This is a genomic window from Pseudoalteromonas sp. Angola-30, from assembly GCF_028599215.1.
Taxonomy (GTDB): Bacteria; Pseudomonadota; Gammaproteobacteria; order Enterobacterales; family Alteromonadaceae; genus Pseudoalteromonas; species Pseudoalteromonas atlantica.
Map to the genome: position 1 here is coordinate 287,730 of NZ_JAQREI010000003.1, position 57,671 is coordinate 345,400.

Genomic DNA, 57,671 nt, shown 5'->3' on the forward strand with positions numbered 1-57,671 from the left:
TACTGGCTGTAATTGCTCTGTACGGGCGGTAAAATCGTTACCTGCTTTAAACTTTAAGTCGCCCACCTGCAATTGCATATTTTGATTGGCCGTGACCATTGCCATTTTTACCGGCTGTAAAAACTTGCCATTATACGCCCCAGTTAAACCCATAGCTTCGTATTGCTCGCTCAAGTAACCCACGGTTTTTACTTCACCATGAGTAAGTGGGCCGCGACCTTGAAAGTCATCAGAGGCGAGCGTTTTTATATGCTGTTTAACGTTATTTAGGCTTACGCCGGGCGTATTTTCTAAAGAAGAATGCTCGCTTGCAGGTTCAGAGCAACCAAAGAGAGCGACTAGCAGGCTTAGGCTAGCGCTTTTAAAAAGAGTAGAGGCCATAGTTTTCTGAATAGTTTTAAAAATTGGCTTTTAATATAAAGGAAGCACTGATGTGAGTCGAATATTTATCATCTTGCCAGTTCTATTTTTCAAAAATTGAAAATTGCCGGTGTAGGGTGTATAAATAATCGACAACAATAAATGGAGCACACACAATGAGCCAATCTAAAAAAAGCGGATACCTGTTTATAGGCAGCGGCGTAGCATTTTTTGCAGCAGCTTTGCTCGCACAGCAAGCGATGTTTTTTGCTTTAGCTGCATCTTTTGTAGTGTTAGGAACAATTAGTATAAAAAAAGCGGCTTAATAGCCGCTTATTTAATTAACACCTTGTAATAAATACCTTTAAAACACCTACCAAATTAGTTTTTCCACCATTTATGGGTTATTGCAGCGTCGGTAGGGGTAAATATTTGTCCAAACTCGGGTGTACTCAATGTTACGTTATTTATGTTGCTTGCAGCCGTTACTCGTTCAAATGGGTCAACCCAAGCATGAAACGCCAAGTCAAACGTACCGTTATGAATAGGCACTAAAGTTTTACCTTGTAAATCAATATGAGCTTGAACCGATTGCTCTGGTGTCATGTGTATATCGGCCCAATCTTTGTCGTAGGCGCCTGTCTCAATTAGGGTTAAATCAAAAGGACCGTACTTGTTACCAATTTCTTTAAAGCCTGCGAAATAACCCGAATCACCACTAAAATAAACACTTTGCTGGGAGGTTTTAATAACCCACGAACCCCAAAGTGTGTTGTTTGCATCACTTAATCCACGGCCCGAAAAATGCTGGGTAGGAGTAAAGGCAACTAATGCATGTTCGGTTTGTAACTCCTGCCACCAGTTAAATGTGCTAATTTTGTTTTCATTCACTCCCCACTTAACTAAATCGGTATCTACACCAAGTGGCACATAAAACTGCTTAGTTTTTGCAGACAGCTTTTTAATAGCTGATTTATCAAGGTGATCGTAATGGTTGTGCGAAATAAGCACCTTATCGATAGGTGGCAGTTCGCTAATACTAATAGGTAATTTAGAAAAGCGCTTTGGCCCTACAAAAGAAAAAGGAGATGCGCGCTCACTAAATACCGGATCGAGTAACCAGTATTCGCCATGCACTTTTAAAAGCACGCTAGAGTGGCCAAGTTTAATGACATGCACAGTATTATTTGCAAGGGAGTTAAGCATTTTTGCTGTAACACTTTTAATTGCAATGGGCTTTTTAGGTGTAATGTTGGTACGCTTTTCTGTTATGTAACGCCCTAAAATTCCGAGTGTTTTCTTAAAGCTATTCGGCTCAACCTGTTGATGGTTATGAAATCTACCATTTTCGTAGTTATCTACATTAGGTGCTTCATTAACACCTTGCGCAACTATCTGTTTATTCACGCTACAACCTCCAAAAACAATGATGGCGATGATCACAACTACCCATTTTATAAATGTCATCGTTAAACCTTAAAGTAAACTAATGAGTGTAGTTTTTCATCGTTTTGATGAAAAGTAAACTATGCAGTGCATTTTTTTATTGTTTAGTTAAAATGTAGCTATTAATAATTGCAGAACCCATTATGAAATTATCAGAAAAAAAACGCATAAATATTCTTCAAGCAGCAGAGCATCTGTTTTTTGAAAAAGGTGTAGAGCACACTAGTATGGATCAAGTTGCTGCAAAAGCGGAGGCTTCTAAGCGAACTGTTTATAATCACTTTGCGACAAAAGAAGAGCTATTTCAGGCTATTTTAACGACTATGCTGGCTAAAATTAATCATGGTGATGTTATTTACTTTAATAAAAATCAACCAATTGATTTGCAGCTTACTGCTATTGCCGAGCAAGAAGTGGCTATGCTTACATCGCCTGACTTTTTACGTTTAGCTAAAATTGCCTTTATGCAAATGCTACAAGAGCCACAGCTAGCAAAGTCTTTAAGTAATAATACTATGGGGTGTATGACTTATTTAGAAGATTTTTTAGAGCAAGCTAGAACAGCAGGTGTTTTAAAAGGTGATGAGCTAAATATAGCTGCTAAACAGTTTGTGTATCAATTAAAATCGTTTGTGTTTTATCCGCTACTTTATGGGTTTGAAACAATAACAGAGCAGCAAAATAATAAAGTAATTGAACAAACAGTCAGCTTATTTCTGGCTAAATATAAAGCGTAAACTTAAAAGTAAAAAACCAGCAGATAGCTGGTTTTAATCATATAGCAAGTAACTAATTACTCATCTGCGTATTTTACGCGAATTTTGCTTTTATCAACGCTTAATTGATTAAGTGCTTTAATAGCGCTTCTACTTTCTATGTCGTTTGGCATTTCTACAAAGGCAAAACCTTTTGATAAACCAGTATCTTTATCAAGCACTAAGTTACAGGTAGTTACTTTACCGTGTGCTGCAAACAACGTGCGAAGGTCTTGCTCTGTGGTAGCGCGAGACAAATTACGAACTAATAATTTCATATATAACCTAAATAAGGGGTTCGCTGAGGATTATCTCAAGTAACTTGGTTTTAACCTAATTTTATTTTTACCCTTTTATTTAAAGTTGTTTTTCACAAATAGCTCAGCTAACAATTATAAAACCATACTGGTAATAAAGATCTAGTTATTAAAACAAATAATTGGTAAGTTATATTTTACTTTATTTACTTACCATTAACCTGGGCTGGTTGTTTATGTCAAAGTTTGGCTTGCGTATTTTAACTATTACTTCTGTTTGTTCTTTGGGTATTTTAGCTGTAGGGTGCGGTAGCTCAGGGTCAAATAGTGAGCCTGTAAATGCATCGGTTGTAGCGCAAAGCGCCGCGGTAATTAGCGGTCAAACATTTGTAAGTATTGAAAATACCCGCGATATAGCAATTTCAGGTGAACTGTCTATAACGGATGCACAAGCCAATGAGGCAGTATTTAAAACGCAAAGCAATAACACCACAGCTTATGGTTTATTTAGCTTAACTGAAGATGGTAATTGGTCATATACACTTAATGGCGAGCATGCCACTGTGAGTGCACTAAACGAGGGCGAAACCTTACTTGATGAAATAACCGTCACATCGGCAGATGGCACCGAAGCGACAGTGTCTATAAGCATTATAGGCACTGCACGCTCTGATGATTTTATAGTAACGCAAGAAACAACCCTCAATGCCGATGGCGAAAACACAGGGCTAAGTGCTTATATATTAATAGAAAATGCGTTTAGTGAAGGTGCAATTGAATCGCCTGATATGTATAGCGGGAATCATCAAGATGTTGTGCATATTATTGAAGATACTGACCCAATCGTAGGTAATCACTTTGTGTTTTTAGCACATCGTGATGAAGACCAAGATAAAGATAAGGGCGAAACTGACCGCCAGCGCAACGAAATAAAAGCCTTTGATAAATCGCCCGCCGCAACGCTTGCCTTTAAAGACGAAACCGTACGATACAGTTGGAAGTTTAAAGTCTCTAGCGAGCTTGAGCTAAGTAGTAAATTCAGTCACTTTTTCCAAATAAAAGCCCGTAACGATAGCAACGACAATACCAATGGCAACGATGACCAACCTATTATTACGCTCTCTGGTGCACAAAAAAACAGTACAGGTAATCAGCTGCAAGTACGTTATAGCGCAGGCTTTGATGAAAACGGTAACAGCACAGGGCTTGATAAAAACCTTATCGAAACCGACTGGTCACTCATTACTGATGAATGGGTAGCGGTATTTGTACAAGCCACTTTTAGTGAAGCGGGGCAATTTGAAATGACCCTAACCCGCTTAAGTGACAACACGGAGCTACTTAGCATTAGCGAGCAAAACATAGATATGTGGCGTGGCTTTAGCGATGATGACTTTGCCCGTCCTAAATGGGGGATCTATCGTTCAATAGTCGAAACCGATAGCCTTCGCGCTGAAGAAGAGCAGGTACGATTTGCTGATTTTGTGATTAAAAAAGGCGTTTTAGCGCAGTAAATATTTGCCTAGTTTTTTATCGTGGCTACTTACACGTTGTTGAATAATAGCCACTATGTGACGGCGTATCCACTGCAAACCGGCATCGTTGTCTTGGCGCTTATGCCAAATAACAGAGACAGGCGTTGGTGGCGTATCAATAGGGCTTTTTAAAACCACGAGCTTATTGGTAAATATTTCCTGCTCAAGCGCTATTGATGGGAGGACACAAATAAGATCGGTATTTTTAAGAATGTTAGGTACATTTGCCGCGTTATTTACCGTCATCGCTACTCGGCGTTTTAACCCTAATACTCTTAGTGCTTGATCAGATGGCCCTAAAATATCGCCCGTAATTGATACTAATAAATGATCTGTATTAGCAAAGTCAGTAATACTTAAAGGGGCATTAGCAAGCGGGTGGTCAGGGCGCATAAGTACAACATATTTAGGCTTTAATAAGTGCTCGGCTCTAATAACGTTTTCAGACAGGGTGTAGCGATTAATTGCCAGTTCGGCTTCGGCGTCTTTAAGTACATTGGCAGCCTCTACCGCCCGATTAGGGATTGCATGGATATTAATGCCTGGGGCCTGCTGCTCAATAATTTTACGAAGAGGCCCCCATATCATTTCTACAAATATATCAGCGGCAGAAATACGAAAAGTACGCTGCGCTGTCGCTGGGTTAAATTCACTTTGGTTTATAGCATGCTCTAATGCATTACAAATTTATGACGATGTGCGCGCTAAAATGGCTGAACTATCGGCGCTATTTCCAGAGGGTATGAGCTATGAAATAGTATATGACCCTACCGTATTTGTAAGGGGCTCTATTGAAGCCGTAGTCGATACATTATTTGAAGCGGTTTTATTAGTTGTGTTGGTCATCGTGCTGTTTTTACAAACATGGCGAGCATCTATTATTCCGCTGGTGGCAGTGCCAATTTCATTAGTGGGCACCTTTGCTTTTATGCATTTAATGGGATTTTCACTTAATGCGTTGTCGTTATTTGGCTTGGTGTTAGCAATCGGTATTGTTGTTGATGATGCCATTGTTGTGGTCGAAAACGTTGAAAGAAACATCAGTGAGGGATTAAGCCCCATTGATGCAACCACTCAAGCAATGAAAGAAGTAACAGGGCCTATTATTGCCACTACTTTAGTGCTTGCTGCGGTGTTTATTCCTACTGCGTTTATGAGCGGTTTAACAGGGCAATTTTATCGTCAATTTGCTCTTACAATTACTATTTCAACAGTGCTTTCTGCCATTAACTCGCTTACGCTGAGCCCAGCGCTGGCTGCATTATTACTCAAACTTCATGGGCAAGACAACGATTGGTTAAGTCGTGCCATTAATAAATTATTTGGCCGTTGGTTATTCGCGCCTTTTAACAAAATGTTCGATAAAGCCTCGGGTAAATACACAGGAGCCGTTGGCCGAATAGTGCATAAGGGCGGCATAATTGGTGTGCTATACGTTGGTTTGCTGGCCTTAACGTGGCAGCAGTTTGAAAATACGCCAACAGGATATGTTCCGCCGCAGGATAAAATGTATCTCGTCGCTTTTGCGCAATTACCTAATGCAGCATCGCTAGATCGCTCTGAAGCAGTGGTTCGCCAAATGTCAGAGATAATCAGGGCGCACCCAGGCGTTAGTGACGCCGTCGCCTTTGCAGGTTTAAGCATTAATGGTTTATCTATAAACCCAAGTTCGGGGATGATGTTTACACCGTTAGAGCCGTTTTCAAAGCGGCAGGGCCCGCGCATGTCGGCAGCTGAAATAGCGGAAGATTTAAATAAACAACTTAGTCAAATAAAAGGCGCTAATGTTGCTATATTTCCGCCTCCTCCAGTAAGGGGAATGGGCACCATTGGTGGCTTTAGGCTGCAGCTTGAAGATAGAGGCTCATTAGGGTTTGACACCTTGCAGCAAGTAACAAATGAAGTGATTGCCAAGGCTAAAGCAGATCCCGCTCTTGCTAATGCGTTTACCAGTTTTACAACCGACGTACCACAGCTAGATGTAAAGGTAGACCGTAAAAAGGCACTAAGCTTAGGGCTTGAAATAAACACCCTATTTGAAGCAATGCAAGGCTATTTGGGCACAGTTTATGTGAACGACTTTAATTTATTTGGTCGCACGTATCAGGTAAATGTGCAGGCAGATGCACCCTACAGAGAAGATGTAGAGCAAATTAAGCAATTAAAAGTGCGCAATAAAAATGGCGATATGATCCTTCTTGGCGCAGTGCTTAGTATTGAACATAGTTTAGGGCCAGATAGAGTAATGCATTATAACGGCTATGTTACTGCTGAGGTTAACGGCGTACCCGCACCAGGGTATAGCTCTGACCAAGCTAAAGCCGCAATAGAAAAAATACTCGATGAAACACTGCCAATGGGTATTGCGTATGAGTGGACAGACATAACCTATCAGCAAATTTTAGCGGGCGATACTTCAATGTATGTATTTCCACTTATTGTGTTGCTTGTATTTTTGGTTTTAGCAGCGCAGTACGAAAGCTTACGTTTGCCTGTCGCTATTATTTTAATTGTGCCTATGACATTGCTAAGTGCGCTGATTGGTGTGGCTATTTATGGTGGTGATAATAATATTTTCACCCAAATTGGCCTAATCGTGTTGTTTGGACTTGCCACTAAAAACGCTATTTTAATTGTTGAGTTTGCAAAAGAGCTGCAAGATACCGGTATGGATGCAGTTAATGCCATTAAAGAGGCGAGCCGGTTACGATTACGCCCAATATTAATGACCTCAATAGCATTTATTATGGGGGTTGTACCTATGGTGTTCTCATCGGGAGCAGGCTCTGAAATGCGCCAAGCTATGGGCGTTGCGGTATTTTCTGGCATGATAGGCGTAACGGTATTTGGCTTAATACTTACACCTGTGTTTTATTATATACTTAAACGCAGTGGTAAAAATTAAAGCGACAAAAAAGCCCTTAGCAACTTAATTGCTAAGGGCTTTTTTAATGCGTTTTAAAAAGTAATTATTTTACTTCTTTACCTGCAGCTTGTTGGTCAGCGTGATAGCTTGAACGAACAAATGGGCCAGAGGCAGCATGCGTAAAGCCAATTTCATCAGCGTATTCTTTCAGTGCGTCAAATTCCGCTGGTGGCACGTAACGTTTAACTGGCAAGTGATGCTTAGAAGGCTGTAAGTATTGGCCAACGGTAAGCATGTCAACGTTATGCGCACGTAGGTCACGTAATACTTCTTCTATTTCACTAATTTCTTCACCTAGGCCAACCATTAAGCCAGACTTAGTTTTTACCTCTGGGTGCGCTTCTTTAAAGCGACGAAGTAATTCTAACGACCATTTGTAATCGGCACCCGGGCGCGCAAGCTTGTACAAACGCGGGGCAGTTTCTAGGTTGTGATTAAACACATCAGGTGGCGTTTCAATTAAAATCTCCAGTGCGCGGTCCATACGGCCACGAAAATCTGGCACTAAAATCTCAATAGTAATGGTTGGATTGTGCTTACGGATTTCGCGAATACAATCGGCAAAATGCTGTGCGCCGCCATCACGTAAATCATCACGGTCAACCGAGGTAATAACCACGTAGCTAAGCTTCATGTCTTTAATTGTCAGTGCAAGCTTTTCAGGCTCTGCTGCATCAGGTTTTAATGGGCGACCATGGGCAACATCACAAAATGGGCAACGACGAGTACAAATAGCACCTAAAATCATAAAGGTAGCAGTACCGTGGTTAAAACACTCAGAAAGGTTAGGGCACGAGGCCTCTTCACATACTGAGTGTAAGCCGTGCTTGCGCATAGCTTGTTTTATACCGTCGATACGCTCGGTAGATTTTGGTAAGCGAATTTTAAGCCACTCTGGCTTGCGCAACATTTCAGTTTTTTCTGTAGGTAAAACTTTAACGGGGATCAACGCCATTTTTTCTGCGTCGCGTAGTTTTACACCTGGTTCCATTTTGACTGGTTTATTCATTCGTTTTCAAACCCTTCAGTATGCTTAACCTGTGTTGCATTAAGCTTCTTTATCATGTGTTTTACCAGCCCTTCACCTGCTTGTGCTAAGTTTTGAGGGCCGTTTAATTCTTTCGTTTGCACCATGTTCATGCCGGCATAACCACACGGGTTGATGCGTAAAAACGGGCTTAAGTCCATGTTAACATTTAATGCTAATCCATGAAACGAGCAACCACGACGAACACGTAATCCTAATGATGCAATTTTACTGTCGTTTACGTACACACCGGGTGCATCGGCTTTTGCGTAGGCTTTAATATCATACTCATTAAGGGTATCAATAATGCACTCTTCAAGCCAAGTAACAAGCTCGCGCACACCAATTTTTAGGCGGCGCAAGTTAAATAATACATACATCATTTGTTGGCCGGGGCCATGGTAAGTAACTTGCCCGCCACGGTCTACCTTTATGACTTCTATGTCACCAGGGGCGAGTAAATGCTCATCTTTACCAGCTTGGCCTTGTGTAAATACACTCTCGTGCTCTACAAGCCAAATTTCATCTGGCGAGCTGTCGTCACGGGTGTCGGTATAGGCTTGCATTTTTTGCCAAATTGGCATGTAACGCTGACGGCCTAGTTGGCGTACGATTAAAGTGTTTTCGTTCACAACAAGTCTCAACTATGGCTTAAAGCATATGGCGTACGTCATCAATGTTGCTGATCACGTTGTAAATTTCTTCTATGTGTTTACCGCTTGTCACTGTGGCAACAAACGTTACCGACTCATAATTGCCTTTACTACTTGGCTTTACTTTTGGTGCGTAGTCACCAGGTGCAATAGGTTGTAATTTAGCTAAAATTTGTTCCGTAAGGTTAACGTTTGCTAAACCCATAACTTTAAATGTGAACGGACATGGGTACTCAAGGTACTCATCAAATTTAGTATTTTTAACAGGTTGAACCACGACGGTGACTCCTCAAACAAAAAATGTTGGCTACGTGAGATAATATCAATCCGCAATAAGACTTAATCATTTTGCGGGGCTAAACGTGTTGCTACCTGCGTTAAAAATGCTCATTTAGAACAACTAAATAGCGATTTATTAGCCAAGTTATCAACACGTTTTTCCAGCCTCAAAATAGATTACTTAATTAACCGAATTGGTATAACGCTAAGCGTGACTGGCAGGTTTAGGGTGATCCTGCTTATATGGGGCGCATTCTAGCATTTTTCAAGCAAAAAAAAACGCCTCATAACAGAGGCGCTTCGTTTAACAACCCAACGACTGTCGGGTTATTTTTACGTTTACATAATTTGTAAACGTAAGTAGTCGTAAATTTTGCTAAAGAAGCTGCCTTCTTCCACTTCTTCAAGTGTAACTAGTGGGTATTGTGCAATGTCTTCGCCCTCTAGTTGTAAGAATAACGTACCTACTTTAGTGCCTTTCGCTAATGGTGCTTCAAGCGTGTTGTCTAGCTCAAAGTTCGCTTTAAGGTTTTTATGTTGACCACGTGGAATGGTAATTGGGGTATCTTCTAAAATACCTAACGATACATTTTCTTTATTACCCATCCAAATACGTTGTTCTGCAAAGCTGTCGCCTGCTTTGTAAGGTGTAATTGTTTCAAAAAAGCGAAATCCGTAGTTAAGTAGTTTTTTGCTTTCTACTTTACGTGCGCGCTCGCTTGATGTGCCCATAACAACCGCAATTAAACGCATGTCGTTTTTAGTTGCAGACGTTACTAAACTATAACCTGCCTCTGATGTGTGACCCGTTTTAATACCATCAACATCTAGGCTTTCATCCCATAACAAAGAGTTACGGTTATATTGTTTAATACCGTTGTAAGTAAACGATTTTTGCTTATAAAGTGCGTACTCATCAGGTACATCACGAATAAGTGCAGCACCTAGCGTCGCCATATCACGTGGGGTAGTGTAATGCTCGTCTGTATCTAAACCGTGGCTATTAATAAAATGGCTGTTGCTCATGCCTAATTTAGCGGCATGGGCATTCATTAAATCAGCAAATGCGCTTTCGCTACCTGCAATGTGCTCAGCCATGGCTACACACGCATCATTACCAGATTGAATAATAATACCGTGATTAAGCTCATCAACACTTATTTGCTTGCCTACTTCAATAAACATTTTTGACGATTCAGGGAAGTTTTTAGCCCAGGCTTTTTCGCTCACTGTAACCATATCGGTTGGTGCAATGTTACCGGCGTTTATTTCTGTACCAATTACATAACTGGTCATCATTTTAGTTAAGCTTGCAGGGGCTAGCTTTGTATCAGCTTCACCTTCAGCAATAACTTTACCTGTTGTAAAGTCTACTAAAAAATAACCTTTTGCATTAATTTGAGGTGGAGCCGGAATAATTTGGGCGCTGGCTGAAAATACGGCGGCTGTGCAAACTAAGCCGCATACACCTTTGAGGATTTTATGTTTAATTGATTTCATCATACTCATTAATGGTTAAAGTTAAAAATTCGCGTTAGTCCATCTTATACCCAAACTACCCCGAGATGCGAGCGTCGTTGGAATTAAAAACAACTTAGACAAGGTATTGATTGTCAATAATAGTCACTCTATTGTTCAAATCAATAACGCAGTATAAATCGTTTTTAAACCACGCTTCAGGGCGTTTCACTAAGGCTGATTTTCTGTGTTGTTATTTTTTAAAAGGGATTGCCATTTAAAAAATAACACCTAGATTTTAAGCCCCAATACAACGCTGAATCCTACATTTTGGCGTGGTTTAGGTATTTGTCTTACTGAGTGTAAAGCAAGAACGCGTTTTGAAATTGGTTTTGTTTTAATTTTTTTAATACGTCTTGTGCATGCTGGGCATCTTTAATCGGGCCCAAATGCAAACGATAAATGTTGTCTGCTTTTACTATATTAGTAGGTACTTGATACTGCAGGCGTAATGTAGAAGCTAATGCTTCAATATTGCTAAGCGTACTACCCGCAGCTACCTGTATATATGTTTTACGTGCAGGAATGCTGTCGAGCGTAATCGCCTCTAGCTTAACCTTGGCTGTACCGTGAGTGTAATAGCCTAATTTATAAGCAGCAGCATACGAAAGATCTATTATTCTGTCATCATGAAACGGCCCACGGTCGTTTACACGTACAATTACCGATTTATTGTTGGCAGTATTAGTAACGCGTACAAAGCTTGGCAGGGGTAAGGTTTTATGGGCCGCGCTCATGGCAAACATATCGTAAATTTCACCGTTTGAGGTATGGTAGCCATGAAACTTACGGCCGTACCACGAAGCGATCCCTTCTTCTGTATACCCTTTTTCATCAAGCATTGGCGTATAACGTTTGCCTAATACCTCGTACGGGCGACTTGCACTGGCACTTTTTTTAACATCCACCACAACGGCATCTTGCATTTCAAGTGCGGTTGGCGCGCGTAAAGGTGCGGCATCGTGCTCCATATGATAACGACTATTAGAGCCGCTACTACATGCGCTTAACATAAATATTAAGGCTGAAATAAATAACAGCTGGGTAGGCTTATTCATTATTTTAAAAGCATCCTTTTATCTGTCGCAATTGACATAATAATGCCAAATCCGGCCATTAACGTCACCATAGAGGTGCCGCCATAACTAATAAGGGGTAAAGGTACACCTACAACAGGCAACAAGCCCGATACCATGCCTATATTTACAAAAATATAAACAAAAAAGGTGAGGGTAAGGGCGCCGGCCAATAATTTACCAAACGCATCTTGCGCGTTTACCGCAATGTATAAACCACGGCCGATAATAAATAAGTACAGGCTTAATAAAACACACACACCAAATAAGCCAAACTCTTCACTTAATACCGAAAATATAAAGTCGGTATGGCGCTCTGGTAAAAATTCGAGTTGTGATTGCGTGCCTTGCAACCAGCCTTTACCTTCTATACCACCTGAGCCGATGGCTATTTTGGATTGAATAATATGATACCCCGAGCCAAGCGGATCGCTCTCTGGGTCTAAAAACGTTAATACGCGCTGCTTTTGGTAGTCGTGCATACCGTAGTGCCAAAATGGCCATGCTGCCAGTGCGACAATCGAGCTTAAAAAGCCAATTAAACGCCAGCTTAAACCCGATAAAAACAACACAAATATTCCTGAGCTGGCAATCAAAATTGAGGTGCCTAAGTCGGGCTGTTCTTTAATTAATAAGGTAGGCAGCATCACGATGACAAAGCCAATAATTAGGTGTAATGGACGTGGCGGAAGTTGGTTTCGTCCAATATACCAAGCCACCATCATAGGGACTGCCAGCTTCATAAGTTCTGAGGGCTGAAAGCGAGTAATACCTAAATTTAACCAGCGCTGAGCGCCTTTTGAGCTCACGCCAAAGAGCAATACGCCCACCAACATGAGTAACCCAACACAGTAAAGGGGGATCACTAAGCGTTTAAGAGTCGCGGGGGAGAACTGTGCAAGCACTATCATGCCTATAATAGCGCCGCCCATACGGGTGATATGGCGGATCATCATGGCCGAGTCTTGGCCGCTTGCGCTATATACTATGGTGATACTGCCTGCCATCATAAGTAATAAGGCAATTAGTAACGGTAAGTCTAAATGCATGCGCATCCATATCGAGCGCTGGGTGTTTAATACGGTCATTGCGCTGTATTCCTAGCAACTTCTATTGGGTTTGCTGCAAAATAGTAATCCATTAGCTCACGTGCAATAGGTGCACCCACAGAGCTTCCGCCACCGGTGTTTTCTACCACAATTGAAACCACAATTTTAGGGTCGTCATACGGAGCAAAACCAATATAAATCGCGTTATCGCGTTGGCGCTCCTTTAGTGATTTTGCATCGTAACGCTCACCTTGGGCAATACTCACTACTTGCGCTGTGCCTGTTTTACCCGCAGGATCATAATTAGCGCCTTTAAATGCACGGTGTGCCGTTCCTGTTACTTTTTTTACGGTATTGTGCATGGCATCGAGCGCGATACGCCAGTTATCAGGGTTATTAAGTACCACTGGCGGTTTTTCTTCGTTATTAATTTGCGTCACTTGGTCTTCTTTTTTAGCCACTTGTGCTAAATGCGGCGGGTGGTTTATGCCTTTATTAACCAATATGTTAGTCGCGTTAGCAATTTGAATAGGGGTGGCAGTCCAATACCCTTGGCCAATCCCCACTGAAATAGTATCGCCACGCCACCACGACTCTTTAAAGCGGCCTTCTTTCCACTCTTTTGAGGGCAATATGGCTGTGGTTTCTTCGTGTATGTCTATTCCCGATAAGTCACCAAAGCCAAAGCGCGCCATAAAATTACTAATTTTTGTTATGCCTAAGCGGTATGCCGCATCGTAAAAGTAAGTATCGCACGACTCTTCAATCGCTTTGTAAACATCTACATGGCCGTGGCCCCAACGTTTCCAATCGCGCCATTTATGTTCAACATTCGGTATTTGAAAAAAACCAGGATCCCACACCGAGGTGCTTTCACTGACAATGTTTTCTTCAAGTGCCAGTATAGCCATATGCGGTTTTACTGTGGAAGCTGGCGCATAGCGCCCTTGAGTGGCACGGTTAATTAGAGGGCGGTCGGGGTTTAGCAGTGCTTTATAATCTTTACTGCTAATACCATGGACAAATAAATTAGGGTCGTAACTTGGGTTTGAATAAAGTGCTAATACGCCGCCATCTTTGGCATCCATTACTACAACCGCGCCGCGCATATCTTTAAGCGCATGTTGGGCTATTTGTTGTAAACCTATATCTAAGGTAAGCACTAAATCACTGCCTGGCTGTGGGGGAGTCATACTTAATGTGCGAATAACACGGCCGCGGTTATTCACCTCAACGCGTTGAGATCCGACTTGGCCATGCAAAAGCTGCTCGTAATATTTTTCTATGCCAAGCTTACCAATATCGTGCGTAGCGCGGTAATTGGTGGCTTGGTCTTCTTGTTCTAACTTATTAAGTTCTTTGCGGTTTAGTTTGGCGACGTAGCCTAATGCATGGGTTAGCGTATCGCCATATGGGTAAAAGCGTGCAAGGCGCGCCTCAATGCTAAAGCCCGGAAATTTATGCTGATTAACCGCAAATTGGGCCACTTCGGTTTCATCTAAGCGGGCTTTTAGTACTTGCGACTTAAAACGACGCGTATGCTTTATGTCATCAATAAAGTCTTTTTTTTGCTGCTCGGTAATCGTAATTATTTTGCTAACTTGCTCAAGCGATTTAGCTAAATCGTCGACCTCTTCAGGAATAACCTCGAGGTTATAAACGGGTTTGTTTTCAGCAAGCAGTACACCGTTGCGGTCGTAAATGAGGCCACGGTTTGGCGCAATAGGAATTACTTTAATACGGTTATCGTTAGAGCGGGTTTGATAGTCGGTGTGTTCTTCTACCTGAATGGTATAAAGATTAGAAAGCAAAATTGCTACTAAGCCTAAAACAAAAATAAAACCCACAAATGCGCGCCGTGCAAATAAGTTTGCCTCAGCGGAATGGTCGCGTATTGTGGGTCTTTGCTTAATCATAACAAGGCGTTACTCGCGATGATAAGGATGGTTGTTATTTAAGCTCCAGCCTCGGTATAGGCTTTCGGCAACAATAATACGCACTAAAGGGTGCGGTAACGTTAAGTTAGATAACGACCATTTTTGCTCAGAGGCGGCAATGCACTCAGGGGCTAACCCTTCAGGGCCGCCAATAAGCAAACTAACGTCGCGGCCATCGAGCTGCCACTTTTCCATATTTTTAGCAAGCTGGTGAGTATCAAGTGGTTTACCTGTTACCTCTAGGGTAACAATGCGATTGCCTTTTGGAATAGCGGCTAAGGTTTTTTCACCTTCGGTGTGTAAAATGCGTTTAATATCGGCATTTTTACCGCGTTTACCGGCCGGAATTTCTATTAACTCAAGCGCCATATCTTTAGGAAAACGGCGTTGGTACTCTGCAAATCCGGTTTCTACCCACGCTGGCATTTTTGTGCCAACGGCAATCATTTGTATTTTCACGTATTACTTCCAAGCTCAATTAAAAAATAGTGGCGCTTAGCCCCACAGTTTTTCTAGATCGTAATAGCTACGTGCGTGATCTTGCATCACGTGTACAACTACATCACCTAAATCTACCAGTACCCATTCGCCTTCGTCTTGACCTTCGTAACCTAAAGGTTCTTCGCCAGCGTGGCGAGCTTCTTTTGCTACGTTATCAGCAATTGATTGCACATGACGCTTAGAAGTACCCGAACACACAACCATGTAATCGGTAATGTCTGAGCTGTCACGTACGTCTAGTTGTACCACGTCGCGTGCTTTCATATCGTCAATTTTGTCTAGTGCAAAGGCAAGTAGTTGTTTCGAATCCAAGGTATTGTCTCAATTTTAAATTTAATAGCGTGCATTTTAACATGCTAGGGGGTTTTAATCATCACTTTGATAAAGCTGGTGTTGCTTAATGTAGTGACTGACAGGTTCGGGTAATAGTTCATTATTTTTATTGGTTTTTTTTAATTGCTCTCGAATAGTGCTTGAGGCAGCATCAAGGGTTTCACCAGGTAAAAAATAAAGCTTACCAAAGTTGTGTGTGGCAAGTTGCTGTGGCGCTTCAGTGTGGGCATTACTGATATAGCTTTTAAGCGCCTTATTTGGGTTACATGTTTGCCCCGGGCGATGATAAACCACTATATGGCATAGCTGTGTAATTGCTTGCCATTCATACCATTTGTCGAGGTTATTAAACGAGTCCATGCCCATTAAAAAAAGAATTGGCGTATCTGGGTGCTCAGCTCTTAGCTCTTGTAAACTTAACAATGAGTAAGAAGGCCCAGTACGATTTAGCTCTCTTAAATCAAGTGCAAAATGAGGGTAAGGGGCAATAGCGGCATTGAGCATATTAATACGGTGCGCTGTACTTATACCTGGCGCAGCTTTGTGCGCGGGAAGTGCACAGGGCATAAAGTACAACGTGGATAAGTTAAATGTATTTACACACTGTGAGGCCATATTTAGGTGGCCTAAATGCACGGGGTCGAAGGTGCCGCCAAAAATTGCAATCATGTTAAAAATCTTTAGTTAAGTGCGTGGCAAGGCATTGGAATATCAAGCGGCTGGCAAAACTTAATACAAATATGGGCAAGTGCTTGGTAAGGCGCAATTAAGTTACCTTGTTTGTAGCTTGAATCAAACAGTGCAAGCTCACTGCTTATTTGCTCAAGGGTATTAATATTTAAGCGGTTAATTGCATTTTGCACTGGGCCTTGCTGGTTTTTCCAAATACCATTTTTTTTAAATAACTGTGCGATAGGCTCGCCATTTAAAAGCCCTTGCTGAATAGTGAGCAAACTGGTGAGCTCTTTATTTATAGCCCATAAAATACTCACCACTTCGGTGTTATCGCTGGCCAGTTTATTAAGTACCTTAATTGCTTGCTTGGCGTGGCCATTTAATAGGGCATCACTTAAATCAAAAATATCAAACTTGGCTTGATTTAATAGCCCTTGCATCACAAGTTGCTGGGTTATTAAGGCATTACCATGCAGTAGCGAGAGCTTTTCGAGCTCCTGAAAACACGCTAACAAATTGCCTTCGGTAGCGTTAATTAAGCTCAGTTTTGCTTCGTTTTGCATATTTAGAGAAAGGCGTGCTACTTGTTCATCTAACCAGCGTTTTAAATGATTCCCTGCAAGCGGGTAGCACGGTACAAATACACCGTGTTTATCGAGTGCTTTAAACCAAGCGCCACGTTGTACGTCTTGGCTGGCTTTAGCCCCTTTTACAATTAAAATGGTATCGGGGTTAATTAACTCGACTATTTTTTTAAAGGTATTACTACCTGGGGTGCCAGGTTTTTGTTGGTTTAAATCAAGCTCAATTATAGTGCGCGCACTAAACAAAGACATGCTTTGATATTGAGCTATAATTTCTTGCCAATCAAACCCTTGCATTAGGGTAAATTTAATTACCTCATCAAAGCCTTGGGCTTTTGCCGTGTCGCGTATTTGCTGCACACATTGCGCTTCTTGAAACGGTTCTTCACCAAACACTAAATAAAAGGGTTTTAAACCTTTATTTAATTCACTCGGTAACTGATTAGCATAACAGCGCATTATAGTTGCGACAGCTCTCTAACAATACGACCACTGGCTTGCTTACGAATTTCGCTAATAAGCAGCTCAAGCTCTTTTGCTTTTGCAAGTGCGTGATCGGGGTCGTCTTGGTAGTTACGATAAAGCTCAAAGCGTTTTTCTATGGCTTTTTCGCCTGGGCGTTTAACAACATAGCTTACCCCGTAGGCAAGCTCGTATTCAGCCACCTGACCATTTTGAAACAACGATAAGGTTTGGCGCTCAATGCTTTCTTTGCGTAAGTAAAGCTGGGCAACATTTTTAGCCGAAGGTGTCAGTTCTACGTTACTGGCTTTAAGCTCTTTTTTAAGGTTTAAAAATAACGATGATTTTTCATCATCACCTTTAAGCGTAAGCGTTTTAAGGTTATCGGGCAGGCTAGAGGCTTTCTTTAAATGAAAGCCACAGCTAGATAACACAAAACACATTAGCACTAAGGCTAATGTGTTTTTAAGGGTGTTAAAGCTAACCATTTAGTTAGCTACCACGTTAAGTAGTTTACCCGGTACGTAAATAATTTTACGAATGGTTGCGCCATCAGTAAATTTAGTTACGTTAGACTCAGCAAACGCAAGTGCTTCTACCTGCTCTTGTGTTGCATCGGCCGCTACAGTAAGCTTAGCGCGTAGTTTGCCGTTTACTTGTACGATGATTAATTTTTCATCTTCAACAAGGGCAGACTCGTCAACTTTAGGCCATGCTGCATCTAAAATGTCACCCTCTTTACCAAGCTCTTGCCATAACTGGTGCGATAAATGCGGCGTAATTGGCGCAAGCATAATAAGTAGGGCTTCTAATGCTTCGTTAGCAATAGCAACATCTTGCGTATCGTTTAATGGCGCTTTTAATAACTTATTAGAGAGCTCCATAATGGCAGCAATTGCAGTGTTAAACGTTTGACGACGTTCAATATCATCGCTCACTTTTGCAATGGCTTTGTGTAGCTCACGACGCAGTATTTTTTGTGGGTTACTAAGCGCTGATTTATCAAGTGCTTGGTAGCCAACTGTTTTCACATCTACTGCGTATTTCCAAATACGTTTTAAGAAGCGGTGCGCGCCTTCAACGCCTGAGTCTGACCATTCAAGCGTTTGCTCTGGTGGTGCGGTAAACATCATAAATAAACGCACAGTATCTGCACCGTATTGGGCAATTACTTCTTGTGGGTCTATACCGTTGTTTTTAGACTTAGACATTTTGCTCATGCCCGATGAGAACACAGGTTCACCATCTTCTTTGTGCCATGCTTTAGTTACGCGGCCTTTTTCGTCAGTTTCGGTATTTACATCGCTTGGCGAAATCCATACGTCACCGCCTTTTTCATCTTTACGGTAGAACGTTTCGGCAAGTACCATGCCCTGACAAAGTAAGCGATCGAATGGCTCGTCTGAATTTACTAAACCAAAATCACGTAATAACTTATGGAAAAAACGCGAATACAATAAGTGTAAAATAGCGTGCTCAATACCACCTATGTATTGGTTTACTGGTAACCAATAGTTAGCTGCTGCTGGGTCTAGCATGCCTTCATCGTGACGCGGGCTACAGTAACGTGCGTAGTACCAAGACGACTCCATAAAGGTGTCAAAGGTATCTGTTTCGTGTGTTGCTGGTACGCCATTTACCGTTGCTTTTGCCCATTCTGGGTCTGCTTTGATTGGCGAAGTAACGCCATTCATAACTACATCTTCTGGTAAACGTACTGGCAGCATTTCTTCGGTGGCGGCTAATTCGTTACCGTTTTCGTCGCTCAGCATTGGGATTGGTGAACCCCAGTAACGCTGGCGGCTAACACCCCAATCACGTAAGCGGAAGTTAACTTTACGCTCACCCACACCCAGTGCTTCTAGTTTGTCGGCAATAGCGTTAAATGCGCCTTCAAAATCAAGGCCATCAAATTCGCCAGAATTAACTAACACGCCTTTTTCAGTGAATGCTTCTTCTTTTAGATTTACTTCAAGCTCTGAGCCTTCAACCGGTGCAATTACTTGTTTTATGTCTAGGCCGTATGCTGTGGCAAATTCATAGTCGCGTTGGTCGTGTGCAGGTACTGCCATCACCGCACCTGAGCCGTAATGCATTAATACAAAGTTAGCAACCCAAATTGGAACTTGCTCGCCCGTTAATGGGTGAGTCGCGTAAAAGCCTGTTGCAATGCCTTTTTTCTCCATAGTGGCCATGTCTGCTTCGGCAACTTTGGTGTTTTTGCATTCTTCAACAAACATTGCAATTGCATCGCTGTTTTTAGCGGCTTCTTGCGCAATAGGGTGGCCACCGGCAACGGCTAGGTAAGTTACACCCATAAATGTATCTGGGCGTGTAGTGTATACGCTAAACTTTTCGTTGTTGTCGGTACGCGTAAACTCAATGTCTAACCCTTCAGAGCGACCAATCCAGTTACGCTGCATGGTTTTAACTTGCTCAGGCCAGTCTTCTAACTTGTCTAAGTCATCTAAAAGCTCTTGTGCGTAGTCAGTAATTTTAATAAACCACTGTGGAATTTCTTTTTGCTCAACCACTGCACCAGAGCGCCATCCGCGGCCATCTATAACTTGTTCGTTGGCAAGTACAGTTTGATCAACTGGATCCCAGTTAACCGTTGACATTTTTTTGTACACTAAGCCTTTTTCGTACAGCTTAGTGAAAAACCATTGTTCCCATTTGTAGTATTCTGGGTGACAGGTGGCTATTTCACGATCCCAGTCGTAACCAAAGCCTAATTGCTTAAGTTGGTTACGCATGTAATCAATGTTTTCGTACGTCCACTTAGCTGGCGCTGTTTTGTTTTTGATAGCGGCGTTTTCTGCAGGTAAACCAAACGCATCCCAACCCATTGGTTGCATTACGTTTTTGCCTTGCAGGCGCTGGAAACGAGAAACAACATCACCAATGGTGTAATTACGCACATGACCCATATGCAGTCGGCCACTTGGGTATGGGAACATAGAAAGGCAGTAATACTTTTCTTTGCTCTCATCTTCGGTGACTTTAAATACCTGGTTTTCTTCCCAGTAACTTTGGACTTTTGACTCTATGTCTTGCGGGTTATATTGCTCTTGCATCTATGATTCCAGACTTCTTGCAAACTAATAAAAAATTGCCGATAGGATACCCCAAATAAAAGCCTAATCACAGCGTATAAGCACGGTTTTGTTAAAATCTCACTTTCAGTGCAGGTTAACCTATACTTATCTATGTTAAAGGCCAACACGCCCTTGATTTTGATGGAGTATAAAATGGCAGATTATAAAACATGGCTTAGCGATTTAACTAATTGGCTAAAAGATGTAAAAGATCACGAAGTAAAAGATGCAATGACCCGATTTGTTGAATCTGAGCAAGCACTTAAAGACCTAGGCAAAGAAAAATACGGACTCTATAAAAGTTATTTGCAGCGCGACATAGAACACGTTCAAGAAAACGAATCGCACTATAATTCGCTTGCATGGCAAGAGCTTAAAGAGTCGTTATGGTATGAGCTTTCACACATAGAGGACAAAACCCAGCTTGAATGGCAGTCTCTTAGTCAAGATTTTAAGCACAATGGGATGTATCACGCAGGCGAATGGATAGCCATGGGCACATTAGTATGTAAGAATTGCACCCATAGTTTTGATATTTATCACGCTACACAAATTACACCGTGCATTGAATGTGATGGTATTTATTTTAGCCGTAAGGCATTACAACCCTAAATATATGTATTAAGTGGCTTGTAGGCCACTTAATACGCCCAAAGCCAGCGAGTATGTTGGTACAAAAAGAAGTTAGAATGACGAAAAAACTGCTGCCATTATCTGTTTCAAAGCTCGCACCGAGCATTTCTACTAATCACGTTAGCACGTGTATGAGCAATCCATACCCAGAGCAACTTACCTTTATAGGCCAACAACGTGCCCAAAGTGCTCTCGACTTTTCTCTTGGGATGGAGCTGCCAGGCTACAATGTTTATGTAATGGGTGAGGCCGCGCATGGCCGATTTACACTCGTAAAAGACAAACTTAAACAACACGCAAAAGATCGCCCCACACCTAATGAGTGGTTGTATGTTAATAATTACGACGACCACCGCGAGCCAATTGCGCTATTTATGCAAGCAGGGCAAAGCAAGCAATTAAGTGACGATATAGACTCATTTTTAGATGAAGTACTCGACACCTTTCCGGCAGCTTTTGATAACCCAGCTTATCAACGCAAAAAAAAGTCAATCGAGAGCGAATTTAACGACGCTTACGACAGCGCTATTACCGCAGTAGAAGAAATGGCGCTTGAGCAAAGCGTAGCGCTAATAGAAGAAAAAAACGCCGTAGGTTTTGCGCCTTTAGTTGAAGGCAGGCAGTTAAGCGATAACGAATTTGCCGCCCTAGATGAAGAGCTTCGTGATGAGTTTTTTGAAAAAATAGAAAAACTAGAAGATGCCTTAATTGAAGCGCTGATTGAGCTGCCACGCTGGAAACGCGAATCAAAAGAAAAACAGCGTAATCTAAAAAAGGCCACAGCCGAGCAAGCTACAAAGCCGCTATTAAAAGACTTAGAGCATAAATACGCTGCACATATTGGAGTGCTGCGCTACTTAAAAGACATTCGCGTAGAAATAATCGACGCAGTACTTGAATGGCTAGACGATGAAGATGAAAGCGAAGAAAGCAAAGAAGACTTTGACCGCAAAGGCATGCTTACCGACTTTTTTGCGCCTAATATTTTAGTTGAGTTTAAAGAAGACGATGCCGCACCTGTGGTGTATGAGCCAAACCCAACCTTTGGCAATATATTTGGCAAAATTGAGTATTCAACATCGCAAGGCTCGCTTATAACCAGTTACCGCTCTATACAGCCTGGTGCATTGCACCGTGCAAATGGCGGTTACTTAATTATGGATGCCGAAAAAGTAATGGCCAACCCGCAAGTGTGGGATGGTTTAAAGCTTTCGCTTAAAACGCACCAAATTAAAAACGACCTACCGTATCAAGACAGCTCAGTAGGCAGCAGCTTTACACTGCGTCCGCAATTAATTCCTCTTGATGTAAAAATTATTTTATTAGGCTCGCGCGATTTGTATTACACCATAGGTGAGTACGATGAAGAGTTTGCAGAGCTGTTTAGAGTACTTGCCGACTTTGATTACTATTTACCAAGTAGCGATAAGCTTCAGTACCAATTTATTACTAAAGTGAGTGAGTACTGCCAGCAAACGTTAAAGTGCACAACCACAGAGGCCGCCATGGTGCGGTTACTTAAATTTAGCTACCGCCAAGCAGAGCACCATAATAAATTATCGGCGCGCTTTGCCGATGTGCTTGAGCTGGTGGCTGAGGCTAGCTTTTACGCCAAGCAAGATAAGCAAACACTGATTGATGCGCATCATATTGATGAAGCCATTGAAGGTAAGCAGTACCGCACCGGCCAAATAAGCGAAAACATGTTAAGCGATATTAAAGAAGGCCACACGCTTATTGCCACACAAGGTCAAGCCATTGGTAAAGTAAACGGCTTAACAGTGTTGCACATTGGCGATACGTCGTTTGGTACACCCGCGCGTATTACCGCCACCGTATACGCCGGCGCCGATGGTGTAATAGATGTTGAGCGTGAAGCCGAGCTAGGTAAAGCAATTCACTCAAAAGGTGTAATGCTACTTACCGGTTATTTAGGTAACAAATACGCCCAGCACTTTAGTTTAACGCTAAGTGCTAACATAGCTATAGAGCAAAGCTACGGTTATATAGATGGCGATAGCGCCTCACTTGCTGAGTTATGTGCGCTTATATCAGCTATTACCAGTTTGCCTATTAGCCAGTCTATTGCCCTTACAGGCTCTATTAACCAACACGGTGATGTGCAAGCCATTGGCGGCGTAAACGAAAAAATAGAAGGCTTTTTTAAGCTGTGTAAAATGCGCGGCTTAACAGGCGAGCAGGGCGTTATTATTCCAAAATCTAACCAAGTTAACTTAGTACTTGATGATGAAATACTTGAAGCGGTTGAGCGCGGTAAATTTAATATTTACGCAGTAGAAACTGTAGACCAAGCACTTAACTTATTAATGGATATTGATGCAGGCGATATTATTGACGGCGAATACCCAGAGGATTCTGTTAACGGTATTGCTTTAGCACGCTTAAAAGATATAGCCGACATAGTTAATGGCGATAGCGAAGAAGATAAAGAAGCCGATGAAGATGAGGAAAAACACTAAATGATCAATATAATTTTAGCGGTGATCATCGCTATATTTTGTTTTTTAATTTTTCAAAATAGTAAAAAAGCAAAGCAACAAGCTGGCATTAACGCGCAAATTGAAGCCGACTACCTTGTCGCTAACGCAAAAGTTGAGGGCGTAATAGAAACCGCCTCAGGCTTACAGTACAAAGTGCTGCACAAAGGTGAAAGCGAAAATACACCTAACCCTACTAGTAAAGTAAACGTGCATTACCACGGCACGTTAATAGATGGCACCGTATTTGACAGCTCAGTAGAGCGTAAAACGCCAATAAGCTTTGGTTTAAATCAAGTTATTAAAGGCTGGACCGAAGGCTTACAACTTATGAGCCCAGGCGATAAATACATATTTTATGTACCGCACCAATTAGCCTATGGCGAAAAGCGAGTGGGCAGTATTCCACCTGCATCACTGCTTATTTTTGAAGTAGAGCTTTTGGCTATTGAGTCTTAATACACGCGTAAAAAAGTGTTATTAACTTTATAAAAAACCCGTTAGCTAACGGGTTTTTTATTGCGTGTTATTTAAGCTATTTAAGCTATTTAATATTAAAACCAATTCGCTTAATTAAGTATTATTGCGGTTTGGTATAACTTTAATTATTTGGCCACTGTTGCCATAGAAAGCTTATTAAGCACCACAGCTATTTTATTAAGTACTTCTTCGCAGCCTTTTATATTGTGGCGTTCTTGCAAATAAGTGGGGCTGTTGTAAGTAAGCCAAACTTGGCCATTGTTGTCTTGAGATATATGTACTTTTTGCGGTAAGTCTATCGCCACACTTTGCTGACACTGCATTAACGGTGTGCCTACCTTTGGATTACCAAAAATAATCACTTCACTAGGGGCCAATTCCATATCAACATTTTGAGCGTTTTTTTGATGATCTACCCGCGCAAAAATGGTTATCCCTTTGTTACTGGCTATTTTTTCAAAACGGTTAGCTGTTTCTTGAACAGAATAATTACTTTGAAAACGTACTAAGCTGTCGTTCGCACTCGCCACGGCCGTGGCCGAGAGTAAAATAACCCCTAAAAATAGTCGGTTTAACATGGTTTGCTCCTCATAAAAAAGCTGATACCAATTCGCTTAATTAAGTGGTTTATTTTGATGCTGGAAAAACGTGTTGATAGCTAGGCAAAAAATTCGCTATTTAGTCGTTCTCGGCAATTGCTCCTGTATTGCGCTACCTTCTGCATCCATGCAGTCGTAAATGAGCATTTTTTAACACAAGTAGCGACACGTTTAGCCCCACAAAATGATTAAGTATTAATGCGAATTGCTATTATAAAGCGTATGAAAAATACACACTATCTGAGTTCCTTATTTGGTTCAACACTGCGCAAAGCGAATAAGTATAAAACGTGAGCATAAAAGTCTTTAAGTACCTATTTTAGTTGCGATTAATTCGAAAAATAAGGATGAATATGAAATTATTTGCATTGCATATAGTAATGATAGTCGTTATCATTCGCGGCGTTTTATACACCTCTTTTCAGGATCAACATGTTTAACCAAAAATACTTGGCGCTTAGTATTGCTGCGTCTTTTTCTGCTTTTTCTAATGTGGCATTTGCCGAGCAAAATAAAGAAATTGAAACAATAGAAGTAACAGGTCGCGCTCAGCAGTTTTACCTAGAAACCGAAAGTAAAATTGGGACTAAAACGGATTTAGATCTTATTAAATTACCGCAATCTGCGCAGGTATTAACCGAGCAGCTTATTCTTGACCAAGCCGCGCGCGATATTACCGATTTATACCGCTCAATAGCCGGAGTAAGTGAGTACAGTTATTCAGGCGTTACTTTTCGTGGATTTAGAGACGATGCCAATGTATTTTACGATGGCGTACGTGGCGACACGTACTCGGGCTTTGGTGTGCCCCAATTATTTAATGTAGCGCGTGTAGAAGTATTAAAAGGCCCAGCCTCTGCGTTATATGGTGGTGGTGAGCCAGGCGGTATGATCAACTATGTGACTAAAAAGCCAAGTTATACGCAAAGTAAAGAGCTAAAACTAACGCTTGGTAATTACAACACACATGGTGCCTCACTTGATATGACCGGCGGTTTAACCGACACCATGGCATACAGAGTAGGTGGTTATTACGAAGAGCAAGACAGCTTTCGTAATAACGCAGATTCAAAAAACAGTGAGTTTACCGCAGGTTTATTATTTGATTTAACCGATTCAACCACACTAACCACCACAGTTGATTACATCAAGCAAGACTTAGGCGGTAACCGTTTACGTGGTGTACCGGTAGATGACAATGGCAACTTTTTAGTTGACCCTAGTTACAACGCAAATGAAGCTTTTGACTACCAAGACATGGAAGCGTTAGTGCTGCAAGCCAAGCTCAAGCATTACTTTAATGATGATTTTTCTGTAAGTAGCACACTGCGTTACATGGATAACGAACGCGACCAAGCCTACCATGAGTCGCAAAGCTGGGTAGATGTAAACGGCGATGGTGAAGCAAACATTGATGACGAAACCATTAAACGCGAATACCGAAAGCAATACCGCGCCAACGAAGAAACAAGCTTAACCACCGACTTTGTTTATAGCTTTGAGCAAGGCCAATTAGCACACCAAGTATTATTTGGTGGCGACTACCACATAGTTGATACCGAGTACGATTACTTACGCGCCCGTTATGAAGCGGATGGCGTGGCTAACTTAAACATATTTGACTTAAATTACGGCGAAACCGACCCAAGTACTTATAACCTTACCGACATGAACCGCGATGGTGTTGAAACCGACCGTTTTGGACTATACGTACAAGATGTTGTAAGCATTAACGAGCAATGGACCGTGATTGCCGGCCTGCGTTACGACTATTTTAAAGAGCTAAATAAAGAAACCGGTTACAGTTACTCAGATAACGATGTAACACCGCGCGTGGCCGTTACATACCAACCTGTTGAAAATACCTCGTTATACATAAATTACTCAGAAAGCTTTAATCCAGCATCATCGGGTGACCAAGAAGATGTAGAAGGCGAGGGCAACTTAACCCCAGAAACCGGTAAACAAACCGAAATTGGTATGAAAAACCAATGGCTAGATGGCAAAATTATGAGCACCTTTGCTATTTACCAAATTAATAAAGAAAACGTAGTAATGAGTAACCCAGACGACACGGGCGCGGGTGACGGCATTGCAGCACTTTTAAATATTGGTGAGGTAGAAAGCCGCGGATTTGAAACAACGCTGGTGGGCGATTTAACCGAGCACTGGACGCTAACCGCTAACTACGCCTACAACGATACACTAGTTATTGAAGGTGTGACCGGTGATACTATTTCAAGCACCTACGGTGATGGCTCTCGCTTTGCTAATGCGCCGCGCCACCAAGCTGGTTTATGGTCGCGTTTTGCGCTTGATAGCATCGACTCGTCTATAGCATTTGGCGCAAATTACGTAAACGAGCAAATAAGCCAAGATGGCCAAAAAGTTAAACCCTTTACTGTATTTGATATGAGCTGGACTACGCGCTTTGACGATGTGTTATTAAGCGTAAATATTAATAATATATTTGATAAAGAATACGCAGTAAGTGGCTTTAGTGAGCGTAACGGTCACTTCCCAGGCAGCCCACGAGAAATAGTAGGCCAAGTAACCTATAAATTTTAAAGCAATTTAAGCGCGAGCTTATCTCGCGCTTATTTTTTATCGCTATTAAAATTAGCGGCTTCTTGCGCTGTGTTAATAGCTGTAATAGGGAAGGGGATCACAATACCTTCTTGGTTATAGCGTTTATGTAGCGCTTTAATAAAAGCAGATTTAACCCAAAACCGATTAAAGTACTCTTTTGCGCGCAGCATTACGGTAAAATTAATGCTTGAGTTATCAAAGGTGTGATACACCACAAAGGTATTGTAATCATCAACCCCCCATTCATGGTCAATTAGTACTTGGCGCGCAACTTCAAGCGTTACTTGCTCTACAAATTCTAGGTCTGAGCTGTAGTGAACGCTTACATCAACAGGTACACTCAGTTCTTTTTCGGGGTAAAAGTAATTAATAATACGCGATTTAGAAAGCTGACTATTAGGGATAATAATCATATTATTTGGCAGCATTTTAACCCACGTAGAGCGCCAACCAATTTTCTCTACAAAGCCTTGCTCCTTTGACTCAAGCTCAATAAAATCCCCCACTCGTATGGGTTTATCTATAACAAGTTGTACGCCCGAAAAAAAGTTTTCAAGGGTGGGTTGCAGAGCAAGCGCCACCGCTAATGATGTAATACCTAACGAGGCAATTATAGGCGTAATAGAAATCCCCAAGGTGCCTAACAGCACTAAAGCCCCGACCGATAAAACGCTTACCCTAATAATGCCTTTAATAATACTTTGCGAATTAAAAATTACCGCCGACTCTTTGCTGTAGTAATTAATGGTGCCCACAAAAAAGCGGTCAAAAAATAAAATAATAGCCACTAAGCCCAAAATAATATTAATGGTCGAAAACGAAATATAGCTCGCAACCGGCTCGCCTTGTATTAACAACCCTTGCTCTATAATGGTGAGTAGCACAATAATTGTGCAAAGGGTGAGCGGTTTAGAGATAGAGGCGATAAGTAAGCTATCGAATATAAATTTAGTGTGAGAGGTCCACTTTTTAAGCCAGTACATTATAAAAAAGCGGATACAAAACAAAGCTATAGTTATAGAAACTAAACAAATAGCAATAACAACCCAAGGTTGCTCTGTTAGGTTGTAAAAAGTAGTAGCAGACATTACTTACCTCTCTTTTATAAACTTAAAAGAGTAAGCAGCAAGTTATGTACCTATATGAGTAGAGGGGCTGTATTTATAAAGTAACTCAGGTTATTAAAAGGTTATATAACTGGCAGCCAGAGCATGCCAGTTATATTTTTAGTATGGCTTAATTTAGCTTTAGGTTACATAGACTCAAGTGTTTTACCACGGGTTTCTGTAATGTATTTGGCCACAAAAAATATGCTAATAAGTGCAGATAAAGCATAAAAGCCGTACGCACCTGCAAGGCCAATATTAGCCAGCATAATAGGGAAGGTCATGGTAATGGCAAAGTTAGCAATCCACTGCGCGCTTGCAGCAACAGCAAGCGCTGCACCGCGAATACGGTTATTAAACATTTCGCCTAATAATACCCATACAATGGGGCCCCAACTTAAGCCAAAAAATACCACAAATAAGTTAGCCATTATAAGCGCAAACGTACCCATGTTATCGCTAAGGGCAAGTTTGCCTGCTTCATCAAGGCCTGCGCTACCAAATATATAAGTAAGCGCGCTTAAGCTGATAAACATACCAATACTGCCTATAAGCAACAGTGGTTTACGGCCAATTTTGTCAACAAGGGCAATAGCAATAAAGGTCGATACAATATTAGTCGTACCCGCTAATACATTTATAAATAACGATTGCGACTCGTCAAACCCAGCGGCTTGCCACAGCTCAGAGCCGTAATAAAACACCACGTTTATACCTACAAATTGCTGAAACACACTCAGCGCAACACCCGCCCATACAATCGGGTGTACTTTTTTACTGCCATCAATAAATAAGTCGCGAATACTTGGCTTTTTATCGCTACGTAAGGAGCTTTTAACATCGCTTATTTGCGCAGCAACGTTATCGTTCGAAATTTTACTAAATACTGTTTTTGCATCGTCTAATTTACCTTGCGCCACTAAATAACGAGGCGACTCAGGAATAAACAACACCCCCACTAAAAACAGTATTGCAGGCACAAGCTCAGCCCAAAACATCCAGCGCCAAGCGGCTATATCAAGCATTAAAATATTTTGCGCGCTGCCTGCTGCATCAGCAATTAAATAGTTACTTAAAAACGCAGCAAATAAACCCAATACAATAGCGAGTTGCTGTAATGTAGCTAAACGACCACGAAGGGCAGGTGGTGCAACCTCTGCAATATAAGCCGGCGCCAATACCGATGCAGCACCAATACCTAAGCCACCAAATAAACGGTAAAAAATAAACTCGGCCGAGCTTTCGCTAATGCCTGAGCCAAACGCACTAATGGCAAAAATAATCGCGGTGATGATCATAATTGCACGCCGGCCAAACTTATCAGCCAGCGGCCCCGCAGCAAGTGCACCTAAGGCACAGCCAAGTAATACAGACGCTACGTTAAAGCCCGTAGCTACACTGCTTGAATTAAACGCATTACCCAGTGCCGACACCGTGCCGTTAATAACACCCGAGTCAAAACCAAATAAAAAGCCACCAATAGCAGCCACGGCAGAGATAAAAATTACGTAAAAAAGAGAGCATGTGCCCAATGTGTGCGCCGAGCTATTACTGCTCGGCGAGAGAGGTGATGTCATAATTGTGTGTCCTGGTTTTTATTATTGTGTACTTTACTATATTGAGACGTGTGGTGCTGCGTATTTTAAACGAATTTTATCTGGGCTAACTCTTTCATAATCAATATTAAAATTATTGTTTAATACTTCTAGCAGTCCTTTAATATCGCCCGTTTTGAACATGCCAGCTACTTGTACTTTTTTGAGACGGTCATCCTCTGAAAGCTCGAAATCTATATTGGTATAGCGGCTGATTTCAGCCATGGCTTCAGCAAGTGATTCACCTCTAAATATTAAGCTACCTTTACGCCACGATAATCTAGCGGCTACATCCATAGGATCAACTTTTTCGGCCGCTTTAGCAATTTTGCCTTTGAAGCTTAAATCAAGTTTTTCTCCCTTTGACACCGAAGTTGAACTATTTGATAAATACTGACCTTGTTTATTAGTCCCTTGGGAAAGATTTGGTAACGGTTTGGTACTTTGCTCTGCAACAAGGACTTTGCCATCTGTCACAATCAGTTCTATTTGCTTTTGACCTACTTCTACATTAAATGCAGTACCAACAGCCTGAATAACTTTATCACCAGCGATAACACTTAAAGGGCGCATTTTATCGTGAGCTACGTCTATATGAATTTCGCCACGCAGTAAATTTATTACGCGAGTGTGTTGGGTATACCTCACTTGAACAAAGCTATTTGTGTTTAAGGTGATTTTACTTTTATCAGAAAGCAGTATGTCCTTACTTTCACCTACGTCGGTTTGAAAATTAAGCTGTTTAGCAACCACAGCTGATTGATTAACCGGGTAAAAAAATGAAAAGTTAAACGCTTCTTGAAAAAAGCTAAGTGCAACAGCTAATAAAATAGATGCAGCTGTTGCACCTAACCACACAGGGAGGCGTTTTTGTTTTACTGGTGTTTGTGGAAACAGATCTGACAAGCGGCTGAGGTCGTCCATTTTGTCCCACAGCTGTGCTACTTCAAGTAACACCTCTACATTTTTATAAGATTGTGACAACCATTGCTTTAACGCTTGTTCTTCGAGCTTAGACAGTCCACGATCAAGTTTAGCCAGCCACTCACTTGCTTTATCAAGGCGCGCATCGTCGCTAGTGTTTCGTTCGTTTATATGATGAACATTACTCATTCCTCCCTCCTGCATTTAGCTGCGAAGAAGTATTTGGTTGCCCATAAACACTTTTTGTAGATTGACGCATAAATTGCGTACAACGTTTCATGCCTGTTGCTATATGTTTTTCCACGGTACTTTCACTAAGGTTTAATTGAGCAGCAATTTCTCGCTGCGAATAACCATACACTTTTTTTAATACAAACACTTTACGGCACTGCACGGGTAAAAGCCGTATGGCTTCACAAAAATTAGAAAATTCACTATCGGTGAGTGCTTTTTCGTACATTTCGTCTTGCTGGTGTTCCGCTAAGAGTTGCTCTAACGCTTCCATGTTGTCGATCCCATCGACTAGGCGTATATTGGCTTGCTTTTGGTAATCGAGCGCTAAATTTCGCGCCGTTTTATAAATAAAAGATTTTGGTGAGCTTATGTTTTCAGTGTTTTTAATCTGACAAATTCGCACATAAGTTTCTTGCACTATATCTTCAATTTCATGTGGCGGCACTATACGTGCAACTACATTTGAGAGACTTTTGCGCGAGGCCAAATAGACCTTATAAAAAAGTGTGTCTTTCGTCATTTAGTGTGTGTCTCGTGTGTGTGTTTACGGCAATTATTGTTATTGTTTTGCCAATACAAACTAAGACGAATGGTAAGAAAAAATCCGCCATTAAATTTAAAAAATAAATAAGTTTTTTTATTTTTAAATTTAATGTTCACTAACCGCAAAGGGCATAAAGCTTGTAATGTAAAGGCGAAGTGTACTACAGTTTTTGCCATTATAAATACCTTACTCAGTACTGGCTCTGTACTTTAGAAACTTTAACTTTTTAATTAATAAGTAAAAAATTGCAATGTGGACTGTATTTTTAATTGTTTAAAAATACAGTTAAAAGCGCAAACAATAAAAATAATAAAGGCATAAAAAAAATTAGCATGGCTAGTCAAAAAAATAATTTATTAAAAAAAAATAAAAAAAATTTATGGAGGAAAATAAAAAGTCACTCGTCTTTGTTCTGTGTGTGGCCAAAAACTATACACAAGGAATATTTACATTTGCCGCTTTGTTTACCGCTTTGTTTACCGCTTTATGCGCTGGTTTTTAGCTTACTCACCACCGAGGTAAAAGCGAGCGCTGTAAACGATAAAGCTGTGTTTAATATTCCAAGACAAAGGGCCGATTTATCGCTAATAAATTTTGCCGAGCAAGCCGATATTACTTTGCTTTTTCCGCTGGATAAAATTCAGCAGTTACAAACAAATACTATTGCTGGCGAGTATTCAATAATAAACGCATTACAGATTTTACTCGATGGCACAGGGTTGCAACCGCATGTTAGCGAAGATGGGCAAATATCTATTTTAATAGACCCAAGTTTCGAGAGAACTGACAACATGGCTAACTATAAAAAAAATGGCGTGTCCAGTGCTGTACTAGCTGTACTAAGCACAATGGCAACGCTCCCTGCAGTGGCAGAGACAGCAGCACAAGAACCAGAAATAATTGAAGTACGCGGGATCAGAGGCTCGCTTGGCCGAGCTATGGATGCCAAAAGAGAAGCGGGCGGCGTGGTCGACTCCATTTCAGCAGAAGATATTGGTAAATTTCCTGACACAAATTTAGCTGAGTCTTTACAGCGAATTACGGGGGTTTCAATAGACCGTTCAGGCGGTGAAGGGCAGCTTATTACGGTGCGTGGTTTTGGCCCGCAGTTTAATACTGTGCTTGTAAATGGTCGCCAAATGGCCTCTGAAAATCAAAGCCGTGCGTTTAGCTTTGATACTATTGCATCAGAGCTAGTTAAAAGCTTAGATGTATTTAAAACCTCAACAGCCACTATGCAATCTGGTGGTATTGGCTCAACAGTAAATGTAAATACTGCGCGACCATTTGCGATTAGCGGTTTTAAAGTGGCAGGTAGCGTTAAGGGTATTTACGATGAAAATAGCGAAGAAACTACACCTGAAATTTCTGGATTAATTAGTAATACATTTAATGATGACACATTGGGTGTTTTGTTCGCTGTTTCTCGCCAAGAGCGCGAAACACGCTTAAACCAGGCGCAGGTAGACGGCTGGTTAGAAAACGTGGGCGTCCCAAACCCGCAAACTCAAAGCGGGCAAGCATACACCGGTAATATTTTTTCGCCGCGTAATTACGATCATAAAGTAACAACAGAAACACGTACACGTACCAATGCAAACTTAGTAATACAGTACGCACCTTCAGGTGATTTAGTTATCACTGCTGATGCGCTCTATTCTGATTTTGATGTAGAAGCAGACACAACGTCTTATGGGCATTGGTTTACAGCGCCAAACTTAGAAGGCTTTGGCGGCGCTGCAGGGCCAACTGTTGATGAAAATGGCACTGTGGTTGATTTATATCAAGAGGTAGGCCTTGCCACCGATATGCACGCTAAAAAGTTTGATCGTTTAACCAACTCTAGCGCATTAGGTTTAAACTTTGATTGGCATGTAAACGATAACTTAAATATGAAGTTTGATTTAAGCCACTCAAAAGCTGAGCGTGAGGCTAATAATGGTGGCGGGGATCAGTTATCGTTGATTGGCTATGCTAACCGAGTTCGATTTGAAGTGGATGGCGGTATTTTACCTTATGCGAGTGAGTTTGCCTCTGCTAACCCTAACATTTATAGCGGCCAGCAAGAGCTGGATGGTGTTGCTTATAACCCTGCAGTTACACCTGATGGCGTATCAAACCATTTAGATACAGCCAATAGCCGAGCACATGTAATGCTACGCCGTGGTTGGGCTGTAGAAGATACCGTGGATCAGTTTCGTTGGGATAGCATTTGGCATAACGATGGTACTTCAGGCCTAGTTTCGGTCAAATTTGGTGCTATGTATTCAACTGAAACTAAAAACCTTGATCGTTGGGATAACGAAGGTGTTGGTATTCACTGTACTTTTTGTGGTTACCCAGATGACCCAAGTATGGATGGCTTAGCGCAATTTGTATTTGACGCAGGAGATGACTTTTTATCTGATGTGAGCGGCAGCGGTCGTATGCCAACGTCATGGCTTGCACATGATGGTGAGGCAAACTTTGCGTACCTTGAGCAAATAGCTGCAGCGAATGGTCAGCCTATTAGTTTTGATGCAGTTAAGCGTAATAAGTCGTTTGAGATAACTGAAGATACTTTCTCGTTTTATACAGAATTTGATTTTGAAGCTGAACTTGCAGGCATGCCTTTATACGCAACAGCCGGCTTTAGATACGAAAGCACCGATGTAGAAGTAAAAGGCACAGACGAGCCAGTTAGTGCATTAACGATTTTAGATAAAACGGAAATGCTTGCTAACTTTGGCGCCGTAGAAAATATTTCAGCAAGTTCAGACTACGAAGCAATTTTACCTAACTTTAGTGTAAAGCTTGAAATAAGTGATGAGCTAATAGCACGTGCTGCTGTATCACAAACAATTACACGACCAACACTCGATAGTATGTCGCCTGTAACTGTAATCGAAACAACTCGGCAGGGGGGCAATTTGACATCAAGCTCTGGTAACCCTGAACTTGAACCGTTTACCTCTGATAACTTAGATTTATCATTAGAGTGGTATTACGCTGATGCCAGTTATTTATCCGCTGGTTACTTTAGAAAGAATGTTGCTAACTTCATTATCAATACCACTGAAGATTTAACCTTTGAATTGTCTGGTGGCGGATTGTTGACTGACCCTTCAACAGGTAACGATGTAGATAGCCCTGATGCAGCCGACTCAACGGCTGTATTTACAAACACCTTACCAAATAATAGCGAATCGGCGATTGTTGATGGCTGGGAAATAGCCTTACAGCATAGTTTTGACAGTGGCTTTGGCTTTATGGTTAATGCAACATTTGTAGACAGTGATGCAGAGCTAGACCCTGCAGATATAACTCAAGTATTTGCATTAACAGGCTTAAGCGACTCTTATAATGTGGTTGGCTTTTATGAGAATGGACCATTTCAAGCGCGTTTAGCCTATAACTGGCGCGATAGCTTCGTACAGTCACTTACACAGCTAAATGGTGATGGTGTGACAATTGTGGAAGATTACGCACAACTTGATGCTAGCGGCAGCTATGACATTACCGAAAATGTATCGGTATTTTTTGAAGGTATTAACTTAACCGAAGAATATGTGCACAAACGTGGTCGTTTTTCTAATCAATTATTATTGGTTGAAGATAGCGGACGACGTTTTGCGTTAGGTATTCGCGGTAGTTTTTAACTTTAATTAATAAAGTGGCTTTTACATTTAGTAATAGCCACTTTTTAAATATGCCTTTATAGGTAACAAGTATGAACCAGCAAAATAAAAAAATAAAAACAGTGGTTGTCGTTGGTGGTGGTATAGCGGGCTGGCTAACCGCCGGACGATTAGCGGCGCACCATAAAAGTAATACCCCCGATGGCCTTAATGTTGTGCTAGTTGAATCTCCAAATGTACCAATTATAGGTGTTGGTGAAGGCACTTGGCCTACCATGCGTAGTACATTAATAGCACTTGGTATTAGCGAAACCGACTTTATACGTGAGTGCGAAGCAAGCTTTAAACAAGGTGCAAAATTTGCCAAATGGGTGGATGGCAGCAATGATGATTTTTATTATCACCCATTAGTTTTGCCACAGGGCTTTTCAAAAACAGATATGGCAGGGCATTGGTTAAATAATACCGCTGAGTCAACGTCTTTTTCTAATGCAGTGTGTTACCAAGAAGCTATTTGTGAGCAAGGGCTTGCTCCTAAAACAATTCGCACCCCAGAATATGCTGCCTTAGCAAATTATGCCTACCACTTAGACTCGGCAAAATTTGCCGTTTTTTTACAAAAACATTGTACGCAGGAGCTTGGCGTTAAACATTTTTTAGCTGATGTAACACAGGTCAATAGTGCTAAAAATGGCGATATTGCAAGTGTTACCACAAAGCAACAAGGTGAAATTAGCGGTGATTTATTTGTCGATTGTACCGGTTTTTCATCATTGTTATTAGGCGAGCATTATAAGGTTCCTTTTATGCCTTGCGATGATGTGCTGTTTATCGATACCGCCTTAGCAGTGCAAGTCCCCTATGAGAATGAAGATGAGAGCATTGCGTCTCACACAATTTCAACAGCGCAAGAAGCAGGCTGGATATGGGATATAGGGTTACAACACCGCCGTGGGGTAGGTTATGTGTATTCGAGTAAATACAGTAGCGAAGCACAAGCACGAGAAAAGCTTAAAGAGTATGTTGGCGATAAAATAGAGTCGTTAACAATTAGAAAAATCCCTATTAAAAGTGGCCATCGCTCACACTTTTGGCAGAACAACTGTGTTGCGGTAGGGCTTTCGGCTGGCTTTTTGGAACCGCTTGAAGCTTCTGCATTGGTATTAGTAGAAATGTCAGCGCAAATGATAAGCGAACAACTCCCCCACACCCGCGATATTATGGATATTACCGCCAAGCGCTTTAATGAGACGTTTGGCTACAGGTGGGAAAAAATAATCGACTTTTTAAAGTTACACTATATTTTATCAACCCGTGACGATAACGCATTTTGGCGTGATAACAGAGACCCAAAAACGATTCCTCAAAGCCTACAAGATCTAATGAAATTATGGCAATACCGCGCCCCTGCTGACCACGACTTTACAAGTAACAATGAGGTGTTTCCAGCGGCGAGTTATCAATATGTTTTATATGGTATGGGCTTTAAAAGTGACTACAGCACAACTTCCTATATGCTTAAAGACACTGATTTTGCTAAAAGTCAGTTTGATAAAAATAAAAGCATGATAAACCAAGCAGTCACTAACTTACCTAGTAACCGAGAATTGTTAAATAAAATTAAGAGTCATGGCTTTAGCACTATTTAGCTTAAAAATTTACACATAAAAACAATAAAGAGACACGCATGGAAAATTTAGTCGCATTAGAGCAAAGTGCTCATCAGCATATAAAAATAGACACACAAAAAGCACAATCACACGCTGAAAACATTAATATGATCCCTGTTGTTATGGCAGAACTTAATCAAATTGCCGTTCAGCAGCCTATAGTTTTTGCAAAAAACTCAGAAACAGGGGAGTTTACACTCAATGCTTTATTAGGCTTTGAGCAACATGAGAACTTGTTTTATCAGCACTCGCAGTGGCAGGGAGTATATTTACCGCTTCAGTTACAGCGTCAGCCATTTTTTGTTGGTGATACTCATGCAAAGCAAACTCAATACCCTGTGTGTATTAATTTAAATAGCCCAGCAGTCATTAATAACCAAGCGCAAAGCCAGAATGATTTAGAACCAATTTATACCCAAAACGCAGAAGAAAGTGGTTATTTTAAAAAAATAAAGCAGTGTTTAGGGCATTTACTACAAGGCGAAATAGACAATAAAAAGTTAATAGATACCTTGTTACAGCATGAGCTACTGCAGCCATTATCGCTTGAGGTAACGTTTCAGAACAGTCAAAAAACAAAGTTAAACGGCTTATACACTATTAATCAAGAAAGACTCGCACAACTTGATAGTGATAAAATTACGCTTTTACATCAACGCGCTTTATTACCCGCTATTTATACTGTTATAACCTCGCTTGGCCAAATATACCCATTGATTGAGCGTAAAAATGCGGTGCTTAATTTAGCCGATGATTGATTTTACACTTAACAAAAATATGGTGTTACAGATACACACTGTTGGGGAAGAGCAAACCCCAATTATTGTTATTAATGATTTTGTAAATAATGTAGATGCACTTATAAATTTTGCTGTGTTTTCTCAAAACGCCAGAGAAACATTTTGCGCACAAGAAAGTGATTTTTATCCAGGAGTAAGAAAAGCTGCACCGCTTAGTTATATCGAGCGGTTAAAAGACCTTGCGCCAATTATTAATTCACACTTTGATATGACAGATAAAAGCGAGTTTGATGTAATACTTTCTGCTTTTTCAATTGCATGCACTGAACCTGATGAGCTAAGGCCAATACAAATGCTCCCTCATTTTGATACACCTAATATGAATCAACTTGCTATGGTGCACTTTTTATGTGATGAAACGCATGGTGGCACTTCGTTTTATAAGCATAGAGCCCTAGGGTATGAACGCATAACAAAAGAGCGACTTATGCCATATAGGCAAACTATTAAGCAGCAAGCCATGGCGCAAAAGCTTCACAAAAACCCACATTATATAAATGGCAGTACAGCTTTGTTTGAGCAAGTTTACAGTGTAGAGGCAAAGTTAAATCGGGTTGTTATATACCCAAGCAACTTATTGCATTCTGGTAATATAAATGCGGCTAACGAATATGCACGCGATCCAATTAATGGGCGTTTAACTATTAGTAGCTTTGCTGTTTTACGTTAGCTTTTTATTAACTGCTAAAACTTTCAAAGTATTCTTTTAAGTTAAAAGTTGAATATGTCCCCTGAAAGCTGGTTAAAACTAATTAACCAATTAGCACGCGTAATTTATAGCGCAGTTTAGCTTATTCAATTAAAGTGGCTAATTAGTTTATTGAGTATTAATTCTTTTTTGAGGCTAGATGTATGCTAGAGATTGTTGCTACTGAAGACCTAAAGACTGCCGCACAGTTTACGTTTAACAATATGAAACCCTATTACGAAATGTATGCGGTAGATTGGGATGTAGAAGACGTTTATCAAGCTACCAAAAACCTTAAAAATTTTGATATTATGTGTAAGGGTCAACTCATAGGTGTCGTGCGCTTATCGTTTGATGAAGGGCGTTGCCAACTTCGCGATATTCAGATTGCAGCTACTTATCAAAACAAAGGTTTTGGTGCTCACGTTATTGCTAAAGTAGTTGATATGGCTCGTCAACAAGGTGTCAAATTCATAGATCTCAAAGTATTTCAGCTAAGCCCTGCATTTAAGTTATATAGCCGCATCGGATTTGCTGTCGATAGAGAAGACGATCGTTTTTACTACATGAGCTTGCAAGCCTAATAGCAACAGTATTAAGAGGCGCAAAGCACTTAGCTTACGCGATTCTTTAGCTAACTTTAGTCAAGTGCGACTGTATTACCCTATGCGGCCCATTAGTTTTTAGGAGAGCGAGGTGTACTTAATTGCTGTGTGGTCTGCTCAAAAATTTAAAAGTACATTTAGGCCTGCAGGTATTGGCTCAATCCTATTTGGTGTTTTTTTGGTTTACATAATTACGATTAGTTACCGTTAATAAGTGGCTAAGCTTGCCAAGGGTAACTAAGAATGAGCGTTAACATATTACCCAGTTTTCCCCTCACACCTCAAAGTTATTAAAGTATTCTTTTTGCAATTCTATAGTGAGTGCTTTAGGGCGAATACCTTGTACTAAGCTATATACCTCTTCTTTTGTGTAACCTGCCGAATTTAAAATAAGCGCAGCAACCAACCCTGTGCGGCCAGTGCCGCCTTTGCAATGAATGGCAATGGTTTGTTTTTGCTGTATGGCTTGTAGTATGTCTGTTTTGTGGGTATTCCAGCTTGATGTAAAAGGTTGTTTTGGGGCTTCGTCGTCATTTATTGGTAAATGAAACCAGGTTATATCGTGCTTATTGCACTCACTATTAATTGTTTGTACGTTGTTTTTTTCAAGCTCCTTTTGTGGCATAAGCGATAGTAGCATGTGAGTGCCAGCGGCTTTTAATGTAGCGATTGAATCCGCTAGGTTTTGCGTTTTTGTACCAGGGCAAGGCGTAAAAATAATATTTGCGCCGTTATTGAGTGATAAAACATCGTATGGGTGCGCGCTCATGGTAAGTCCTTTATTTTTAATAAATTTACTTTTATACGCTCACTATAGCGTGTTTTAGTTACAAGTTTAAGATTGAATAATAAGCACAAATGCTAGATACTGTTTTTATATACAGTTGTGGCGATGTTATGAAAAAAGAATTACCAGCAAAATACTATTTAGCGCATTTTAGAGAGCTTATTGAGTTTGTAACAAGTAAATGTATGCATTTACTTGAGCCTAAACATAGTGAATTTATTAGTAAAATTAACCAACTAGATGAGCAAAGCCAATGCATGTTGGCGCGTGTGTATTCGCGCAAACCTTATTTAGTGCAGGCGCAATCGCTTAATTATGAAGAAATAACTTCGCCGCATCAGGCTATTTATACGCTAAAAAAAGCGGGTATTTTATATGAGCCAAACGCACAGCATTACAAGCAGCTTATTGCGCATTTAACCAAGCCCATGTTGGTGGAGTTACTCAGTAATTACAGTGAGCAAGTAAGCTTTAAGAAAAGCGCAGCTAAAGGGGAGTTGGTCACTATTGCGTGCCAATTTTTTAGTGAGCGCGCAGATGATTTAGCCCCTTTATATAGCCAGTATGTGATAAATAACCGTGAAGATTATTACGAGTATTTTGAGTTTTTATTTGCAGGGCGCTTAAGTAGTGGCGATGTAAACCATCAAAACCGCTTTGTTATGCGCGATTTAGGGTTAACCGCTACCCGCGAAGGACACAGCGAGAGCTTGTCGCGCTTTAATACACTCGCTGAGGCGCAATCTAATTACGTTTTAAATCGTTACCGTTTAGCGTTTAAAAACATCGGCAATACAAAAGATGAAACCTTGGATGACAAAACACCTTACACCGAGCTTGCGCATTTAGTATTGGCGCAACCGGCGCATGGCGCACAAGCGCACGACATTAAAAACAAACTGCTGGTTAGGCTGTATAAACAACTTAAAAATACCGATAGCGAACTTGCCTTTAGCTTACTTGAAGGCTGCACCGATTACGCCGAAGCACAAGAAATTCAAATAAGAGAGCAATACCGCCTAGGTAATAAAGCGTGGGTTAAAGCGCAGCTAGAGCAAATTATAGAAAACCCGCTCACCGACGATTTACTGTACTTTGCTGATGACTTTTTAATGCGTAAGTTTAATAAACAAACGCGTTCGCGCTTAAGCACTATGCTGGCCGACACCCAATGTGTGCTTGAAATTGACGAAATTTACCGAGGCGATGTAGAGCAAGGCGTAAATGAGCATTACAGTGCAAAAGGGTTAACGGTTTTTAATACCGAAAATACCTTATGGCAAAGCTTGTTTGGCTTGGTATTTTGGCACGAGTTATTTATTGAATCGCCATACACGCCGTGTAATGAATTTGATATTTACCCGCAAGTTTTACAGCTTGGTAATTTTTATGAAGCGCAAAGCACGCAAATTGACGCACGTTTAAAAAGCTGTAGCACTAATCAGGCGCTGCTTAATTTGGTATGTAAACATGCCGCGCAGTATTTTGAGCAGCCCAATGGTTTATTTAGATGGCGCAGCAATTTATTAGAGCCACTAGAGGCACTTATTTTAAACAGCCCGCTTGAAGCGTTAATTGCGCACTTAACGGCTATGAGCAAACACTATTTACAGCTAAAAGACGGCTACCCCGACTTAATGGTTATTAATAATGGTCAAGTACATTTTGAAGAGGTAAAAGCCCCAGGCGATAAGCTTAGGCGCAACCAATTAACCACCATTGATAATTTAAAAAATGTAGGCTTTACAGTACATATTGCTGCAGTTAGGTGGTTTGTAGACCCTAACCGTATTTACAGCGTGGTTGATATAGAAACCACGGGAGGCTTAAAAGGCGGTAACCGCATTACCGAAATTGGCATTGTTAAAGTACAGCACGGTAAAGTAATTGATACCTGGACGACACTTATTAATCCGCAGCGCCATATCCCAAGCTTTATTACTAAATTGACCGGCATAAGCGATGGCATGGTTTACAACGCGCCTGTATTTGCCGATATAGCACAGCCACTACTAGATAAACTTGCAGGCAGTATTTTTGTAGCCCATAACGTAAACTTTGATTACGGTTTTATTAAAAAGGAATGCGAGGTTGCAGGGCATTTTTTTAAAATGCCAAAAATGTGCACCGTGGTTGAATCGCGCAGAGCGTTTAAAGGCTTAAAGTCGTATTCGCTTGGTAACCTTAGCGCGCATTTTAATTTAAATTTAACCAGCCATCACCGCGCATTGGCCGATGCTACCGCCACTGCCGAGCTGTTACTGCTGATCCAAAACGGCGAAATGCTTACGCAGTAAACGAGTAATTTATATTTAAGAGTATGAAACTTAAATAATTAAGTAACGTTATTATAATTTTTAATTATTTTTGGAATAAAGTGTTTTTGTAAATCGTCTTCTTTATGTCAATCCGACAAACTAGAGGACAAAACAATGACTAAATTAAATAAAATTGTAAGCGTAATGATGTTAAGCGGTGTGTGTACTTTTACAGGTGCAGTGCATGCCGCTGATATTGAACTATCTCAGTCAACGTCGGCGCAGCAACAAACATCTACATCTATTGCGCTTTCACAAAATGGTTTAACAGCCAGTGGTAGCAACGAGTCAAACGTATCTAACGATACACAAGTAACGGCTGATGATTCGCAAAACACAGATTCAACGGCGAATAATACGCAAACTCCAGCGCAAGAAAGCAGTGAGGCCGCAGAGCCTGCAAATACATTAGTTGCATCTGCAAGCGGATCTTTAAATAATGCATTAAATGCATCGGCCTCGTCTTTAAATGCCACAGGCATTACCACAGCCAATACAGCGCTCGATGCAACAACACAGTTAACTTCATCGGCGGGTAATTTAACAACCGCTGTGAGCCAGTCATCATTACTTTTTGTTACCTCTGAGCAAGGCGCTCAGCCAGATACTACCGATACACCAGCCGATGCCTCTTTACTTTCAAATGTAAGTAGCGCTACCGATTCAGTTACACAAGCTGATGCAACTAATGCGCTTAATGCGGGTGAGCTTACAAACCAATTAGCAATTACTAATACGGCTGCAAACTCAGTAAGCTCTGCACTGCAAATGGGTGATGCAATTAACACCAGTAATGAAGTAGTAAGCAGTGTTCAGCAATCTTTAATTGCCAGTGTGCAAAACAGTACGGTTAGTAGTTTACAAAGCACAGTACAACAAAGTGTTAGCGGGCAGGTGAGTGCAGCGGTTACTGATCAAATTAGTAACGATGTAGCACTTAGCACCGCAAGTGAAGTAGTAACCAACATTACTAACGATTTAGACCTAGGCCTTTAATACGCCAAGTGCTTGCACAAATGCCGAATGGGGAAACCTATTCGGCCTGTTGGAGAATAAATATGAAAGCAGTTATAACCGCCACATTGTGTGTTTTTAGTGCTCAAGCGGTGCTTGCACAAACTAACCACATTAAAACAGCTGAGCAAAATAAGCCCTTTAAAAGTAGCTTTGAGCTAAATGCAGATGCTGAAGTTGGGGTATTAAGTAACTCGGCGCTCTCTGTTCAAGAGCTCGACGATATTTCGTCGCAAAGCGACAGCGGCATAAAAACCGCAGCCGGTGTTAATGCAAAATGGCAAGTAACCAAAAGCGCTAAATTAACCTCAAGCTATAAGTTTGAACAACAAGACTACGATGAATTTGATCAATACGATTTAGACCTGCATCAATACGGTTTAGATGGCAGCTACAGCTTTAATAGCCATGAGGTAGGGGTTCGTTACGATGGTGCAAAAGCAAATGTAGATGGCGAAACATTTTTACATTTTAATCAAGCCAGTGCTTACTATGGCCATTTTTTAAACCCGCATACGTACTTGCGTATGAGTGTAAAAACCAAAGCTAAACGTTTTGCTACTGCAAAAGCACGTAATGCCGACGGCGTAGGCGGCGATGTAGCGCTTTATCATTTTATAAATAATGGCCAAACCATGCTAATGGCATCGCTAAGTGCCGATAAAGAAAACGCCGACGACAACCAATACGACTTTAACGGCTACGGTTTTACTACTAAAGTTACGCACAAATTTACGGCCTTTAATGTGGCTAACAAAGTGGGGGCTGGCTGGCGTTATCAAAATAAAGATTACGATGAGCAAACAACGGATGATTTTTTTGAGCAAATACCGTCGCGAGATGAGCACAGAAATGTAGTTAATGCGTTTTATAACCTAGCTTTATTTGAGCACGTAACACTCATAGCCGAGGCTGAATATGGCGATTATCAATCAAATCTTAGTAGCAATACCTATACGCAATCGGTTTTATCGGCGTCAGTTAAAGTGCACTTTTAGGTGGGTAAATGGCACCATAACCAAAGGTGGTGTCTTTGCCTTGCTCGCCTAAGTCGATGGCAAGCGATGTAAGCTCGTTAAGTGCTTTGGTTTTATTATTACCATGTTTTAACAATAAACAACTTAATGCCGCGCTTACATGCGGCGCCGCCATTGACGTACCCGACTCCCTTCCAAATTTTCCATTGCCTTGGCTTGTAACAACATTTACACCAAGTGCTGCAAAGTCTATGTAATCGCCTTTATTTGACCATCTATAAATTTGGTTATTTGCATCAATAGCACTTACCGCTATCACGCTTTTATACGCACCTGGGTATAACGGCTGCGACGCCGGCCCTTGGTTACCTGCAGCAGCTACAATTAACACGTTTTGTTTTATTGCTGCAGTAATACTTGCTTCTAAAACTGCGTTATTTGGCCCCGTTAGGCTCATATTTATTACGGGTATTTTATTACTGACTAGCCAGTTAAGTGCTTCTACTATGGCAAATAATGTAGCCCCTTGAGCATATTCAGATTGCCTATAAAACACCTCGGCACTGTAAAGCATGGCACTGCCTAAAAGCGGGTTAAGTTTTGCGCCTTTACCTGTAATTAGCCCTGCAATGGCGGTGCCGTGTAAATTTGGCGAGCTTAACCCTTGTGGCAAAAAGCTTTGCGTAGTGATATTTGCACCTTCAAAAGCACTGTGTTTGGTATTAATGGCGCTGTCGATCATGCCAATTTTTACGCTTTGTGTGCAGTAGGGGGCAATAGAGTTATTTGGTGTTACTTTTTCGGTAGGCTCGCCAATTTGCGCCTGGTATATGTGGTTTCGGTCAAGTATTGCAGACTCATCTATGTTAAGCGCTTTTAATAACTCACTTTTAGAATTAACACCTTGGGGGGCGTTAAAGCGTACTAAGCTCATGTTAAGTGCGTTGTAATTTTTTACCGATACAATGGTTACATTTTGCTGCTTTAGGGTATTAAGTTGTTGGCTATTTGCCATTAATAACCATTGGCGCTCTATTGCTCTAAAGCCGTTTTCTAGCTCTACTTCAACAAATGCGGTGTTTTGACTATTTATATTAATGTTAAGCACATTGGGTAAGCTGCTAATTGGCTCACTAATTTGCGCTTTTAGTTCATCAATCGAAACTTGTGGTACAGGCACCGGAAGCGGCAGGCGTTGTGCGCGCTCTATAGTTTGCTCAATACGCTGCTCTATTGGGTTTAGCTGCCCAAGCACTTGATCGACTCTCACTATATTGGCTGAGCTCGTTGCGCTAAATATGCAAAGCGAAGTGGCTATTATGTGTTTAACGCGTGTGTTTTTAATATTCATAGTGGGTTACTTCTATTAAATTTATCATGCTTGTAGTTAACGTTTAACACATAGAAATATTTCATTATTCAAATTATTTTGATTATTTGGGAATAAATGTTTTTTTGAATCGTCTTCTTTATAAAAGGGGTAAAAATCAATGAACGAAACATTAAAAACCTTATTGCCCATGCTTAGGCGTTTTGCCTATTCGCTAACGGGTAGTAAAGCAGATGCAGACGATGTAGTGCAAATAACAATTGAAAAACTATTAGTAAAAGGCATTCCGGATGACGTTGAGCCTGCTAAATGGGCGTTTAAAATTTGCCGCAATGTGTGGATAGACGAATACCGCTCACGCAAGGTAAGGCAAAATACGGCCCAGGCCGATGTTTTACCAGAGCCAATTACAAGTAATGAGCACCAAACACTCGAAAACAAACAAATGCTTAAAAATGTAAATACCGCACTTGGGCAATTACCCGAAGAGCAACGCGCCATTGTATCGCTGGTGGCAGTGCAGGGCATGGCCTATAAAGAAGTAGCACATACACTCGATATACCTATAGGCAGTGTAATGAGTAAATTATCGCGAGCACGCAGTACACTTTATAATTTAATAAAACCCGACTTTAAAAAGGAGCAAGTATGAACATTAACGACGAAACACTTAGCGCCTTTTTAGACTCAGAGCTAAGCGAGCACGAAATGGAGCAAGTGCGCAAAGCCCTTGAAACCGATGATGAACTAGTAATGCGACTTGCAGAGCTAAGCGAAGTAGACATGCGAGTAAAAGAGCACGCAACAAGTATTGATGACGCACCCCTTAGTGACTCATTAGCTAAAACGGTTGCAAAGCTTGATACAGCAACGACAAAAAACACTTTAAATAGCAATGTAGTAACGTTAACGCCTTGGCAAAGGGTTAAGCAGTCGGCTAATAAAAGCTTAGCAATCGCTGCAAGCGTTGCCATGGTATTTGGTATTGCAATGACTAGTTATTTACAACCCAATGAGTCGCAAAATTTAGTAGCCAGTAACATAGCATCAGCACTTAATACACAGCTAAGTAGTGGTGAGTATAAGCAAAGTGATGGCTCAGTATTTAGGGCGCAGCTTAGTTTTAAAAATCAGCAAGGTGAGCTTTGTAGGCAGTATGCGCTAAGCTCAAACAATACCACGCAAACAAGCATTGCTTGTAAAACGCAAAGCGGTTGGCAAATTAAAGCGCAAACAGCCGTGCAGCAAAGTGATAATGGCGCGCAATATCAAACGGCGTCTAATAACAGTGAGTTAGATGCTGTTATAGATAGCATGATCAGCGGCGCACCACTAGATAGAGCGCAAGAGCAGCAAGCAATTAGTGCAAAGTGGCAGTTAAACCAATAATAGCTTTTATAAAACGAGGTGAATGATGAAAACATCTATTTTAATTATCAGTATTTTACTTATGGCGGGTTGCGCATCTAACCCCGACTACCGCCCAGCTAATAATGGCTCACAAGGTTATAGCGAGCAAAAAATTAGTGACGATCAATACCGCGTCGAGTTTAAAAGTGTGTCAAACAACGTAGCCGATGCCGGTGACTATGCATTGTTACGCGCGGCTGAACTTACCCAAGCGCAAGGCTACGACTGGTTTGTTGTAACAAATAAAGAAACCTTTGTTGAGTCTAAATCGCAAGCGCCCGCGTCATCTATTAGTGCATCACACAGCCAGCAATATGAGCGAAACTGCGGTTTATTAACCTGCGAAACACGCGTACGCCCGAGCAATAGCGTAGGCGTACAAGTGAGCAACAATGATAAACGAAAAGAAGTACACACCCTGATTGACATTAAAATGGGTAAAGGTATTAAACCCAGCGACAACAGCTATAGCGCACAAGACTTAATTGAAAACTTAAGCAAAAAGACACAAAACTAATTATGAGAATAGTTATTAGCTGTTGTTATTCTACATGTGATTATATTTCAGCTACACACTTACGGTCTAACCTTTAGAGACAGTGGGCACTTAATTATTAGTCGGTTAGGTGCCTACTTTAAATGTGATTACACACCCCCTCGGACTTCGAAGTCTTTTAATCTGTATTTTCTCTACCATACTTCTTTCTTTGGTTGTTATTGTTAAATTAAACAGATCAAACCAGTGCTTTAAAGAATAAACTTGTAAAATAACTCTATAATTTTAAAGGGTTTATTTTTGTTTAAATACGCTGCTTCGTTTTTAGTGTTATGAACATGTAAAACTTTTACATAATCTTTATTGCATTCGAATGCAAAAAGCGATAGTTTTTATAAGTCGAAAAAATAGGCATTTAAATCGCGCTTTTAATCATTATAAATACTTAAAATTCGGTTGCGGGTTATTTAGCCCTTAAATGCTTAATAAAATAACTTATATCAACAGGTGGAGAATTAATCTCATGGCCGCACATATTTTACGTAAAACACTTATTTTTGCTGCAGTAAACACGGCGATATTGGGCTCAGCCTCGGTATACTCGCAAGAGGCAAAGTTAAGCCCTAACAAAGAGTTGGAGGTTATTTCGGTTACCTCTACTAAGCGTGTTAAAAGTATTCAATCAGTGCCGTTGGCTGTGACCGCTGTATCTGCTAAAGATTTACTAGAAAATGGCGTTACTGATATCTTAAACCTTGATAGCTTAGCGCCAGGGTTAAAGTCGGGTGTGTCGGGCAGTGATGCTCGCCCAGCTATGCGCGGTGCTAGAACAGAGCAAGTAGAGGCTAACGATGTTGCCATCGCGTTTTATTCTAACGGTGTTTATCGTCCTCGTCACGGGCAGGCGCTTGCTGGGTTTGTTGATTTAGAGCGTGTTGAAGTATTACGCGGGCCACAAGGTACATTGTTTGGTCGTAACTCATTTGGTGGTGCGATTGATGTTATAGCTAAAAAACCAGAGCTAGATATTACCGAAGGCGGTATGGCCGTTACATTTGGTAATTATGGTCATTTACGTGGTGAGGGCTTTTTTAATGCAGCGCTTACTGATGATACCGCGGTGCGATTTACTGGCGTTCGAGAAATAAGAGATCCCTACGTTGAAAATACATTTAATGAAGATGCAGGCTTAAAAGATGCTGATATGTATTTTTTACGTGGCCAAGTTTTTACTGAAATTAACGACGATATAAATTTAAATGTAAAAGTAGAAACGTGGCAGGATGAATCAAATGGCGGCGGTGCTTTTGGCTACCATATTTTAGGCGTTCCTATAAACCCTGCAACGGGTAAAACAAGTTTGTCGGCACCATTAACTGAGCGAATAGGTCGTGACGATGTGTGTGGCAGTAATTGTGGCCGCTTTGGCGCAGGTTTAGATAACGCTGCAACACCAGGGCTTGATACAGCACAGGCGGTATCGTCAGACCCATTTACTCAGCAGTTTGACTATAAACCATCGCGTGATGTAAGTGATGTAAGCATTAGTGCAGAGCTTAACTGGTCATTAGAGTCGGTAGATTTGAAAGTGATTGCAGCCTCAATGGATTACGAAGAAACGCGCCTTACTGATGGTGATTTTTCGACTTATGCAACCACGGTTGATGGCAATGCGATTGAATCAAAAACAAACTCGTTAGAAGTGCAGGTTAGCTCAACGTATGAAAGCGACTTTGAATGGGTAGCGGGTATTTATTTGCTTTCAGAAGATTTAGACAACGCATTTTTAAATGGCAGCTATGGGGCTGTGGTTGATAATGTGCCAGATACAACGCAACCCCAAGAATTTCAGTACGCGTCGTGGTTAAATCAAATTCAGTTAGAAACAAGATCAGCTGCCGCCTACTTTCAAGGTAATTACACATTTAATGATGATACACGCGGTATAGCCGGCATTAGGTATACAAATGACAGCCGTGAGTGGGATATTTACGGCCAAAACCCAGATGATTTAAGCACGCTTGATTTTTCTGTACTTGAGGTTGATAACGCAGACGATGATTGGAGTAAAGTAACGTGGAAGCTAGGTCTTGAACACGATTTGGCAAGTTCTCAACTGCTTTATGCTACAGTTTCTACGGGCTTTTTAGCGGGTAATGCACAGGGCGCTTTTAATGGCGAAGATAGCTACGATGAGCAAACAGTAACGGCTTACGAGCTTGGCTTTAAAAGTATGCTGCTTGATAATTCATTAAGGTTTAACGCTTCTTTATATTACAACCAGTACGAGGACCTACTTTCTACTCGTTTTCAAAACGTGGGTGGTACGGCGGTGTCGTTTTTTGGTAATGCCGGGGAAATTGATGCTGCAGGTCTTGAGTTAGAAATTGATTGGCAGGCAAGTGATGCATTGCGCCTAGGGGCACGCGCCGCGTTTACAGACTCAACGTATGGCGACTTTGTTACGCCAAATGTATTTGAAGAGGGTGGAGAGACCATTAATGGCGTAGATAACTTACTGCAACTAGATGGTAATGACGTGCAGCTAAGCCCTAAATACAATATTACACTATTGGCCAGTTATGAGTTTGATTTAGGTGATAAAGGCCGCGTTGTGCCTGCTACCAGTATTCAATTATCGGATTCGTATACAACCAACGATTTGCCTTTTTCATTTGGTACTCAAGAAAGTTACCAAAAGTACGATGCTAGCCTTGCATGGTATTCGGCAGATAATGAGTGGTCTGTACGTGCGTATGTTCAAAACGCAGGAGATGAGCTTATACTACTTAGGACAGTCCGCTTTGGTGGTAATGTGGCTGCGGCCGATTATGCTAATCCTCGCACTTATGGTGTAAGGGTAGGCTATAACTTTTAGGCATTTTTCAATAATGTATTTTAAGGTTTAAGTAAAAGTGTAAGTTTGTGCATTTTGCTAAAATATAGCATTGAAATTTTAAATTAAACAATCGCTTACATAGAGCCAGTAATAAATTATTACTGGCTTTTTTTGTGTTTCGAAATCACTTTGTTTTCATTTTAATATATTGTTTTATTTAGGTTAATTTAGATGAGGTTATTATTCGAGCAAAAAGTTGTTGATCTTTTTGACTTCGAAGTCTATTTTAGATCCATGCATTTTCAATTGATACAACTTGTTTACTGTAATAATTGAAAATGTAGGTTTGGGGAGAACTAAATACGTTTTATACTGGGGAGAATAACTATAATGAAAGCTAAATTTACACGGACTCTCGTTCACTTTGCTGTAACCACCGCTATTGCAGCAACCACAATGAACGCACACGCTGCGCAAGAGCCAGAACAAGCACAAGCGCAAGAACAAACCGCAGAGCCCGCGATAGAGCGTATAGCGGTAACGGCAAACCGTCGCTCACAAGACCTACAGGAAGTATCATCATCAATAACAGCATTAGGGGAAGGGGACATTGCCCGCGCTGGTATTATTGATGTTACGGGTCTTGAACAAGTGGTACCAGGCTTACGTATGGGTTCGTCGGGTGGTGAAGTTAGACCCGCTATGCGTGGCGCTCGCACCAACGAAGTAGGTGTAGCAGGCACCGGTATTGCTGAGCAAATTGTAGGTATATTTCAAGATGGTATTTATGTGCCGACTACCTCATCGGGCTTAGGCGCGCTGGTGGATGTTCAACGCATTGAGGTATTACGCGGGCCGCAAGGTACGTTATATGGCCGAAACACGTTTGCGGGCAGTATTAATATTATTACTAACCAACCTGTTTTTGACGATTTACTGGGGAGTATAAAAGTTGAAACAGGCAGCTATAACCGCAGCGCTTACGAAGGAATTATAAATATTCCAGTAAGCGACACCGTGGCAACCCGTTTTGTAGTGGCCTCTGATCGTCACGATGGTTATATCAATAATTTAGTTGTTCCAGGCCCTTCAGATGACTTGCGCGAGAAAAACCAGTTTTATATGCGTAACGTTACTAAGTGGGAGCCAAACGAAAAGTTTAATGCCACAGTACGCTTTGATTACTCGCGTAAAGACTCAAACTCAGAAGCTATTTGGGGTTACCAACAAATAGCGGGCTACCAAATTGAAGAAACCTCGCCGGGGTCGGGTGTATTTAACACCACGCCTACAATAACCGAGGGGCATATTTATCAGCCAAGTGATGCGCAGCACGAAGACCTTGGCCCGTATGATGTTTACCGCAATGGATTTTCACTTGATAAGCAAGAAAGCTTTTCGACCACATTAGCACTTGAATGGTATACCGACTTTGCTGATATTAAATGGACCACTAACTACTCAACGCTTAGTGGTAAGCAATATTACGATAACGACTACAGCGACGGTGGCATTGATTTTGTAGGTGGTTTTGGTCGTGAGGATGACCAAAAAACACTCTCATCTGAGCTGCAATTTTCATCTAACGATGAGGGTGATTTTTCGTGGATTGGTGGTCTTTATTACTTTGACCAAGAAGCAGATTGGAGCTGGTTATCGCATGCAGATACCACAGGCGATGGTGTATCAGACTCTGTTGTAGTGCCTTCGTGGGGTAACCCAGATTACGACCCGCATACGGCAAAATCAATTGCGGCGTATGGGCAATTACGCTACCAAGTAACAGAAGATTTGCGTGTGGTAGGTGGATTGCGTGTAAACCAAGACGACAAAACATTTACCGGCGATACAATACCAGATTGGGATGACTCAGCACTGCTTTATAAAGCGGCTGCCGAGTACGACATTAATAACGATATTATGGTGTATGCAAGTGTAGCGACAGGCTACAGAACCGGTGGCGCAAACGATTCGCGCGTTGTAGCTCGCGGTGCTGACCCACTTTACGATAACGAAGATGTTATCTCTTACGAAATGGGTATGAAAAGCTATTTGCTTGATGGCGCAATGCGTTTAAATCTTTCGGTATTTATGAACGAATACGAAGATGTAAAAGCACAGTTATTTGCAACCTCATGTAACGATACGACCACTGGCGATACTGTTTTAGAGTGTGTTGCAGCAGGTACTGCTACCACCTTTGAATACTACGAAAACGGCGGCGATGTAGAAACTGTGGGCCTAGAAGCCGATATTCAATGGGTGCCAATTGATAACCTAACACTAACAGGTACTTTATCTCTGCTTGATAGCGAATTTGCTGATGGCTATGCAGTAGGTAATGAGCAGCTTCGCCCATTATTAGCATTAGGTAACTTAGAAGGTCGCCAAGATATAAACGACAGCTCTAGTCAGTTTAGTTTTGAAGGCTGGAGCCCAGCTATGGCACCTGAATACAGCGTAGGTTTTTCAGCTCGTTATGAGTTTAGCTTAGGGGGGGATTCGTACTTAGTACCGTACATTCAACTAAATTACTTAGACGATTACTACGCGTTTGATACGAACATCCCAGAGGTACAAGTAGATGCGCACTTAATGGCTGATGCACGTTTAACCTGGTACATTAACGACAGTGTGCAAGTAGAAGCGTACGTTAAAAACATTGGTGATAAAGCGATTTTAACCCGTGGTGTAGTGCACTCACAAATTGTTGATGGCTTACCTGCAAACTCAGTACAAGCTAACTGGAACAATCCACGTACGTGGGGCGCAAGCTTAAAGTATCAGTTTTAGAATTTCCTAAATGGCCGCTACGGTCATTACTTTCAGCCAGCTATTTATTAGCTGGCTTTTTTTATTTTAAGCTTGTGAATTAGCTCAAGTTAGCTCCCATTTAGCCTTACTATTGTATTTACCCCACCTTTGCTGACATTCATTGGATGCGCCTTTATTGGCTTTAGATTGTAAGCTTAACCCCTCTAACCAGCCCTTAATTTAAGTTTGCTAAATGCATACGTGTATTTAAGCCATAAGTGCGTAACTTACAATGGGGGGCTTGGCGGTTGGTTGCATACTCGGGCTTTAGTAAGGCGAGGCTGATACTTTATTTACTGCCTTTAACTATTTTAAAGCGTTATTTTTTTAAATAAGTAATACCCACTCGCTTAATTAAGTGAGCCATTTTGAGTTATAAAAGCGAGTCATAAATAGGGTAAAAACTGCTTAAGTATGATTACAGGTTGCTAAAAGGCCATCTATAAAAAAAGCGCTCAGTGAGCGCTTGAAGGGAAGTGGAAAAGGTGACCTTATAATGCAAACTGCTGGTTAAGTGCCAGCGTGTCGAATTGCATTACTTCGTGGGTTATTTGATTATCGCTGATGCTAATAACGCTAATTATTTGCTGACGTACACGTACGTTTTTAGCATTAAAGCTGCCATCGAGAGTCCAGCATAGCGTGGCTTGGTTTTGCGTACTGTCATACTCAACGGTTTCTAGCTGGGCATAGCGTCTGCTTAGCGATTGCGTAAAATCTAAGTGGCAATCAAGCAGCGCGCTAATAGGTTGTGGCTGTGTGTTACCTGCAAGTACAGCCGTAGCGCTTGGAGTATAAAGGGTTTCAAACTGAGCCAGGTTGTTAGTTTGCCAAATTTGCCACCAGTTATCTAAAGTACGAGCAGTGTGAGAGGGCAGCTCGCAAATAGCGCTGGGGGTTGCATGAAAAGTAGTAGGGTGCAGCTGGTTATCTAAATCGCTAACAATAATTGGGTCACTTTTTGGTAGTTTAGGAATAACTGAGCTGTTATTTACCGTTGTATTTACATACTCGTTATTCGCTAACGACAACGTATCAACCACACATTTTACTGACTTAATAAAAGTCCCGTTGTGTTTTATTGCAAACGTTAAACGCACTGGATTTTTAAGCTTTTTAGGCTGTAAAACCAGCTGTAGGGTTTCACGTTCTGCGCCTACACTATGAGTGTGCGATACACACTCAGACACTCCATATTGAGCTAAAAAGTTAAGCCACAAAGGCTGCGCCTGCAAAGCACCCATGGCGGTAAAGTGGTGCTGCTGCCAACGGCTACTGCGAAGCAACTTGCTGCTTATACCTTCAATGTCGGCTTTAGTGTATAAATCGATAATAGCGTTGATCATGCATTTTCCTCCCACTGTGATTTGTTGACTAATGCATGTGCTTTAAATAAGTGTGCATAAAGTGCTACTTCATCAAAAACGGTGATCTCTTCGATGATTTTTTTGTTTTTAATACGCAAATGCGATGCGCCTAAAATAAAGTAAGGCTGCTGTTTAAGCTCACTTAGCTCGCTATTTTGCGGGTTAAAGTGGCCGGCTAGCGACCAGCGTATCGCTACATCTGTCGTGGTTTCGTCAAATGGGGTAATAGCTATATGATCAATCGTTAATTTGGCGTCGGGGCAGGTTGCAAAAAATTGTATAAATACGCCGTTAATTTGTGCAAGTCCGATGGCCATTCTGCCGCTAGGCCATTGCTGTGTTGCCGTTAAACTGTAAAATTCGTGCACTTTAGCAAACTGTTTTTGATTAAATAGCGTGTCTAACCAAGTATGGGCAAATGCCGCTAGCTCACCCTCTACAATGGGCGTACTTGCTACGCGGTGATCTATGGCAATTACACGGTTAAATTCATCGTTTAGCCACTGAGTGTGTTTTTCTTTACTCGGAATGTTAGCCATGTGTTTGGCTACATTAATAATGTTTAAGCCAAGCTGCTTAACTAAAAAGCCGTTGTCGCGCACTAGCCACTCTTTAACTATTTTGTTTTCAAAGCATACGCAGTCGGCAATGGTTGTAACACGGCCTGTTTTATGTGTTGCTGGGCCAAACTCAGAGTTACCAGTGTTGGTCATTACACTGCTAATTAAATGTGATGAGTAATAGTGCTCGTTGGCTTCTTCTGAAAACACCACGTTTTCGCCAATTAGGCTCCTGTCGGGGAAGGCCGCAATAGTTTTTAGTGTGCCTTGAATAACATCTTCTATGTTTTCGCCATAGGCGCCAAGGGTAAAAACAGGGCATACATCGGCGTAATAGCGATAGCATAAGCCAATGTTTTTTTGCTCCCAAATACGGTGCGTTATGCGCAAAATGTAATCAACGATATCAACAAATTCGTCATCAAAACCGATTAAAGGCTGATGTTTGTTACCTTGCGGGTTTAACACGCTCGATAACGGCAGCCAGTAAGGTTGGGTCATATTATTGTGTTTGTTCATGCTCACCTCTTAATTAGCTGCGGCTATTTTGCGTTGCATTTGCTCAAAAATATCAATGCCCATTCCATTTAATAAATGAGGGATATCAATAGCGACCCAGTTTTCTTTTAATATGCCGTTTTCGCAGCGCCAAAAGTCCATGACACGCGGGAACAGCTTATTGCCAGAAGGCGGTAAACCTAACCAGTCTTCACCGGTATGAGTGCCATACATGTGAGGCCATCCGCCGGTAGCAACAAAGTTATCGTGACTTACTAAACACAGTGTTTTATTAATACCGCGATCAGGAAAGCCTTTTAAAAACGGCCCTTGATGGTGCTCTCTAAAGCCGCTAATTCCGCGGGTTGTACCAATGCCTGCTGGGCCATACCAAATAAAATCTGGGTGCCAGTATTTTTCTAAATTAATGCTGTATAAGTCTTTACCGTCATAGTGGCCAAGCTCTGTGAGCATATCAACTACAAGTTGCTCGTTGGTTTTGCTAAGCGTTTCGTTTTTATCACCTGTTGGTACGCCATCAAGTGTGGTGGGGGGCATAACTAAACCTGGGTAACCTAAGCTTGGGCGTAATGGGTTCACGCCTACTTGGTTCATTACATCAATTAAATCTAAAAATGTGTAAACATTAACCACTTGGTTGTTTTCTATTTGCGCCATTTCGCTGTAGCGAATAAACACACTTTTGCCGCTGGCAGGAATACCCAATAAAGGCTGTGTAAATGTGCCGGTAAAATACCCTGTTGCACACACCCATTGCTCACCTTTGTAGTCGCCCTGGATAGAGATAAACGGTTTGCGCTCTATGTCAGGTAACGAATGTTTAAGTACGCCAAAGTAGTCATTAATCACATTTTGCTTTGTGCTAATAGGCTCAAAAGGGTGGCTTACCTGCCATTGAACGGAGTCTGCAAGCAATGCTTGATTTGGCAATTCTGCAGCGCTGAAGTTTTCGAAAAGCTGTTCTAAAATATTCATTTATTTCACCTTACACAAAATATTCAAATAACATGAGAGAGGCAAAGCTCAGTACAAAAAAGCCAAGTAACCAGTAATTGATTGAGTCAAACTTACCCGGAATTAAGTACCAGCCGTTTTCTTTTTCTGGACGTTTTTGATCTTTAAATGCTTTTAACTGACCTTTAATGGTGTATTCGTTGTAATCCTCTTGATAGCCATCAAATGCAATACTTAACGCAATGCTAAATACAAGGCAGGTTATTGCCCCTATGGCGCAGTACCATGGCCATGCAATGTCGGTAAACACTGCGCACACAGCAACGGTAATAAACGACACTAAGGTGCCTATTAATAAGCCTTTTTCGGTGGTGTGCTTAGAGAAGAACCCAAGGGCAAACATGCCAAGCTGAGCACCTACAAAGTACGAGCCTACTTTAGTGAGTATTTCTAAAATTGAGCCTTCGCTGTATAGGTGATACATAATGGCCGGAATAATAATGACCACCGCCCAACCTAGCGTAAATAAGCGAGTAACATTTAAATAGTGAGCGTCGTTTTTTTCAGGCGCAAAGTACTTTTTATAAAAATCGATAGTACTTATGGTTGAAAGTGAGTTAAGTGCTGAGTCGAGGCTCGACATAGATGCTGCCATTACCGCAGCGGCAATAATGCCCATTAACCCTGGTAAGCCATAATCAGCTGCAAACTGTAAAATAATTAAGTTGTCGTTTTCAAAAGTGCGCCCGCCGTAGTAGCTATAAAACAGCACGCCCATAAATATAAAGAACAAGTAAATAAAGAACGCGATAAAGCCCATTAGTAAGTAGGATTTTTTAGCATCGCCAATATTTTTAGCGGCAAGGGTGCGCTGCACCATCATTTGGTTAGTGCCATACACCGTAATGTGATATAGCGACATAGCCAGCACGCCAGACCACACGGTAGTTACTTGGGTAAAGTCGAGCGAGAAATTAAGTGGGTCTAATTTACCTTGGCTTTTTAGCTCGCTCAGTGTTGAGCTAAATGAACCATCCATAGAGGTAATGAGGGCATACATAATAATACCAGCCCCTATAAATAAGATGGCTGACTGAATTACATCGGTCCATATAACGGCGGTTATGCCACCTAGCATGGTATAAATAAGGGCGATTATGGTAACTAAAAATATCGCAGTTATAACATTTATATCGATAATAAAGGCCAACACTAAGGAGGTTGCATACAGCA

General features: G+C 41.3%; 49 protein-coding genes (2 of these 49 cut by a window edge). 21 read left to right on the plus strand and 28 right to left on the minus strand.

Translation table 11 applies throughout. The features are described from left to right. A protein-coding gene (locus PSH54_RS06635; protein WP_273605744.1) for a M28 family metallopeptidase crosses the window boundary here: on the minus strand, positions 1 to 381 show its beginning. Its footprint begins 1,242 nt before the window's first position; the window shows 381 of its 1,623 coding nt (coding positions 1–381); the start codon lies at positions 379 to 381; the stop codon falls past the left edge of the window. A gap of 155 nt (positions 382 to 536) precedes the next feature. On the opposite strand from PSH54_RS06635, the gene PSH54_RS06640 reads away from it, so the two are divergent. Next, positions 537 to 686, plus strand: coding sequence for a hypothetical protein (locus PSH54_RS06640; protein WP_024033773.1), 150 nt, complete (start codon positions 537 to 539; stop codon positions 684 to 686). 55 nt (positions 687 to 741) lie between these two features. Here PSH54_RS06640 and PSH54_RS06645 read toward each other — a convergent pair whose 3' ends face one another. Continuing rightward, entirely contained in the window at positions 742 to 1,767 is a 1,026-nt protein-coding gene (locus PSH54_RS06645) for an MBL fold metallo-hydrolase (RefSeq protein WP_371370264.1), read from the minus strand. 182 nt (positions 1,768 to 1,949) lie between these two features. Here PSH54_RS06645 and PSH54_RS06650 point away from each other — a divergent pair, with 182 nt between their 5' ends. Then, a complete protein-coding gene (locus PSH54_RS06650; protein ID WP_024033771.1) occupies positions 1,950 to 2,543 on the plus strand; it encodes a TetR/AcrR family transcriptional regulator in 594 nt (197 codons plus the stop codon). A 56-nt stretch (positions 2,544 to 2,599) separates the two neighbouring features. Here PSH54_RS06650 and PSH54_RS06655 read toward each other — a convergent pair whose 3' ends face one another. Then, on the minus strand, positions 2,600 to 2,839 hold the full coding sequence (locus PSH54_RS06655; RefSeq protein ID WP_024033770.1) for an RNA recognition motif domain-containing protein: 240 nt from the start codon (positions 2,837 to 2,839) through the stop codon (positions 2,600 to 2,602). Between the two features lie 215 nt (positions 2,840 to 3,054). On the opposite strand from PSH54_RS06655, the gene PSH54_RS06660 reads away from it, so the two are divergent. After that, positions 3,055 to 4,332, plus strand: coding sequence for a VCBS domain-containing protein (locus PSH54_RS06660; protein ID WP_273605745.1), 1,278 nt, complete (start codon positions 3,055 to 3,057; stop codon positions 4,330 to 4,332). Here the strand turns inward: PSH54_RS06660 and PSH54_RS06665 are convergent. Next, a complete protein-coding gene (locus tag PSH54_RS06665) occupies positions 4,321 to 4,941 on the minus strand; it encodes a LysR substrate-binding domain-containing protein (RefSeq protein WP_273605746.1) in 621 nt (206 codons plus the stop codon). The genes PSH54_RS06660 and PSH54_RS06665 overlap by 12 nt on opposite strands. Before the next feature lie 10 nt (positions 4,942 to 4,951). Here PSH54_RS06665 and PSH54_RS06670 point away from each other — a divergent pair, with 10 nt between their 5' ends. Continuing rightward, the gene (locus tag PSH54_RS06670) at positions 4,952 to 7,258 is read left to right on the plus strand and encodes an efflux RND transporter permease subunit (RefSeq protein WP_443197767.1); all 2,307 of its coding nucleotides are present in this window, start codon (positions 4,952 to 4,954) and stop codon (positions 7,256 to 7,258) included. 64 nt (positions 7,259 to 7,322) lie between these two features. Here PSH54_RS06670 and lipA read toward each other — a convergent pair whose 3' ends face one another. From lipA to leuS, 13 genes are all read right to left on the minus strand, one after another. Beyond that, the gene (lipA, locus tag PSH54_RS06675) at positions 7,323 to 8,288 is read right to left on the minus strand and encodes a lipoyl synthase (protein WP_004585911.1); all 966 of its coding nucleotides are present in this window, start codon (positions 8,286 to 8,288) and stop codon (positions 7,323 to 7,325) included. Beyond that, entirely contained in the window at positions 8,285 to 8,938 is a 654-nt protein-coding gene (gene lipB / locus PSH54_RS06680; protein ID WP_004585912.1) for a lipoyl(octanoyl) transferase LipB, read from the minus strand. Before lipB ends, lipA begins: the two co-directional genes overlap by 4 nt. Before the next feature lie 19 nt (positions 8,939 to 8,957). Beyond that, complete coding sequence (gene ybeD, locus PSH54_RS06685; RefSeq protein WP_024033764.1) at positions 8,958 to 9,236, minus strand: DUF493 family protein YbeD; 279 nt, start codon at positions 9,234 to 9,236, stop codon at positions 8,958 to 8,960. A gap of 341 nt (positions 9,237 to 9,577) precedes the next feature. Then, positions 9,578 to 10,738 (minus strand): serine hydrolase, encoded by a 1,161-nt coding sequence (locus tag PSH54_RS06690; protein ID WP_004585914.1) that lies wholly within the window; start codon positions 10,736 to 10,738, stop codon positions 9,578 to 9,580. A 311-nt stretch (positions 10,739 to 11,049) separates the two neighbouring features. Continuing rightward, positions 11,050 to 11,814, minus strand: a complete 765-nt coding sequence (locus PSH54_RS06695; protein ID WP_054982217.1) for a septal ring lytic transglycosylase RlpA family protein — start codon at positions 11,812 to 11,814, stop codon at positions 11,050 to 11,052. Then, positions 11,814 to 12,920, minus strand: coding sequence for a rod shape-determining protein RodA (rodA, locus tag PSH54_RS06700; RefSeq protein WP_054982218.1), 1,107 nt, complete (start codon positions 12,918 to 12,920; stop codon positions 11,814 to 11,816). Before rodA ends, PSH54_RS06695 begins: the two co-directional genes overlap by 1 nt. Further along, entirely contained in the window at positions 12,917 to 14,797 is a 1,881-nt protein-coding gene (mrdA, locus tag PSH54_RS06705) for a penicillin-binding protein 2 (protein ID WP_004585917.1), read from the minus strand. The genes rodA and mrdA overlap by 4 nt, the downstream gene beginning before the upstream one ends. A 9-nt stretch (positions 14,798 to 14,806) precedes the next feature. Continuing rightward, complete coding sequence (gene rlmH / locus PSH54_RS06710; RefSeq protein WP_004585918.1) at positions 14,807 to 15,277, minus strand: 23S rRNA (pseudouridine(1915)-N(3))-methyltransferase RlmH; 471 nt, start codon at positions 15,275 to 15,277, stop codon at positions 14,807 to 14,809. A gap of 36 nt (positions 15,278 to 15,313) precedes the next feature. After that, positions 15,314 to 15,631: a ribosome silencing factor gene (gene rsfS / locus PSH54_RS06715; protein ID WP_024033760.1), complete on the minus strand. Its 318-nt coding sequence runs from the start codon at positions 15,629 to 15,631 to the stop codon at positions 15,314 to 15,316. A gap of 54 nt (positions 15,632 to 15,685) precedes the next feature. After that, entirely contained in the window at positions 15,686 to 16,321 is a 636-nt protein-coding gene (gene nadD / locus PSH54_RS06720; RefSeq protein WP_024033759.1) for a nicotinate-nucleotide adenylyltransferase, read from the minus strand. 11 nt (positions 16,322 to 16,332) lie between these two features. Beyond that, positions 16,333 to 17,370 carry a DNA polymerase III subunit delta gene (gene holA / locus PSH54_RS06725; RefSeq protein ID WP_004585921.1) on the minus strand — a complete coding sequence of 346 codons (1,038 nt, stop codon included), beginning with the start codon at positions 17,368 to 17,370 and terminating at the stop codon, positions 16,333 to 16,335. After that, positions 17,370 to 17,861, minus strand: a complete 492-nt coding sequence (locus PSH54_RS06730; RefSeq protein WP_024033758.1) for an LPS-assembly lipoprotein LptE — start codon at positions 17,859 to 17,861, stop codon at positions 17,370 to 17,372. Before PSH54_RS06730 ends, holA begins: the two co-directional genes overlap by 1 nt. Further along, the gene (gene leuS / locus PSH54_RS06735; protein ID WP_273605747.1) at positions 17,862 to 20,450 is read right to left on the minus strand and encodes a leucine--tRNA ligase; all 2,589 of its coding nucleotides are present in this window, start codon (positions 20,448 to 20,450) and stop codon (positions 17,862 to 17,864) included. 174 nt (positions 20,451 to 20,624) lie between these two features. Between leuS and PSH54_RS06740 the strand changes: the two genes are divergently transcribed. From PSH54_RS06740 to PSH54_RS06750, 3 genes are all read left to right on the plus strand, one after another. Next, positions 20,625 to 21,083 (plus strand): zinc ribbon-containing protein, encoded by a 459-nt coding sequence (locus PSH54_RS06740; protein WP_004585924.1) that lies wholly within the window; start codon positions 20,625 to 20,627, stop codon positions 21,081 to 21,083. 77 nt (positions 21,084 to 21,160) lie between these two features. Then, positions 21,161 to 23,584 carry a Lon protease family protein gene (locus PSH54_RS06745; RefSeq protein WP_029772178.1) on the plus strand — a complete coding sequence of 808 codons (2,424 nt, stop codon included), beginning with the start codon at positions 21,161 to 21,163 and terminating at the stop codon, positions 23,582 to 23,584. After that, positions 23,585 to 24,061 (plus strand): FKBP-type peptidyl-prolyl cis-trans isomerase, encoded by a 477-nt coding sequence (locus PSH54_RS06750; RefSeq protein ID WP_029772177.1) that lies wholly within the window; start codon positions 23,585 to 23,587, stop codon positions 24,059 to 24,061. 146 nt (positions 24,062 to 24,207) lie between these two features. Here the strand turns inward: PSH54_RS06750 and PSH54_RS06755 are convergent, their stop codons facing one another. Beyond that, entirely contained in the window at positions 24,208 to 24,660 is a 453-nt protein-coding gene (locus PSH54_RS06755) for a DUF302 domain-containing protein (protein ID WP_248462480.1), read from the minus strand. A 453-nt stretch (positions 24,661 to 25,113) separates the two neighbouring features. On the opposite strand from PSH54_RS06755, the gene PSH54_RS06760 reads away from it, so the two are divergent. Continuing rightward, positions 25,114 to 27,249, plus strand: coding sequence for a TonB-dependent siderophore receptor (locus PSH54_RS06760; protein WP_273605748.1), 2,136 nt, complete (start codon positions 25,114 to 25,116; stop codon positions 27,247 to 27,249). Positions 27,250 to 27,278: 29 nt separating this feature from the next. On the opposite strand, the gene PSH54_RS06765 is transcribed toward PSH54_RS06760, so the two are convergent. From PSH54_RS06765 to PSH54_RS06780, 4 genes are all read right to left on the minus strand, one after another. Further along, positions 27,279 to 28,358 (minus strand): mechanosensitive ion channel family protein, encoded by a 1,080-nt coding sequence (locus PSH54_RS06765; protein WP_096042005.1) that lies wholly within the window; start codon positions 28,356 to 28,358, stop codon positions 27,279 to 27,281. A gap of 164 nt (positions 28,359 to 28,522) precedes the next feature. After that, positions 28,523 to 29,953, minus strand: a complete 1,431-nt coding sequence (locus PSH54_RS06770; protein WP_273605749.1) for a sugar porter family MFS transporter — start codon at positions 29,951 to 29,953, stop codon at positions 28,523 to 28,525. Between the two features lie 36 nt (positions 29,954 to 29,989). Then, the gene (locus PSH54_RS06775) at positions 29,990 to 31,084 is read right to left on the minus strand and encodes a FecR family protein (protein ID WP_248451025.1); all 1,095 of its coding nucleotides are present in this window, start codon (positions 31,082 to 31,084) and stop codon (positions 29,990 to 29,992) included. Continuing rightward, positions 31,077 to 31,649, minus strand: a complete 573-nt coding sequence (locus PSH54_RS06780) for an RNA polymerase sigma factor (RefSeq protein WP_024033745.1) — start codon at positions 31,647 to 31,649, stop codon at positions 31,077 to 31,079. Before PSH54_RS06780 ends, PSH54_RS06775 begins: the two co-directional genes overlap by 8 nt. Before the next feature lie 356 nt (positions 31,650 to 32,005). Here PSH54_RS06780 and PSH54_RS06785 point away from each other — a divergent pair, with 356 nt between their 5' ends. The 5 genes from PSH54_RS06785 (at position 32,006) to PSH54_RS06805 (ending at position 39,032) form a co-directional block, all read left to right on the plus strand. Further along, on the plus strand, positions 32,006 to 35,311 hold the full coding sequence (locus PSH54_RS06785; protein ID WP_273605750.1) for a TonB-dependent receptor: 3,306 nt from the start codon (positions 32,006 to 32,008) through the stop codon (positions 35,309 to 35,311). Between the two features lie 71 nt (positions 35,312 to 35,382). After that, on the plus strand, positions 35,383 to 36,939 hold the full coding sequence (locus PSH54_RS06790) for a tryptophan halogenase family protein (RefSeq protein WP_273605751.1): 1,557 nt from the start codon (positions 35,383 to 35,385) through the stop codon (positions 36,937 to 36,939). 38 nt (positions 36,940 to 36,977) lie between these two features. Continuing rightward, the gene (locus PSH54_RS06795) at positions 36,978 to 37,718 is read left to right on the plus strand and encodes a SapC family protein (protein ID WP_273605752.1); all 741 of its coding nucleotides are present in this window, start codon (positions 36,978 to 36,980) and stop codon (positions 37,716 to 37,718) included. Beyond that, positions 37,711 to 38,430: a DUF6445 family protein gene (locus PSH54_RS06800; RefSeq protein WP_273605753.1), complete on the plus strand. Its 720-nt coding sequence runs from the start codon at positions 37,711 to 37,713 to the stop codon at positions 38,428 to 38,430. Before PSH54_RS06795 ends, PSH54_RS06800 begins: the two co-directional genes overlap by 8 nt. A gap of 182 nt (positions 38,431 to 38,612) precedes the next feature. Next, positions 38,613 to 39,032: a GNAT family N-acetyltransferase gene (locus PSH54_RS06805; RefSeq protein ID WP_273605754.1), complete on the plus strand. Its 420-nt coding sequence runs from the start codon at positions 38,613 to 38,615 to the stop codon at positions 39,030 to 39,032. Between the two features lie 295 nt (positions 39,033 to 39,327). Here PSH54_RS06805 and PSH54_RS06810 read toward each other — a convergent pair whose 3' ends face one another. Continuing rightward, the gene (locus PSH54_RS06810) at positions 39,328 to 39,822 is read right to left on the minus strand and encodes a phosphatase domain-containing protein (protein ID WP_024033738.1); all 495 of its coding nucleotides are present in this window, start codon (positions 39,820 to 39,822) and stop codon (positions 39,328 to 39,330) included. 89 nt (positions 39,823 to 39,911) lie between these two features. On the opposite strand from PSH54_RS06810, the gene PSH54_RS06815 reads away from it, so the two are divergent. The 3 genes from PSH54_RS06815 (at position 39,912) to PSH54_RS06825 (ending at position 44,170) form a co-directional block, all read left to right on the plus strand. Continuing rightward, a complete protein-coding gene (locus PSH54_RS06815; RefSeq protein ID WP_273605755.1) occupies positions 39,912 to 42,137 on the plus strand; it encodes an exonuclease domain-containing protein in 2,226 nt (741 codons plus the stop codon). A 135-nt stretch (positions 42,138 to 42,272) separates the two neighbouring features. Next, a complete protein-coding gene (locus PSH54_RS06820) occupies positions 42,273 to 43,154 on the plus strand; it encodes a hypothetical protein (RefSeq protein WP_273605756.1) in 882 nt (293 codons plus the stop codon). Positions 43,155 to 43,216: 62 nt separating this feature from the next. After that, positions 43,217 to 44,170 carry a hypothetical protein gene (locus PSH54_RS06825; RefSeq protein WP_273605757.1) on the plus strand — a complete coding sequence of 318 codons (954 nt, stop codon included), beginning with the start codon at positions 43,217 to 43,219 and terminating at the stop codon, positions 44,168 to 44,170. Here PSH54_RS06825 and PSH54_RS06830 read toward each other — a convergent pair. Beyond that, positions 44,154 to 45,500 carry a S8 family serine peptidase gene (locus PSH54_RS06830; RefSeq protein WP_273605758.1) on the minus strand — a complete coding sequence of 449 codons (1,347 nt, stop codon included), beginning with the start codon at positions 45,498 to 45,500 and terminating at the stop codon, positions 44,154 to 44,156. The genes PSH54_RS06825 and PSH54_RS06830 overlap by 17 nt on opposite strands. Before the next feature lie 139 nt (positions 45,501 to 45,639). On the opposite strand from PSH54_RS06830, the gene PSH54_RS06835 reads away from it, so the two are divergent. The 5 genes from PSH54_RS06835 (at position 45,640) to PSH54_RS06855 (ending at position 53,017) form a co-directional block, all read left to right on the plus strand. Then, complete coding sequence (locus tag PSH54_RS06835) at positions 45,640 to 46,131, plus strand: RNA polymerase sigma factor (protein WP_054982238.1); 492 nt, start codon at positions 45,640 to 45,642, stop codon at positions 46,129 to 46,131. Next, the gene (locus PSH54_RS06840; protein WP_096739888.1) at positions 46,128 to 46,868 is read left to right on the plus strand and encodes an anti-sigma factor family protein; all 741 of its coding nucleotides are present in this window, start codon (positions 46,128 to 46,130) and stop codon (positions 46,866 to 46,868) included. The genes PSH54_RS06835 and PSH54_RS06840 overlap by 4 nt, the downstream gene beginning before the upstream one ends. A 25-nt stretch (positions 46,869 to 46,893) precedes the next feature. Beyond that, on the plus strand, positions 46,894 to 47,406 hold the full coding sequence (locus PSH54_RS06845) for a CC0125/CC1285 family lipoprotein (protein ID WP_337946980.1): 513 nt from the start codon (positions 46,894 to 46,896) through the stop codon (positions 47,404 to 47,406). A 502-nt stretch (positions 47,407 to 47,908) separates the two neighbouring features. Further along, the gene (locus PSH54_RS06850; protein WP_273605760.1) at positions 47,909 to 50,263 is read left to right on the plus strand and encodes a TonB-dependent receptor; all 2,355 of its coding nucleotides are present in this window, start codon (positions 47,909 to 47,911) and stop codon (positions 50,261 to 50,263) included. A gap of 351 nt (positions 50,264 to 50,614) precedes the next feature. Next, positions 50,615 to 53,017, plus strand: a complete 2,403-nt coding sequence (locus tag PSH54_RS06855; RefSeq protein ID WP_096041992.1) for a TonB-dependent receptor — start codon at positions 50,615 to 50,617, stop codon at positions 53,015 to 53,017. 512 nt (positions 53,018 to 53,529) lie between these two features. Here PSH54_RS06855 and PSH54_RS06860 read toward each other — a convergent pair. The 4 genes in view from PSH54_RS06860 to PSH54_RS06875 are tightly spaced (at most 10 nt apart) and all read right to left on the minus strand, a layout consistent with a single transcriptional unit that may run on beyond the window. Then, positions 53,530 to 54,384 (minus strand): nuclear transport factor 2 family protein, encoded by an 855-nt coding sequence (locus PSH54_RS06860; RefSeq protein ID WP_273605761.1) that lies wholly within the window; start codon positions 54,382 to 54,384, stop codon positions 53,530 to 53,532. Continuing rightward, on the minus strand, positions 54,381 to 55,484 hold the full coding sequence (locus PSH54_RS06865) for an ester cyclase (RefSeq protein ID WP_273605762.1): 1,104 nt from the start codon (positions 55,482 to 55,484) through the stop codon (positions 54,381 to 54,383). Before PSH54_RS06865 ends, PSH54_RS06860 begins: the two co-directional genes overlap by 4 nt. A 9-nt stretch (positions 55,485 to 55,493) precedes the next feature. Beyond that, entirely contained in the window at positions 55,494 to 56,459 is a 966-nt protein-coding gene (locus PSH54_RS06870; RefSeq protein WP_273605763.1) for a nuclear transport factor 2 family protein, read from the minus strand. Positions 56,460 to 56,469: 10 nt separating this feature from the next. Continuing rightward, on the minus strand, positions 56,470 to 57,671 hold the 3' portion of the coding sequence (locus PSH54_RS06875) for a sodium:solute symporter family transporter (RefSeq protein WP_273605764.1). Its footprint extends 409 nt past the window's final position; only the last 1,202 of its 1,611 coding nucleotides appear in the window; the start codon falls outside the window, past its right edge; the stop codon is at positions 56,470 to 56,472.

Excerpts from the sequence above, each read along its gene's own strand:
- PSH54_RS06655 (WP_024033770.1), bottom strand. The coding sequence starts at position 2,839 with ATGAAATTATTAGTTCGTAATTTGTCTCGCGCTACCACAGAGCAAGAC.
- PSH54_RS06760 (WP_273605748.1), top strand. The coding sequence starts at position 25,114 with ATGTTTAACCAAAAATACTTGGCGCTTAGTATTGCTGCGTCTTTTTCT.
- PSH54_RS06690 (WP_004585914.1), bottom strand. The coding sequence starts at position 10,738 with ATGAAATCAATTAAACATAAAATCCTCAAAGGTGTATGCGGCTTAGTT.
- PSH54_RS06845 (WP_337946980.1), top strand. The coding sequence starts at position 46,894 with ATGAAAACATCTATTTTAATTATCAGTATTTTACTTATGGCGGGTTGC.
- PSH54_RS06745 (WP_029772178.1), top strand. The coding sequence starts at position 21,161 with ATGACGAAAAAACTGCTGCCATTATCTGTTTCAAAGCTCGCACCGAGC.
- mrdA (WP_004585917.1), bottom strand. The coding sequence starts at position 14,797 with ATGATTAAGCAAAGACCCACAATACGCGACCATTCCGCTGAGGCAAAC.
- PSH54_RS06795 (WP_273605752.1), top strand. The coding sequence starts at position 36,978 with ATGGAAAATTTAGTCGCATTAGAGCAAAGTGCTCATCAGCATATAAAA.
- nadD (WP_024033759.1), bottom strand. The coding sequence starts at position 16,321 with ATGATTGCAATTTTTGGCGGCACCTTCGACCCCGTGCATTTAGGCCAC.
- PSH54_RS06865 (WP_273605762.1), bottom strand. The coding sequence starts at position 55,484 with ATGAACAAACACAATAATATGACCCAACCTTACTGGCTGCCGTTATCG.
- lipA (WP_004585911.1), bottom strand. The coding sequence starts at position 8,288 with ATGAATAAACCAGTCAAAATGGAACCAGGTGTAAAACTACGCGACGCA.
- PSH54_RS06820 (WP_273605756.1), top strand. The coding sequence starts at position 42,273 with ATGACTAAATTAAATAAAATTGTAAGCGTAATGATGTTAAGCGGTGTG.
- PSH54_RS06860 (WP_273605761.1), bottom strand. The coding sequence starts at position 54,384 with ATGATCAACGCTATTATCGATTTATACACTAAAGCCGACATTGAAGGT.
- PSH54_RS06750 (WP_029772177.1), top strand. The coding sequence starts at position 23,585 with ATGATCAATATAATTTTAGCGGTGATCATCGCTATATTTTGTTTTTTA.
- PSH54_RS06650 (WP_024033771.1), top strand. The coding sequence starts at position 1,950 with ATGAAATTATCAGAAAAAAAACGCATAAATATTCTTCAAGCAGCAGAG.
- PSH54_RS06840 (WP_096739888.1), top strand. The coding sequence starts at position 46,128 with ATGAACATTAACGACGAAACACTTAGCGCCTTTTTAGACTCAGAGCTA.
- leuS (WP_273605747.1), bottom strand. The coding sequence starts at position 20,450 with ATGCAAGAGCAATATAACCCGCAAGACATAGAGTCAAAAGTCCAAAGT.
- PSH54_RS06785 (WP_273605750.1), top strand. The coding sequence starts at position 32,006 with ATGGCTAGTCAAAAAAATAATTTATTAAAAAAAAATAAAAAAAATTTA.
- PSH54_RS06850 (WP_273605760.1), top strand. The coding sequence starts at position 47,909 with ATGGCCGCACATATTTTACGTAAAACACTTATTTTTGCTGCAGTAAAC.
- PSH54_RS06665 (WP_273605746.1), bottom strand. The coding sequence starts at position 4,941 with ATGATATGGGGGCCTCTTCGTAAAATTATTGAGCAGCAGGCCCCAGGC.
- PSH54_RS06730 (WP_024033758.1), bottom strand. The coding sequence starts at position 17,861 with ATGGTTAGCTTTAACACCCTTAAAAACACATTAGCCTTAGTGCTAATG.
- PSH54_RS06780 (WP_024033745.1), bottom strand. The coding sequence starts at position 31,649 with ATGACGAAAGACACACTTTTTTATAAGGTCTATTTGGCCTCGCGCAAA.
- holA (WP_004585921.1), bottom strand. The coding sequence starts at position 17,370 with ATGCGCTGTTATGCTAATCAGTTACCGAGTGAATTAAATAAAGGTTTA.
- PSH54_RS06770 (WP_273605749.1), bottom strand. The coding sequence starts at position 29,953 with ATGACATCACCTCTCTCGCCGAGCAGTAATAGCTCGGCGCACACATTG.
- PSH54_RS06775 (WP_248451025.1), bottom strand. The coding sequence starts at position 31,084 with ATGAGTAATGTTCATCATATAAACGAACGAAACACTAGCGACGATGCG.
- PSH54_RS06830 (WP_273605758.1), bottom strand. The coding sequence starts at position 45,500 with ATGAATATTAAAAACACACGCGTTAAACACATAATAGCCACTTCGCTT.
- PSH54_RS06790 (WP_273605751.1), top strand. The coding sequence starts at position 35,383 with ATGAACCAGCAAAATAAAAAAATAAAAACAGTGGTTGTCGTTGGTGGT.
- PSH54_RS06855 (WP_096041992.1), top strand. The coding sequence starts at position 50,615 with ATGAAAGCTAAATTTACACGGACTCTCGTTCACTTTGCTGTAACCACC.
- PSH54_RS06660 (WP_273605745.1), top strand. The coding sequence starts at position 3,055 with ATGTCAAAGTTTGGCTTGCGTATTTTAACTATTACTTCTGTTTGTTCT.
- PSH54_RS06800 (WP_273605753.1), top strand. The coding sequence starts at position 37,711 with ATGATTGATTTTACACTTAACAAAAATATGGTGTTACAGATACACACT.
- PSH54_RS06810 (WP_024033738.1), bottom strand. The coding sequence starts at position 39,822 with ATGAGCGCGCACCCATACGATGTTTTATCACTCAATAACGGCGCAAAT.
- rodA (WP_054982218.1), bottom strand. The coding sequence starts at position 12,920 with ATGACCGTATTAAACACCCAGCGCTCGATATGGATGCGCATGCATTTA.
- PSH54_RS06805 (WP_273605754.1), top strand. The coding sequence starts at position 38,613 with ATGCTAGAGATTGTTGCTACTGAAGACCTAAAGACTGCCGCACAGTTT.
- PSH54_RS06695 (WP_054982217.1), bottom strand. The coding sequence starts at position 11,814 with ATGAATAAGCCTACCCAGCTGTTATTTATTTCAGCCTTAATATTTATG.
- PSH54_RS06870 (WP_273605763.1), bottom strand. The coding sequence starts at position 56,459 with ATGAATATTTTAGAACAGCTTTTCGAAAACTTCAGCGCTGCAGAATTG.
- PSH54_RS06755 (WP_248462480.1), bottom strand. The coding sequence starts at position 24,660 with ATGTTAAACCGACTATTTTTAGGGGTTATTTTACTCTCGGCCACGGCC.
- PSH54_RS06835 (WP_054982238.1), top strand. The coding sequence starts at position 45,640 with ATGAACGAAACATTAAAAACCTTATTGCCCATGCTTAGGCGTTTTGCC.
- PSH54_RS06815 (WP_273605755.1), top strand. The coding sequence starts at position 39,912 with ATGCTAGATACTGTTTTTATATACAGTTGTGGCGATGTTATGAAAAAA.
- PSH54_RS06740 (WP_004585924.1), top strand. The coding sequence starts at position 20,625 with ATGGCAGATTATAAAACATGGCTTAGCGATTTAACTAATTGGCTAAAA.
- PSH54_RS06765 (WP_096042005.1), bottom strand. The coding sequence starts at position 28,358 with ATGTCTGCTACTACTTTTTACAACCTAACAGAGCAACCTTGGGTTGTT.
- PSH54_RS06825 (WP_273605757.1), top strand. The coding sequence starts at position 43,217 with ATGAAAGCAGTTATAACCGCCACATTGTGTGTTTTTAGTGCTCAAGCG.
- PSH54_RS06640 (WP_024033773.1), top strand. The coding sequence starts at position 537 with ATGAGCCAATCTAAAAAAAGCGGATACCTGTTTATAGGCAGCGGCGTA.